At 67.8% G+C, this 42,073-nt stretch carries 35 protein-coding genes and 1 tRNA gene; 18 read left to right on the plus strand and 18 right to left on the minus strand.

Annotated elements, in window-relative coordinates; all coding sequences use genetic code 11:
- Positions 1 to 749, plus strand: a 749-nt coding sequence (locus BM287_RS16680; protein ID WP_139230723.1) for an alpha-hydroxy acid oxidase, incomplete at its 5' end; no start/stop codon positions are given.
- Between the two features lie 115 nt (positions 750 to 864).
- On the opposite strand, the gene BM287_RS16685 is transcribed toward BM287_RS16680, so the two are convergent.
- The 3 genes from BM287_RS16685 to BM287_RS16695 form a co-directional block, all read right to left on the minus strand.
- Positions 865 to 1,290 (minus strand): nuclear transport factor 2 family protein, encoded by a 426-nt coding sequence (locus BM287_RS16685; RefSeq protein ID WP_090041939.1) that lies wholly within the window; start codon positions 1,288 to 1,290, stop codon positions 865 to 867.
- Complete coding sequence (locus tag BM287_RS16690; RefSeq protein WP_090041942.1) at positions 1,281 to 2,087, minus strand: MBL fold metallo-hydrolase; 807 nt, start codon at positions 2,085 to 2,087, stop codon at positions 1,281 to 1,283. The genes BM287_RS16685 and BM287_RS16690 overlap by 10 nt, the downstream gene beginning before the upstream one ends.
- A 121-nt stretch (positions 2,088 to 2,208) precedes the next feature.
- Entirely contained in the window at positions 2,209 to 2,703 is a 495-nt protein-coding gene (locus BM287_RS16695; RefSeq protein ID WP_090041944.1) for a MarR family winged helix-turn-helix transcriptional regulator, read from the minus strand.
- 70 nt (positions 2,704 to 2,773) lie between these two features.
- On the opposite strand from BM287_RS16695, the gene BM287_RS16700 reads away from it, so the two are divergent.
- Positions 2,774 to 3,445, plus strand: coding sequence for a FadR/GntR family transcriptional regulator (locus BM287_RS16700; RefSeq protein ID WP_090041946.1), 672 nt, complete (start codon positions 2,774 to 2,776; stop codon positions 3,443 to 3,445).
- A 15-nt stretch (positions 3,446 to 3,460) separates the two neighbouring features.
- Here BM287_RS16700 and BM287_RS16705 read toward each other — a convergent pair whose 3' ends face one another.
- The 4 genes from BM287_RS16705 to BM287_RS16720 all read right to left on the minus strand — a co-directional run bounded on the left by BM287_RS16705 (position 3,461) and on the right by BM287_RS16720 (position 7,789).
- The gene (locus tag BM287_RS16705; protein ID WP_170857604.1) at positions 3,461 to 4,333 is read right to left on the minus strand and encodes an amidohydrolase family protein; all 873 of its coding nucleotides are present in this window, start codon (positions 4,331 to 4,333) and stop codon (positions 3,461 to 3,463) included.
- Positions 4,330 to 5,316: an aldo/keto reductase gene (locus BM287_RS16710; protein WP_244528420.1), complete on the minus strand. Its 987-nt coding sequence runs from the start codon at positions 5,314 to 5,316 to the stop codon at positions 4,330 to 4,332. Before BM287_RS16710 ends, BM287_RS16705 begins: the two co-directional genes overlap by 4 nt.
- The gene (locus BM287_RS16715) at positions 5,309 to 6,595 is read right to left on the minus strand and encodes an enolase C-terminal domain-like protein (protein WP_090041950.1); all 1,287 of its coding nucleotides are present in this window, start codon (positions 6,593 to 6,595) and stop codon (positions 5,309 to 5,311) included. The genes BM287_RS16710 and BM287_RS16715 overlap by 8 nt, the downstream gene beginning before the upstream one ends.
- A gap of 168 nt (positions 6,596 to 6,763) precedes the next feature.
- Positions 6,764 to 7,789 carry a LacI family DNA-binding transcriptional regulator gene (locus tag BM287_RS16720; protein ID WP_090041952.1) on the minus strand — a complete coding sequence of 342 codons (1,026 nt, stop codon included), beginning with the start codon at positions 7,787 to 7,789 and terminating at the stop codon, positions 6,764 to 6,766.
- A 215-nt stretch (positions 7,790 to 8,004) separates the two neighbouring features.
- On the opposite strand from BM287_RS16720, the gene BM287_RS16725 reads away from it, so the two are divergent.
- The 4 genes from BM287_RS16725 to BM287_RS16740 all read left to right on the plus strand — a co-directional run bounded on the left by BM287_RS16725 (position 8,005) and on the right by BM287_RS16740 (position 13,126).
- Positions 8,005 to 9,300 (plus strand): ABC transporter substrate-binding protein, encoded by a 1,296-nt coding sequence (locus BM287_RS16725; protein WP_090041954.1) that lies wholly within the window; start codon positions 8,005 to 8,007, stop codon positions 9,298 to 9,300.
- 231 nt (positions 9,301 to 9,531) lie between these two features.
- On the plus strand, positions 9,532 to 10,299 hold the full coding sequence (locus BM287_RS16730) for a carbohydrate ABC transporter permease (protein ID WP_244528421.1): 768 nt from the start codon (positions 9,532 to 9,534) through the stop codon (positions 10,297 to 10,299).
- Entirely contained in the window at positions 10,296 to 11,195 is a 900-nt protein-coding gene (locus BM287_RS16735; RefSeq protein ID WP_090041959.1) for a carbohydrate ABC transporter permease, read from the plus strand. Before BM287_RS16730 ends, BM287_RS16735 begins: the two co-directional genes overlap by 4 nt.
- Before the next feature lie 2 nt (positions 11,196 to 11,197).
- Positions 11,198 to 13,126: a glycoside hydrolase family 127 protein gene (locus BM287_RS16740; RefSeq protein WP_090041961.1), complete on the plus strand. Its 1,929-nt coding sequence runs from the start codon at positions 11,198 to 11,200 to the stop codon at positions 13,124 to 13,126.
- A 130-nt stretch (positions 13,127 to 13,256) separates the two neighbouring features.
- On the opposite strand, the gene BM287_RS16745 is transcribed toward BM287_RS16740, so the two are convergent.
- Positions 13,257 to 14,510: an MFS transporter gene (locus BM287_RS16745; protein ID WP_090041963.1), complete on the minus strand. Its 1,254-nt coding sequence runs from the start codon at positions 14,508 to 14,510 to the stop codon at positions 13,257 to 13,259.
- Between the two features lie 131 nt (positions 14,511 to 14,641).
- On the opposite strand from BM287_RS16745, the gene BM287_RS16750 reads away from it, so the two are divergent.
- Positions 14,642 to 15,550, plus strand: a complete 909-nt coding sequence (locus BM287_RS16750) for a helix-turn-helix transcriptional regulator (RefSeq protein WP_090041965.1) — start codon at positions 14,642 to 14,644, stop codon at positions 15,548 to 15,550.
- Positions 15,551 to 15,784: 234 nt separating this feature from the next.
- A complete protein-coding gene (locus BM287_RS16760; protein ID WP_244528422.1) occupies positions 15,785 to 16,555 on the plus strand; it encodes a potassium channel family protein in 771 nt (256 codons plus the stop codon).
- A gap of 220 nt (positions 16,556 to 16,775) precedes the next feature.
- Here BM287_RS16760 and BM287_RS16765 read toward each other — a convergent pair whose 3' ends face one another.
- Positions 16,776 to 21,158, minus strand: coding sequence for a DUF7507 domain-containing protein (locus tag BM287_RS16765; protein WP_090041968.1), 4,383 nt, complete (start codon positions 21,156 to 21,158; stop codon positions 16,776 to 16,778).
- 197 nt (positions 21,159 to 21,355) lie between these two features.
- Between BM287_RS16765 and BM287_RS16770 the strand changes: the two genes are divergently transcribed.
- The gene (locus tag BM287_RS16770) at positions 21,356 to 22,714 is read left to right on the plus strand and encodes a DUF2252 domain-containing protein (protein WP_090041970.1); all 1,359 of its coding nucleotides are present in this window, start codon (positions 21,356 to 21,358) and stop codon (positions 22,712 to 22,714) included.
- Between the two features lie 91 nt (positions 22,715 to 22,805).
- Here the strand turns inward: BM287_RS16770 and BM287_RS16775 are convergent, their stop codons facing one another.
- From BM287_RS16775 to BM287_RS16800, 6 genes are read right to left on the minus strand one after another with little or no spacing between them, the layout of a single operon-like run.
- Complete coding sequence (locus BM287_RS16775) at positions 22,806 to 23,537, minus strand: helix-turn-helix domain-containing protein (protein WP_090041972.1); 732 nt, start codon at positions 23,535 to 23,537, stop codon at positions 22,806 to 22,808.
- Entirely contained in the window at positions 23,534 to 25,252 is a 1,719-nt protein-coding gene (atzF, locus tag BM287_RS16780) for an allophanate hydrolase (RefSeq protein ID WP_090041975.1), read from the minus strand. Before atzF ends, BM287_RS16775 begins: the two co-directional genes overlap by 4 nt.
- On the minus strand, positions 25,249 to 28,920 hold the full coding sequence (uca, locus tag BM287_RS16785; RefSeq protein WP_090041976.1) for an urea carboxylase: 3,672 nt from the start codon (positions 28,918 to 28,920) through the stop codon (positions 25,249 to 25,251). Before uca ends, atzF begins: the two co-directional genes overlap by 4 nt.
- A complete protein-coding gene (locus tag BM287_RS16790) occupies positions 28,917 to 29,660 on the minus strand; it encodes an urea amidolyase associated protein UAAP2 (RefSeq protein ID WP_090041979.1) in 744 nt (247 codons plus the stop codon). The genes uca and BM287_RS16790 overlap by 4 nt, the downstream gene beginning before the upstream one ends.
- The gene (locus tag BM287_RS16795) at positions 29,657 to 30,505 is read right to left on the minus strand and encodes an urea amidolyase associated protein UAAP1 (RefSeq protein ID WP_090041981.1); all 849 of its coding nucleotides are present in this window, start codon (positions 30,503 to 30,505) and stop codon (positions 29,657 to 29,659) included. Before BM287_RS16795 ends, BM287_RS16790 begins: the two co-directional genes overlap by 4 nt.
- A gap of 55 nt (positions 30,506 to 30,560) precedes the next feature.
- On the minus strand, positions 30,561 to 32,153 hold the full coding sequence (locus BM287_RS16800; protein WP_090041983.1) for an APC family permease: 1,593 nt from the start codon (positions 32,151 to 32,153) through the stop codon (positions 30,561 to 30,563).
- A 139-nt stretch (positions 32,154 to 32,292) separates the two neighbouring features.
- Here BM287_RS16800 and BM287_RS16805 point away from each other — a divergent pair, with 139 nt between their 5' ends.
- The 5 genes from BM287_RS16805 to BM287_RS16825 all read left to right on the plus strand — a co-directional run bounded on the left by BM287_RS16805 (position 32,293) and on the right by BM287_RS16825 (position 37,268).
- The gene (locus BM287_RS16805) at positions 32,293 to 32,616 is read left to right on the plus strand and encodes an MmcQ/YjbR family DNA-binding protein (protein WP_090041985.1); all 324 of its coding nucleotides are present in this window, start codon (positions 32,293 to 32,295) and stop codon (positions 32,614 to 32,616) included.
- On the plus strand, positions 32,613 to 33,269 hold the full coding sequence (locus BM287_RS16810; protein WP_090041987.1) for a DUF2510 domain-containing protein: 657 nt from the start codon (positions 32,613 to 32,615) through the stop codon (positions 33,267 to 33,269). The genes BM287_RS16805 and BM287_RS16810 overlap by 4 nt, the downstream gene beginning before the upstream one ends.
- 69 nt (positions 33,270 to 33,338) lie before the next feature.
- Positions 33,339 to 33,430: transfer RNA gene (locus BM287_RS16815), tRNA-Ser, on the plus strand.
- Positions 33,431 to 33,879: 449 nt separating this feature from the next.
- Positions 33,880 to 34,929, plus strand: a complete 1,050-nt coding sequence (locus tag BM287_RS16820) for a hypothetical protein (RefSeq protein WP_090041990.1) — start codon at positions 33,880 to 33,882, stop codon at positions 34,927 to 34,929.
- A gap of 563 nt (positions 34,930 to 35,492) precedes the next feature.
- Positions 35,493 to 37,268, plus strand: a complete 1,776-nt coding sequence (locus BM287_RS16825) for an ATP-binding protein (RefSeq protein ID WP_170857605.1) — start codon at positions 35,493 to 35,495, stop codon at positions 37,266 to 37,268.
- A gap of 190 nt (positions 37,269 to 37,458) precedes the next feature.
- On the opposite strand, the gene BM287_RS16830 is transcribed toward BM287_RS16825, so the two are convergent.
- Together BM287_RS16830 and BM287_RS16835 are read right to left on the minus strand one after the other, a co-directional pair.
- Positions 37,459 to 37,872 carry a site-specific integrase gene (locus tag BM287_RS16830; RefSeq protein ID WP_090041995.1) on the minus strand — a complete coding sequence of 138 codons (414 nt, stop codon included), beginning with the start codon at positions 37,870 to 37,872 and terminating at the stop codon, positions 37,459 to 37,461.
- A gap of 101 nt (positions 37,873 to 37,973) precedes the next feature.
- On the minus strand, positions 37,974 to 38,381 hold the full coding sequence (locus BM287_RS16835; RefSeq protein WP_211773000.1) for a TetR/AcrR family transcriptional regulator: 408 nt from the start codon (positions 38,379 to 38,381) through the stop codon (positions 37,974 to 37,976).
- 137 nt (positions 38,382 to 38,518) lie between these two features.
- Here BM287_RS16835 and BM287_RS16840 point away from each other — a divergent pair, with 137 nt between their 5' ends.
- The 4 genes from BM287_RS16840 to BM287_RS16855 are packed head-to-tail and all read left to right on the plus strand — an operon-like array spanning position 38,519 to position 41,878.
- Entirely contained in the window at positions 38,519 to 39,334 is an 816-nt protein-coding gene (locus BM287_RS16840) for an oxidoreductase (protein ID WP_090041998.1), read from the plus strand.
- Between the two features lie 54 nt (positions 39,335 to 39,388).
- Positions 39,389 to 40,291, plus strand: a complete 903-nt coding sequence (locus BM287_RS16845) for an alpha/beta fold hydrolase (RefSeq protein ID WP_090042001.1) — start codon at positions 39,389 to 39,391, stop codon at positions 40,289 to 40,291.
- A 7-nt stretch (positions 40,292 to 40,298) separates the two neighbouring features.
- Complete coding sequence (locus BM287_RS16850) at positions 40,299 to 41,333, plus strand: NAD(P)/FAD-dependent oxidoreductase (protein WP_244528423.1); 1,035 nt, start codon at positions 40,299 to 40,301, stop codon at positions 41,331 to 41,333.
- Positions 41,330 to 41,878, plus strand: coding sequence for an alpha/beta fold hydrolase (locus BM287_RS16855; RefSeq protein ID WP_211773001.1), 549 nt, complete (start codon positions 41,330 to 41,332; stop codon positions 41,876 to 41,878). Before BM287_RS16850 ends, BM287_RS16855 begins: the two co-directional genes overlap by 4 nt.
- 10 nt (positions 41,879 to 41,888) lie before the next feature.
- On the opposite strand, the gene BM287_RS16860 is transcribed toward BM287_RS16855, so the two are convergent.
- A partial coding sequence (locus BM287_RS16860) for an ATP-binding protein (RefSeq protein WP_170857606.1) occupies positions 41,889 to 42,073 on the minus strand: 185 nt, incomplete at its 5' end.

A 42,073-nucleotide genomic window follows, 5' to 3' on the forward strand; every position in this document is an offset into this window, starting at 1 on the left:
GGCAGCGGGAGATCTCCTATGGTCTGGTGGAGCGGGCTGCGGCGGCGGGGTTCGACACGCTGTTCTTCACGGTGGACACCCCGGTGGCGGGGGCGCGGTTGCGGGATAAGCGCAACGGGTTCTCCATTCCGCCGCAGCTGACGGTGGGTACGATCCTGAATGCGATCCCGCGGCCGTGGTGGTGGTTCGATTTCCTGACCACTCCGAAGCTGGAGTTCGCGTCGCTGTCCCAGACCGGTGGCACGGTCGGTGATCTGCTGAACGCGGCGATGGACCCGTCGATCGATTTCGAGGACCTGAAGGTCATCCGGGGGATGTGGCCGGGGAAGCTGGTGGTCAAAGGCGTGCAGACCGTTCAGGATGCGAAGGCCCTGGTGGATGCCGGGGTGGATGGGATCGTGCTCTCCAACCACGGCGGCCGTCAGCTGGACCGGGCGCCGGTCCCGTTCCACCTGCTCCCCTCGGTGGTGCGCGAGGTCGGCCGGGACACGGAGGTCGCGATCGATACCGGGATCATGAACGGCGCCGACATCATCGCCGCCTACGCCCTCGGCGCCAAATTCACCCTGATCGGCCGCGCCTACCTGTACGGGTTGATGGCCGGCGGGCGCGCCGGTGTGGATCGCACCATCCAGATCCTCACCGACCAACTGGTGCGCACCATGAAACTGCTCCAGGTGCGCTCCCTCGCCGAACTCGGCCCCCAGCACGTCACCCAACTCACACGCCTCCACCCCCTCCACCCCTGACCCCCCGCGCCTGAGCCCCACCGTCGAGTCCGCACAGATTGCACGCGAAACGCCGCGACAGCGTGCAATCTTCGTGGACTCGACGGTGGGGGGGTTAGGCGTCGGCGGAGGTGCGTCAGTTCGTGGCGGCTTCGAGCACTTTGGCGGTGTCGACGAACTGCTCGAATCGCACGATCAGCCGTCCGCGCACGACGAAGTGGTGAGCGACGCGAACATTCAGCGGTTTCCGCGTGGTCCGGTGGATGGCGGTGTACCGGGCGAGGACGACGACGTTCTCACCGTCGACGATGTAGGTGTCGTCGTGTGCGGTCCAGTCCTGCCAGTCCTCTCCGAGCTTCTCCATCACGTGGGAAGTGACGCCCTCGGGGGTGCGATAGGTGCCGGCGAGGGGAAAGCCGGCCATCTCCGTCCACTCCACGTCGGGCGCCAGCGTCGCGCGCAGGGCGTCGAGATCGCCGGCAGCGGAGGCGAGGTACTGACGCCGGACGACGTCGCGTGATTCCGACGACGTATCGCCCGCCGGGTTCTGGCTCAGCCCCATGTCATCTCTCCCTTGGCCACCTTGGGTCCGATCTGAGCGGCGATCAGCATCCCGGATCCGGGGTAGCGCTGCACGAGGGCCTCCGTGACCGATGCGCCGTTGCTGGACTGCGCGAGAAGGTCCTCGAAAGCGAGCAGGTAGTCGCGCGTGTAGGCGATGGCCGTGGCGTCGTTCGCGCTGGCAGGTCGGCGGTGGCCGGCGACGACCAGCGCCGGCTCTCGGGCGGCCATCTTCTCGAGCGTGCCGACCCAGTCCGCCCGAAGCTCGGGAGTGGCGGTGTCCGCGGTCCACACATGCTCGTCCTGGAACAGGAGGACGCCGCCGAGGATGCTGCGGGATGGCGCGTGCCACAGATAGTGACGGTCCGGGAGCAGTTCCGAGCCACCGTGCAGCTCCAACTTCTCATCGCCGATGGCGAGGGCGTCGCCCGTGAACGGCTCCAGGTCGACGAGCCGGGTGGGCAGGTTCTGGCCGAGTGCCGCCCACGCCACGAGCTTGCCCTCGAAGGATGCGCGGATGTGTTCGATCACCAGCGGCGTGGCGACGAGGGTCGCTGCGGGGAACGCGTCGGCGATGACCTCCAAGCCGAAGTAGAAGTCGGGGTCGGCGTGGCTGACGAACACAGTCGTCAGCTTCTTGCCGGAGTCGAGGATCGCAGCGACGAGTCGGTGCCCGTCCGCCCGGGTGAAGCCGGCATCGATCAGCACCGCTTCGGACTCGTTCGAGACGAGGACGGCCGACTTGTTCTTCGATCCAGCGGGAAAGTCGAGGTCGAACACATCGAAATTCAACGGCATGGGGAAATCCCTTTCAGAAGGTGCCCGGGCTGCAGAGCCCCGGCGCGGACCAGGCGGCCCGCATCGCACTCAACTTAGCTGACTAGTCAGCTATTCCCCTAGGGGCGATCTTCTCCACGTTTTACGGCATCACCGGGAGCGACCGTGCTGCGCTCTCGCTGAGCTTCCGGATCATGGTCGAGAACGACGCCATCTCGTCATCGCCGAGAACGTCCACAAGGTGGCGTTCGATGTTACGCACGTGCACATTGCCGGCCTCGGTGACGGTCCGCGCACCGAGCGGCGTGAGCTGGATGAGCTGCACGCGCGCATCCCGTGCCGAGGGGGTGCGTGTCACCAGCCCCTGGGCCAACGCGCGCTGGACCAGCCTGGTCGCGCCTCCGGAGGTGAGTACGCGGGCTTGGGCGATCTCGCGAATGGGCAGTCCCTCCTCGCCCGCCCGTCCCACGAGGAGGAGCAGTTCGAACATGACGTGCGGGAGCCCGAGCCGCTCCTCCAGATCACGTCCCAAGAGGAACTCGAGTCGGTTGGCGGCACCGAGCAGCCGACCGAACGCCAGGACGCGTGGATCGTTCGCCGCCTCTGCGGCGCTGTGGAACCGGGTCTCATCCGCCATGGGTCAAGACTAGGCGGAGCGACCAGGGTGGGAGCGGCTCGATGAAACATCCGACCATTAGGCTGGTCGCGTGGCTGTCACCGATGAGGCGATCCTCAAGATCAAGAACATGATCCTCTCCGGCGAGCTCGCTCCCGGCGACCGTCTCCCGCGCGAGCAGGAGCTCAGTGAGCGGCTCGGTCTCTCGCGCAGTTCCCTGCGCGAAGCCGTCAAAGCCCTCGAGGTGATCCGTGTGCTCGACGTGCGGCGCGGCGATGGAACGTATGTCACGAGCCTTGAGCCCCAGCTGCTGCTGGAGGCCATGTCGTTCGTCGTCGACCTGCACGACGATTCGTCCGTCCTGGAGATCTTCGCGGTGCGTCGCATCCTCGAACCGGCCGCCGCGGCTCTCGCCGCCGTCGCGATGACGGACGACGCAGCGGCTGCGCTCCGGTCGGAGGTGAACGCCGTCGACGTTTCGACCAGCATCGAGGGCCTGGTCGCGCACGACCTGGCCTTCCACGAGCTCATCAGCGAATCGTCGGGCAATGCCTATCTCGCGAGCCTGATCCATGGTCTCTCGAGCGGGACCGTTCGTGCACGGATCTGGCGAGGCCTGACCCAGGAGAATGCCGTCGAACGTACGTTGACGGAACACCACGCGATCGTGGATGCGCTCGAACGCAGAGACGCCGAACTCGCGAGGGCACTGGTGACGGTGCACATCGACGGGGTCGAATCATGGCTGCGCAAAGCGCTCTGACATCACGTCGCTGATTCAGGGGCGGCCAGGGGACACCGGATCGCTGAGGGAGTAGGTCCTCACGGCGGTATTCCAGAGGATGTGCTTCTGCTCGGCAGCGCTGAGCTCGCCGATCCATTCCGCGTAGACGGCCCAGGCGCGCTGGTATCCCCCGAAGCGCACGGTGATCGGCCAGTCCCCTCCGTACATCAGGCGGGACGGTCCGAACAGCTCGAGAGCCGCATCCCACGCAGGTCTCAGAGCCTCAGCCGTGAATGGCACGCCGGGAAGAGTAAGCCCAGACACCTTCGCCACGGTGTTCGGAAGAGCGGCGACGGCAGCGAACGACGAACGCCACGCGCGGAACGCATCCCGACCCACCGGCGGCTTGGCCAGGTGATCCACCACGACGGTGAGCTCGGGAAGGGCGCGCACCACGTCGCCGGCCTGATCGAGATGGGCGGGCCACGCATCCGGGACCTCGAAGGCCAGTCCCCGGCGCGCCAGCGACGCCAGCGATGATCTGACCTCCGCGAGTTCGAGGAAGTCGGTCCGCGGGTCGTCGTGCACCAGATGCCGGACACCGCGAAAGGCCGGATGCTGACCCCAGCGATCGAGCGCCGCCTCGGCCGCCCTCGGCTCGTCGAGCGGCACCCAGCCCACCACGCCGGCGACCCACGCGTTCTGCTCCGCCACACCGAGCATGTAGCCGGTGTCGCGGAGCGTGTTCTCCGCCTGCACCAGGATCGCCGGCCCGATTCCGGCAGCGTCGAGTTCCGCTCTCGCTTGTTCGGCTGTGAAGGTCGAGTACAGCGCGCCGTGCTCGGGAGTCAGCCAAGCGTATTCGCCGGCGTCGAGATCCCACAGATGGAGGTGCGCATCGATGCGGCGCGTGGATGCGAGCGTCACGGGATCAGATCCCGGTCGCGAAGGTCGGCCCACAGCGCTTCGGGGATCGATGCACCCATCCGCTCCACCGTCTGCCGGAGCTGCGCGGCGGAGGCGGCACCGGCGACGACGGTGCGAACGGCCGGGTCGCGCAGGGTGTACTGCAACGCGGCGGCCGGCAGTTCCACGTCGTGCTCAGCGCACACGGCGGCGATCGCGCGTGCCCGCTCGAGCACCGCGGACGGTGCAGCCGCGTACTCGTAGCGGGCCGAGGGGCCGGGTGTGCTTCGTGCGAGCAGACCCGAATTGAAGACGGCCGCGTTGACGACGCCGATCCCGCGTCCGGCCGCCTCGGGAATCACCTCCTCCAGTGCCGGTTGCTCGAGAAGCGTGTAGCGGCCGGCGATCATCAGCAGGTCGAGTGCGTCGGTTCGCACGCCCGCGAGGAGCGCCGTCACGGACTTCGAGCCGATGCCGACGGCTCGCACGAGGCCGTCGTCGCGGAGCGCGGCGACAGCGGGCACGCCGTCGGCGATCGCCGAATCGAGATCGAACTCGTCCGGGTCGTGAAGGTACAGCACATCCACGCGGTCGAGACCGAGACGGAGGAGGGAGTCTTCGAGGCTGCGGCGCACGCCGTCGGCACTGAAATCCCAGACACGTCTCAGGTCGTCCGGAACAGCGAACCCGTTCTCGTCGTCGTATCCGGCGCTGCCTCCCGGGTTGTCGACGAGCAACCGCCCGACCTTGGTCGACAGGACGAATTCGTCACGCGGCTTCGTCGCGAGGAACGCGCCCAGCCGGCGTTCGGACAGACCCAGGCCATAGTGCGGCGCCGTGTCGAAGGAGCGGATGCCCGCCTCCCAGGCGAACTCGAGCATCGCGTGAGCATCGTCGTCGCTCATCGCGCGGAAGAGGTTGCCCAGGTTCCCGCCGCCGAAGGAAAGCGGACCGAATGCGAGTGCCGGTGCACGGCGGGGACGGGGGAGAACGGATTCAGGCACGGACGCCCCAGTCGAATTCGGCGATGGATGCCTCGTGCATCTCAGCGCCGGACCCGGGCGTCGCCGGCGGCCAGTACCGCCCATCGTGAACGTCGACCGGGACGACGAAGTGCTCGTGGAGATGATCGACGTACTCGATCATCCTGTCGTCGCTGGTGCCCGAAACCGCCAGGAAGTCGAACATCGACAGATGCTGGACGACCTCGCACAGGCCGACCCCGCCCGCGTGCGGGCAGACGCGCACGCCGAACTTCGCCGCCAGCAGCAGGATCGCAATGTTCTCGTTGACGCCGGCGACCCGGCTCGCATCGATCTGGAGCACACGGAGCGCGTCCGCCTGCAGGAACTGTTTGAACATCACACGGTTCGCGCCGTGCTCGCCGGTCGCCACCGGGATCGGCGCGATCCCGCGAGCGATCGCAGCGTGCGCCAGAATGTCGTCCGGGTTCGTTGGCTCTTCCACCCAGGCGAGGTCGAAGGGTGCGAGGTCGGCGATCCAGTCGATCGCCTCCGCTGCATCCCACCGCTGGTTCGCGTCGACCGCCAGCCGGATCCCGGGGCCGATCGCTGCGCGAGCGATGCCGAGGCGACGAACGTCATCCGCCCGATCCGCTCCGACCTTGAGCTTGATCTGGGCGAACCCGTCGGCGACGGCCTCCCGGCACAGCTGGTCCAGTTTGGCGTCGTCGTAGCCGAGCCACCCGGGCGTGGTCGTGTAGGCCGGGTAGCCCGTAGCGAGAAGCTCCGCGCGGCGTGCGTCCCGGCCCGGTACGGCGGCGCGGAGGATCCCGAGGGCCTCCGCAGGGGTGAGTGCGTCGGTCAGGTAGCGAAAGTCGACGAGCGACACGATCTCCTCCGGCGTCATCGCCGCGAGGAGCTCCCACAGGGGCAGACCCGCGCGCTTCGCCTTGAGGTCCCAGAGCGCGTTGACGACGGCCCCGATGGCCATGTGCATGACACCCTTCTCGGGCCCGAGCCAGCGCAACTGGGAGTCGTAGACGAGGTCGCGCCAGGTCGTCCCCATGTCGCCGAGCAGTTCCTCCACGTCGCGTCCGAGCAGATGACCTTCGAGCGCCCGGATCGCCGCCACCTCGACATCGTTGCCGCGCCCGATGGTGAACACGAAGCCGTGACCGGCGAGGCCGTCGTCGCTGTCGGTGACGATGCGCACGTAGGCGGCCGAATAGTCGGGGTCCGGGTTCATCGCGTCCGACCCATCGAGCATGGTCGAGGTCGGAAAGCGAACGTCGTAGGTGTCGATTGCTGTGATCGTGCTCACGTGGGGTTCCTTCAGTGGAGGGTACGCATGAGCTTAGACATCCGATGTCTAGCCTGTCAATCGACGGTAAGGCTGGCTCGTTTGCGGCAAATGAGCGGAGACCTCACCTCATAGTTCGGATGTTCCGATGCTGCGGCAAACAGTCCGAGAACAAGCCGACCAGCTCGTTCAGAGCGTCAGCGCGGTCGAATCGCGGGGGACCACCCGGCACGGAACCTCATGCAAACCCGACACGTCCTCACCCTCGATAGCGCGAAAGAGCAGCTGCGCCGCCACGCGGCCCAACTCCTTCAGGTTCATGTCGATGGTCGACAGAGGCGGACGGGACTGAGTCGCAATCGGTTCCCAGTTGTCGTGGCCCATGACAGCGATCTCGGCGGGCACATCCTTGCCTTCGTCGCGTAGCGCATCGATGACTCCACGGGCGATCTGATCCGATCCGCACAGGATGCCGTCGACCTCCGGATAGCGTGCGAGTATCCCTCGAGCGGCGCCGCGGCCCCAATGCTCCGACCAAGCACCGTACATCGCCTCCCCGCCCAGTAAGGACAGTCCTGCGGCGTGGAGCGCCTCGGTCGCGCCGGTGACGCGATCGCGTGCGGCGCTGTAGGAGACGTCGCCGGCGATGTAGGCGATGCGGGTCCGGCCGCAGGAGATGAGGTGGTCCGCCGCCATCCGTCCTGCCTCGATATTGTCGCTCGCGACCGATATGTCGCCGGGTTCCGAGGAGGGTGCGTATGCGTACACGACCGGGACTGGAAGCGTGTCGGCGAGCGGGGGGCGAGGGTTGGTCTCGTAGCCCACCACGATCAGGCCGTCGATGCGGCGACTGAGGAGCGCGCGCACATGGTGCCGCTCGCGGATGGAGTCGCCGCGTGCATCGCATAAGAAGATCGATGTGCTGCCTGCGCCGAATGCGTCTTCAGCCCCCATCAGGATGGGGATGGAGAACCGGCCCTCCAGGTCGCCGGTGATCAGGCCGACCGTGCCCGTTCTTCCCGCCATCAGGCTTTGCGCGATGGCGTTCGGTGTGAAGCCCACCTTGGCGGCGGCGTCGAACACGCGCTGCCGCGTACGAGCGGCGACCTCGGCGCGCCCGTTGAGCGCCTTGGATGCTGTCGCCATCGACACACCGGCCAGTTCGGCCACCTGCCCGAGCGTGGGAGCCGTCGAACCGGTCTTTGTCTTCGCCATCGAATCTCGCTTTCGTAACTTTTCGAAAGCCTAACGCATTTGTTTCGGAATTGGTAGCTGGCCGTGCTTGACATCGTAAGCGCTCAGGGGCTGTAATAGCCGAAACCCCTTTCGGTTAGCGTCTAGACCAGAGGGTGAATACGTCAAGCCCGACTCAACGACGAGCTCCGCTCCGCTGGAGAAGCTCGCTCAACGAGGAGCACAGAGGAGATGCAATGACTATGTTCCAATCCCGCACGCGACGCCTTGTCGCTGCGGCTGTCGCAGGAGCGCTGGCTGTGTCGCTGGCCGCCTGTTCATCCGGAGGGAACTCTTCCTCTGGAAGCCAAACCATCACCAAGACCGGCACGGACGACGGGTCCAAGCTCACGCTCTGGACACGGGCTCCGCTGGAGAAGCAGGCCAAGCTGTTGGTCGAGGCCTACAACAAGAGCCACAAGAACCAGGTGCAGCTCACCGTCGTCCCCAACGATGACTATGTCGCCAAGGTCGGCGCAGCGGCGGGCTCCAACGGTCTTCCGGACCTGTTCGCTGCCGACATCGTCTACGTGCCGAACTGGGTCAAGCAGGGGCTGTTCCAGGACATCACCCCGGAGATCAACGGTCTGTCGTACAAGTCCTCCATCAACCAGGGACACCTGAAGGCCGGGACGCTCGACGGCAAGGAGCACGTGCTGCCGTTCGTGCTCGACCTGTCGATGATGTTCTGGAACAAGGACCTCTTCAAGGCGGCTGGCCTCGACCCGAACAAGGCCCCGACGACCCTGAAGGAATTCGCCGACGACGCCAAGAAGGTCCAGGCGTTGAACAAGCCCGACACCTACGGCACGGCCACCGGTCTTGCCTGTGGCGGCTGCGAAGTGTTCACCTGGTTCCCGTCGATCTGGGCCGACGGCAAGCAGGTCATGAACTCGGACGGAACGAAGTCGCTGCTCGACAGCAGCGCGGCGAAGGACGTCTACAGCACCTGGGCCGACCTGTGGAAGTCGGGCGCTGTCCTGCCGTCGTCGAAGGACGAGACCGGCGCGACCTGGACCGCGGGCTTCACTCAGGGCAAGGTCGGAATCCAGCCGTACCCGGCCAGCCTTCTGTCCTCCACGACCGGGTTCAACGTGGGCGTGGCCGGCCTGCCCGGCCCCAACGGTGGCGCCTCCACCTTCGTCGGCGGTGACGGCATCGGTGTCTCGAAGGACTCGAAGAAGGCCGCTCAGGCATGGAACTTCCTCCAGTGGATGATGTCCACGGACGCGCAGGTCGGCGTGCTGGCCAAGGACCAGGACGTGGTGTCCCGCTCCGATCTCGCCAACAACCAGTACTCGGCGAAGGACCCGCGCCTGGTCACGATCAACCAGGTCGCAGGCAAGGGCGAAACCCCGTTCTCGCTGAACTTCCAGCAGGCATTCAACGCGCCGAACAGTCCGTGGCTGACCCTGACCCGCAACGCGGTTCTCAACAACAGCAACACCGTCGAGACCGACAACAAGCAGATCGACTCGGTTCTGTCCCAGTAACACCCCGTGCCGCGGGCGAGCGCACGTCTGCTCGCCCGCGGCACACTTCCACGTTCCACGAAAGGCATCACCATGACCGCGAGTGCGACGGTGGGTTCCGCTCCCGCCCGTCCCAAGCGCCCTAACCGTCGGAGGCACCTCGGCCGCCGTTTCCAAGGTTGGGCCTACGCAACGCCAACTGCGCTATTCGTCCTCCTGCTCTTCATCCTTCCGCTGCTTCTCGTACTGCAGATGTCGGCATCGAACTGGCCGCTGCTCGGCGGCAATCAGGGCGTCAACTTTCCCAAGAACTACACTGACGCGCTGAACAACCGTTTCTTCATCGACTCAATGGTGTTCACGCTGACCTACACGGTCGTCACCACCATCATCCTGCTCGGTCTCGCGCTCGGTCTGGCCATGCTCGTGCAGGAGTCGACCCGCTGGAAGGGATTCCTGCGGACGGCGTTCCTCGTCCCGAGCGCACTCGGGCTGGCCTCGGCGTCGCTGCTGTTCTACGTCCTCTATTCGCCGATCGCCGGCCCGTTCGCCGACCTGATGAAGTCGTGGGGCTTCACCTTCCTCGGCACCCCTGCCGGTGCCCTGTGGTCGACGGTGTTCCTCATCGTCTGGCGTTTCGCCGGCTTCTACATGCTGCTCATGCTCGTCGGTCTGCAGGGGATCCCGGATGAGGTGTACGAGGCCGCCCGCATTGACGGGGCCAATCGCTGGCAGCAGTTCCGGGGCGTCACGTTGCCCTTGCTGCGGCCCACGCTCGCGCTCACCACGGTTCTCTGCGTGACCGGCTCCCTGCTCGCGTTCGAGCAGTTCTACATCCTGACCAAAGGCGGCCCGGACAACTCCACGATCACCGTCGTGCAGTTGATCTACAGTGTCGCCTTCCAGGGACCCAACAACCTCGGCGTGGCCGGTGCCCTCTCGGTCATCGTGCTCATCGCCTTGGTCATCATCAACGTCGCCCAGATCCGGGCCTTCGGAGAAAAGGAGGGGGCGGTATGAGCACCCAGACCATCGGCGAAGGAACGCTGGAGGGTCACGCCCACCGCGCCGCGGCAGGTCGCACGTCGAGTTCGCGGGTCGCAGGCATCGCGGTACGCACGCCATTCTGGGTGCTCACCGGCGGTCTCGCCCTGATCTTCCTGTACCCCCTGCTCTGGACCGCCGTGTCATCGTTCGCCCCGCTGGCCGGAACGAACCAGACCAAGGGCTGGGGTGTCGGCAATTACGTGTCGCTGGCGAACTACCAGTCCGGTATCTGGGTCTACATCGGCAACTCGCTGTTCGTTTCATTGCTGACCGTCTTTCTGACACTGCTGGTCTCGCTGCTGGGAGGCTATGCCTTCGCCCGCTTCAGGTTCCCCGGGCGCAATGTGCTGTTCATGGCGACACTGGCGATCTTGATGGTTCCGTACGCCACCCTGCTGATTCCCCTCTACGTTCTGCTGAACCTTGTGGGTCTGTCCAACTCCCTCGTGGGAGTGGCGCTGGTGCTGACGATGTTCCAGCTGCCGTTCGCGACCTTCATGATGCGCATCTCCTTCGAGGCCGTGCCACGCGAACTCGACGAGGCCGCGATGGTCGACGGCTGTTCGACATTCCGCGTCCTCTGGCGTGTCCTTATCCCGGCGGTCAAGCCCGGGCTCGTCACGGTGGGGCTGTTCGCGTTCCTGGCCGCATGGAACGACTTCATCGCCCCCCTCATCCTCATCAATGACACCAACCGGATGACGCTGCCGCTGGCGATCTCCAACCTCCGCGGGCAGGTGCAAGGCGTCGTCGACTATGGGGCCACGGAGGCCGGCGTGGTCGTGCTCGCGGTGCCCTGCATCCTGCTCTTCCTGATCCTGCAACGACACTACGTGCGCGGATTCATGTCCGGCGCGTTCAAGGGATGACCATGACGATCACCGACTCCAACAGACGTCTCAACGCACCCGTCGCTCCGGCCGACCCATCACGTGGCACCCTGCGTCCGCTGGGGCTCGGAGAAGTCCGTATCACCGGTGGATTCTGGTCGCGCATGCAGAGCGTGAATGTGACAGGAACCCTCCCTCACATCTCGCATTGGCTCGAGCGCGAGGGATGGCTCCCCAACTTCGATCTCGCGGCTGCCGGAACGCTCACATCCGACAATCGCCGGGGCCGCGAGTTCTCGGACTCGGAGGTGTACAAGTACCTCGAGGCTGTCGCGTGGCAACTGGGCCGTGACGACGATCCGCACCTGGAGAAGCAGTTCCGCGACACGGTCACCCGCTTGGCCGCGGCTCAAGAACCGGACGGGTACCTCAACACGAACTTCGGCCGGCCCACGCAGGACCCACGGTGGTCGGACCTCGCCTGGGGACACGAACTCTATTGCGCCGGCCACCTCTTCCAAGCCGCTGTCGCTCGCATCCGTACTCGACCGGGCAGCGACGACGGCCTCATCGAGATCGCTGTGCGATTCGCCGATCTGATCTGCGAGGTGTTCGGAGCTGACGGCATTCAGTCCGTGTGCGGTCACGCCGAGGTCGAGACCGCTCTTGTCGAGCTGGGCCGGGCCACCGGTGACAACCGGTACATCGAGCAGGCGCGCCTCTTCATCGAACGTCGAGGCACTGGGACCCTGCCGGACATCGAATGGGGTCGCTCCTACTATCAGGACGACATGCCCATCCGTCAGGCCGAGGTGATGCGCGGTCACGCGGTGCGTGCCAACTATCTCGCGTCGGGCGCAGCGGACGTAGCGACCGAGACCGGCGACACCCAACTGCTCGGCGCCTTGACGACGCAGTGGGACAACACGGTGGCGCGACGCACCTACGTGACCGGCGGCCAAGGCTCCCACCACCAGGACGAGGCGTTCGGCGACGACTTCGAGCTGCCGCCGGACCGCGCCTACTCGGAGACGTGCGCCGCGATCGCCTCCGTACAGTTCAGCTGGCGGATGCTCTTGGCCACCGGGGGCAACCGATACGGCGACCTGATCGAGCGCACGCTGTTCAACGTGGTCGCGACTTCTCCGTCCGCCGACGGGACGGCGTTCTACTACGCGAACACCCTGCACCGCCGTACGCCGGGCGAAGCCGCCGACCCCGATACGGTCTCACCGCGCGCGGAGGCGTCGTTGCGGGCCCCGTGGTTCGAGGTCTCTTGTTGCCCACCCAACGTCGCGCGCACGCTGGCGAGCCTCGACGCGTACATTGCAACGGCGGATGCGGACGGCGTGCAGATCCATCAGTTCGCTCCCGCGTCCATCACCACGCTTCTGGACAACGGCGAGGAGGTCGCGCTCGCGATCGAGACGGACTATCCGCGTTCCGGGTCGGTGAACGTCCGCGTCATGCGCGACGCCACCGAGGAGTGGACGTTGCGACTTCGTGTTCCGAGCTGGGCCGGCGGAGCGCAGTTGACCGTGAATGGCAGCGCCGAGGACGTCGGGCCGGGTTACGCACGCGTCAGGCGTCGATTCACCGCCGGGGACACCATCACACTGGACCTTCCGATGACTCCTCGCTTTACGAGCCCGGATGCGAGGATCGACGCGGTGCGAGGATCGGTCGCCGTCGAGCGTGGCCCAGTGGTGTATGCGCTCGAGTCGAACGACCTGCCGACGGGCTGGCGCGACGTCTCTGATGTCGTGGTCGACTCGTCGACGCCGCCACAGGATATCGGCGACCGCGTGGTGGTACGCGCCGCGCGCCGCGTCGATCCCGCCGAACCCTGGCCGTACGGAGAACACGATTCGGGCGCCTTCGGGGATGAGTCCTCTGTCGCCCTGATCCCGTACCACGAGTGGGCTGAGCGGGGCCCCTCGTCGATGCGCATCTGGATTCCGTCCCGATAGCGCACGGGCGATTGGGGGCTGAGCGAGGTTTCTCAGCCCCCAATTGCCGGACCTTCCGCGTAGCGCCACCCCAGCAGCACCCCACCATCACGACCTTCCCCGACCCGACTCGATGGGGAGACGACACGATTCATCGGCACCTCATCGCCTCAGGCTTCGGTCGCACCACGTCGGGATGGGCGCCATGGAGACGCCACCCATTTCGGACGGCGAGGGCGATCGTCGGGAGCAGGGTCAGCGCGATGATGATCGCACCGACGACGGACGGTCCGTGGATGCCGAGCGAGGTGGAGAGCGTGGCGCCGGCGATCGGGGTGCTGATCGCGGTGCCTGCGTTGAAGGCGGAGACAGCGAGAGCGGATCCCATCGGTGCGGCGTGACCGGCGTGACGGACGGCGAGATGGATGAGTACGCCGTTGGCGCTGAGCCCGGACAGTCCGAGGAGGACGACCAGGATCACCATCGGCGCCGAGGCGGCGGTCACTGCGATGAGCGCGATGAGCACCGTGGACACGGCGGGAGTGAGGATGGTGACCAGGCCCGGGTGCGCGTCGCCGAATCGTCCGCCGAGGAGCGTTCCGGCGAAGGAGCCGATCCCGAATCCGGTGAGGACGAGCGGGACGAAGCGGGCGGGGATGCCGGCCTGGTCGGTGAGGATCGGCGCGATGTAGGAGTATGCCGCGAGGACACCGCCGCTGGTGGTGAGACACGCGAGAAGTGCCAGCCAGAGCCGTCCGGAGCGCAACCCGTCCAGCGAGGAGCGGATCGGACCGCGCCCCTGCCCGGGGGAGTCCGTGGGCAGGACCCATGCGACCAGGAGGCCGACCGCGGCTGCGGCGATCGCGAGTGCCCAGAAGGTTCCGCGCCAGCCGACGGCCTGGGCGATGAACGCGCCGAGGGGCACACCGAGCACCGTCGCCAGCGCGCCGCCTGCGCCCACCACGCCCATGGCCCGTGCACCCGATGCCGCGCCTGAGGCGCGCGTCGCGACGATCGCGGCCACGGCCCAGAACGCTCCGGTGGCCACGGCGGTGACGAAGCGGGCGACCAGGAGCACGGTGAAGTCCGAGCTGAGGGCCACCAGGACGTGTCCGGCCACGAAGACCAGCAGCGCGAGGATGAGGGTGATCCGGTTCGGCAGCCGCACGGTCAGCAGCGTCATCAGCGGAGCGCCGATGATCATCCCGACGGCGAAGACGGTGATCAGGCTTCCTGCGTCCGCGAGCGAGGTCTGCAGCGAGGCGGCCACTTCCGGGAGGATCCCGGCGATCACGAACTCCGTCGTCAGCATCAGGAACGTGCCGGAGGCGAGCACGTAGACCAGCAGCGGGAGACGGCGGGAGACGCGGGTCGCTCGAGGGGCGTCCATGATGAGGGCGGGCATGCGGTCTCCATCTCCGGCTGGTCGTGGGCCGGTTCAAGATGATCACGGGATGCCCCCGGGCAGGGAGGCCGCATCATTGGTGGTACTGGCGGTGACTCCCTCCTGCTGCCGGCGAAACCTAACATGCTGTTATGGACGATCCAGCGGAGGTCCGGGAGTTCCTCACCACCCGTCGCGCCCGGGTCACGCCCGAGCAGGTCGGCCTGCCTGCCGGCACGAACCGGCGTGTTGCGGGCCTGCGCCGCAGCGAGGTCGCAACGCTCGCCGGGATGAGCGTGGAGTACTACACGCGGCTGGAGCGCGGCGCGATCAGCGGCGCATCCCCGCAGGTGCTCGACAGCCTCGCCCGAGCACTCCTGCTCGACGATGCGGAGCGGGCGCACCTGTTCGACCTCGCCCAGGCCGCAAGCCCCGTCGCCCGGCCGCCGAAGCGGCGCAGCGCGACCGGCTGGAAGCCGCATCCCGGACTCCAGTGGGCGCTCGAAGCGGTGACCGCGGGGCCCGCGTTCGTCCGCAACGGGCGGATGGACCTGCTGGCGGTGAACCCACTGGCGCGTGCGTTCTACACCGAGCTCTACGGCGTGCCCGGACAGGGCCCCAACATCGCCCGGCACCTGTTTCTCGATCCGCGTGCGCTGGAGTTCTACCCGGACTGGGAGAGCTCCGCCGACATCGTCGTCGCGATCCTCCGCACCGAGGCCACTCGAGACCGGCACAACAAAGAGCTGCACGACCTGATCGGGGAGCTCTCCACCCGCAGCGCCGACTTCCGGACCCGGTGGGGCGCCCACAACGTCCGCCATCACGGCTCCGGGTTCAAATCCTTCCACCACCCCGTCGTCGGAGACCTGACCCTCGCGTATGAGGGCATGCAGCTGGAGGGCGACCCCGGTCTCACGATGACGATCTACACCGCCGAACCGGGCTCGGCCTCCGAGGACGCCATGCGGCTGCTCGCGTCCTGGGCAGCCAGCGAGCCGGCGACGAGCGCGACGAACACGACGAGCGCAACGAGCGCGATGCGGGAGGAGCACAGATGACCGCGGCCGACTTCGACCAGCCCTTCGCGCGGCCATCCACGTCCCCGCCGGCACGAAGCACTGGCACGGCGCGAAGGCGGGCTCCTGGTTCTCCCACCTCGCCTTCATCACGCCGGGCGACGACGTGAGCAACGAATGGCTCGAGCCGGTGACCGACGAGGTGTACGGCGCGCTGCCGGGCTAGTGTCCTCCACGGGCCTTACCATCGCTGCGTGACCAGCGAGGAACCGGAACGTGTCCAGCCTGCCCGGTGACCACGCGCGGAAGCTCACGCAGGAGCGCTGGCAGCGCCTCACCGAATGGCCGCTCGTCCTCGCGGCGCTCGCCTTCCTCATCGCGTACGCCTGGAGCGTTCTCGCGGACATCCCCAGCGCGAAAGACCAGGTACAAGAAGCGGTCATGTGGGCGGCCTGGATCATGTTCGCGATCGACTACGTCGTGAACCTCTCCCTGGCTTCGCACCGCTGGCGCTGGTTCTGGACACACCTGCTCGACCTCTTCATCGTCATCCTGCCGGTGCTGCGGCCTCTTCGCCTGCTCCGGCTCCTCGCGATGGTCCGCCTGTTCCACAGGTTCGCGGGATCCGCGTTCCGCGGCCGGGTCCTGCTCTACGTGGGCAGTTACGGGACGGTCATCGTCGTCATGGCCGCTCTGGCGGTCCTGGATGTGGAACAGAACGTCGCAAGCTCCCCCATCCACAGCTTCGGGCAGGCCCTCTGGTGGGCCTGCGTCACCATCACCACCGTCGGGTACGGCGATATCGTCCCGATCACCCTCACCGGCAGGCTGATCGCGGTCGCACTGATGCTCGGCGGGATCGGCATCATCGCCACGGTCGCCGCCGCCCTCTCCTCGTGGCTGGTGCAGAACGTCGGTGCACGTGAGGCCCGCCAGGAGAACGTCACCCGCCAGCACATCGAGGAGCTCCGCCGCGACATCGCCGAGCTGAAAGAGCTTCTCGAGCGGAAGGCCGGCGTGCCCGGCACCTCCGAGATCGACCCGTGAGTCCGGAGGAGATTCGAACGGGTCGCGTTCGAATCTCCTTCAGTACTGCCATTCGAAGGAGATTCGACATCCGATCTCCTTCCAATCCCGGCCCCGATGGACGGATGGTGTCTGCGGCGACTCGAAACGTGTGCGGTTGCTCGCGCCGCCGCACACGTTTCGAACAGGCGGTCGACCGGGCCTGCGCCGACCGCCGGTCAGGCGTGGTCGCGTCCCCTCGTCACAGCCGGAACCTCCGGCGAGCGACGACCACCGCGACGAGCGCGGCGCCGAGGAGCACAAGCACTTCCGCAATCCACAGCAGCGGTGTGATGGCAATCCCTGTCTCGGCGAGCTGGCCACCCGCCGAGACGGTGGCGGTCGGAGGTTGAGCGCTGACGGCCGGAAGCGGGCTCCCACCGGGAGCGGCGGAAATCGCGGCAGTGGAGGCGTTCGAGTCGATCGGGGTGGTGGAGCCCGGTGGCGTTGCGCTGGCGACCGCCGTGTTCGTCAGCCCGGCGGCGACGTCGGCTTCCGTCACAATGTAGGTCGCGGTGCAGCTCTCCGCGGCAGCGGGCGCGAGCGTCGGGCTCGGGCAGGTGACGGCGGGAATCGTGCCTGTGCCGCTGAAGCTCGTCTCGGTCACCATGATGCCGGAGAGCGTCACATTGCCGGTGTTTGTTATGGCAAAGGTGTAGGTGATGACCTCTCCGGCCAGCCCGAGCTCCGTCGCGCTCGCTCTCTTGAGGAGCGTCAGGCTCGGCGTCGCGGCAGCGTGAACGACGACTGTGGACGGTTGCGTGGTGACCGGGTCACCGGTCGGCGGGGTCCCGGTCGCGGTGGCCGTGTTGCTGACCGAGCCCCCGTCGACATCCGCCTGGGTCACCGTATAGGTCGCCGTGCAGACCTCTGAGGCGCCCGGCGCGAGGACCGGCTCGGGGCAGGTCGCAGCCGGGACGGTTCCCGAGCCCGTGAAGCTGGTCTCCGTCACCGTCACGTCCGACAGGTCCGTGTTGCCGGTGTTGGTCACCGTGAAGTCGTACGCGACCGTTTGCCCGGCGGCGGACACCGTGGTGGGACTCGCCGACTTGGTGAGGGTCAGTGCCGGCGCCTGGGCCACCGGCACGACAGCCGAGGACGGCTGCGAGCTTGCGGTCGCGCCTCCCGGTGGAGCGTAGGTCACGTCGGCCGTGTTGCTGACCGAGCCGCGATCCACGTCCGCCTGCGTCAGCGTGTAGGTCGCCGTACAGCTCTCCTGTTCTCCGGGGGACAACGTCGTGGTCGGGCAGGTGATGGGCGACACCGTCCCGGAGCCGGTGAACGCGGTCTCGTCGACCGTCACGTCGGCCAGCGAGACGTTGCCGGTGTTGGTGATCGCGAAGGTGTAGGTGATCGCCTGACCTGCCACGTACGACGACGGCGCGGACGGCGAAGCGGACTTGACCAGGGTCAGGGCCGGTGCCTGGTCGACCGGTACGGTGGCCGTCGAGATCGGCGATGTGATCGTCCCGCCCGTCGGCGGCGTGCCGGTCGCGGTGGCCGCATCCTGGATCTCGCCGTGGTCGAGGTCGGCCTGGGTCACGGCATAGGTCGCGGTGAAGGTGGCCGTCTGGCCCGGTGCCAGGGTCGTGGATGCGCCCGAGCAGGTGCCGGCGGGGCTGCTCAGAGCCTGGCAGGCCGGCGGCGAGGCCAGCGCGCCCGCGGGCGCCAGCTGAGCGTCGTCCACGAAGACATCGGTCAGGGGAACCGCGGTGGTGTTGGTCACCGCGAAGCTGTAGGTGACCACCTGTCCGACGGCGCTGACCGGTGTGGCCGGGGAGGCGACGGTCTTCACGATCACCGGGGCGGCGTCGTCCGCCTGAAGGCCGGTGCGCGAGGACTCGGCCGGGGGCATCGCCGTCGTGCCGGCGCGAGCCGTCGTGCCCACGGTGTTCCACGCGACGGCGCCGGGCGTGGTCGTCGGGGTTGAGACGGTGTACGGGATGGAGAAGCTGTCGGGGCCGGCTCCTCCGGAGACGTCGACGGTTCCGGTGTAGGCGAACTTCAGCGCAGTGACCGACGAGAGGGGGGAGGGTGGCGTCGTGGTCCAGTCGTTCACACAGCCCGGGTTGACGGCCAGTACCTCCGGTCGGCAGGGGTTCGCCGCCGTCGAGTACGACACCGTCACACCCGCAGGCACCGTCCCGACTCCGGTGAGCGTCACCGGGAACTGCGATCCGCGCGGCGACGCCGACGTCGCGAAGGTGTCGCCGACGGCAGGCAGCAGGTCGTAGATCACGGGATCGGTCAGGTTCGACTGACCCGTGTTGGTGAAGGTCAGGTCGTACGTGGCGGTTCCGCCGGCCGGGCTCACATTCCCGATGCCCCCGGCCGACACCGGTGCGGCATCCAGATTTCCTTGCACCGTCTTATCCACCGAGAATGCGGGGTTGACGGACGCGACCGTCAGCGGGAAGGACCCGCCGCAGTAGTTGCGGGAGAGGGGCGCGCCAGTGAAATCGAGGTCGGAGTCGGCCGTCGGGTTCGAGGGCGGGGTGATGCTGGTGCCGCTGTCGCAGCCGGCGATCGGGGCGCCATAGCCGGCAGTGATGTCGTTCTGGTAGATGCCGGCGCAACCGACGCCCAGGTTCACCTGGAGACGGCTGCTGACACCGAGGAGGTAGTCGCCCGGCTGCGGGATGACGCTCGCCGGGATCACCCACTCGTACAGCGTTCGGCCGGTCCCGTTGACGTTCGGGGTGACGGTCGCCGCCTGGGAGGGTGCAATGACCACCGAGCCCACTGTTCCGTCGGTGGGCGTGAAGCTCCACGATTGCGTGACACCGCTTGTGACCGTCGCGCCCGCCGGAGCGAGGTAATCGACGTAGATGGGCTGAGAGGGGGCGGCCGCGATCTCGAGGTTGTTGTACGGGTTGATGTTCTCGGTGCACGTCCCGGTCCCGTTGTAGCCGCCGTTGATCCCCGGAGCGAACACCGTTCCGGACGGCTCGGCGGCGCTGACGACCATGACGCTCGCTTTCGCCGTCTCGGTCGACACCAGCGGCGTGCTCGAGCCGACCAGGAAGGCGTCGGCCGTGGCCGTGTTCGTCAGCAGGGATGTGGTGGCCACCGTCGGCGCCGCGTAGCCCTTGACCACGAACTGCATCGTCGTGGCCGAGTTTCCGCCCTCCTCGGCGAACTGCGGGATGTCGATTTCCGCCACCGCCGGGGATGCCGGGATCACCCAGCCGGTCCCGGCCGTGAACGGGATGCTCGACGTACTGCCGTCGGTGTGCACCACCGAGATCGAATCGGAAACGGCCGGGGTGAATCCGCTCGAGACGATCACCGTCGGAATGAAAGCCGGTGCCGTGCAGAAAGGACCGCCCGGCGGCTGCGAGGAGTACACGCCGCCGGCGAAGTCGGTCAGGCACGGCACCGGGTCCTGGACGGCGAAGTCCACTCCGGCGCTGGTCCCCACGGTGGTCACGGTGATCGGGTACTGGACGGACTGCCCGCTGCGGTTCCAGTCGCCGGGATACGTGTACGGGTACGTCACTCCATTGAAGGTGTAGAACCCCGCGTTCGGCAGAGTCTGACCCTTGCCGGCCTTGCCCAGGAAGGGGTTGGGAACCGGCGACACCACCGAGGTGGTCAGTGTGGAGGACTGGCTGCCGGTCGTTCCGTCGAGGTAGGTCCATGACGCACTCGCGGTGTTGACGATGGTGTCGCCCGGAGCATCGGGCACGCCGCCGGTCGAAGCCGTTCCCGTGACGTAGATGTCCCAGCCCTGGGCGGAGCCGATCTGACAGGTCGTGCCGCCCGGGTCGGAGTAGGAGAAGGTGCGGGTGGGCGCGTCGTAGGCGATGGTCCCGGGCGGCGTGCCGCCGACGTCGTTGTTGTTGACGTCGCGAAGCGAGGTCGTGAAGCTCTGATAGGTGAAGTTCGCCGGGAGGGTGTCGGTGAAGGCGTACGCCGATGTCCCGAGCGAGCCCGGGCCTCCGCACTGGATGTCCAACAGGTATCTGAGCTGGGCCCCCGTACCGACTTGCGCCGGACCGTTCTTGACGATGCCGGCCCTCTTGGCAGCCGTCACGGTCAGGGTGGAGGGGCTTCCGGTGGCGGAGGCGAAGCCGGTGCCGGCGATCGTCGGCGTGAGGGTCGCGACGGTTCCGTTCAGGGTCGTGTAGTACGGGGCCGTGACCGCGATCGTGCACTGCGAGGTACCGGTCGAGACGTTCCCGTAGGCGTAGGTCACGGTGCCGCCCGAAACGGTCTTCGTCACCGTCGCGCACGAAGAGCCGCCGAACCACGATCCGAAATCGGTGGTGGCGCCATCGCCGGCGATCGTCGTCGTAGGGAACGTCACGGTCGTCGCGTCGCATCCGCCGGTCACGCTGCAGGTCACGCTCAGCGTGTAGGTTTCGGAGCCGCCCGCCGCGATCGTCGCAGTGGACGGGCTGATGCTCACGCTCGCGGTACCCGTCGCGGCGTTCGCGGCCGGCACGGAGAACCCGAAGGCCATCAGCAGCGCCAATGGCCCGATCCACATCCCCTGTTTCGATTTCCGCACCGTTGCGACTCCGTTCTCTGAGAACTGGCCGCGGCGCAACGGCTGGACCGCCGCCTCGGCTAAGGTCACCATGCTGACACGCGTTCCGCACGTCAATGACTTTCATGGCCGCTATTCGGTCCGTAATCTGAAGAGGCCGCTACGACGTCTGTCTGCCGGCTGCGAGCCCGCGAAATCGCCGGTGATTCCGTCCGTCCGGGATCTCCGGGAACGGTCTATCGGGGCCGTGTCGGCGGGAGCTAGCATGAGCGCCACCCAGGAGGTGCGTCATGACGACGATCGCGACCCCGCTCGACGAGAAGGAGCTGTACGATGCCGGACACGCGGCCCGCTCGCAGGTTCCGCGGTCCAGCCAGGCCGACTTCACGCCTCCGCCGGGACGCGATCCGCTCGGGGTCCTGCGCAGGCAGCACGAGGACCGCCTCCCGGCGCTGATCGCCCTGCGCGTGGAGCGGATGAGCGCATCCGCGTTCGCGTTCTACCGGGGAACGGCGGCGATCCAGGCCGCCGACCTGGCCGGCGCGCCGACCGCGGGTGGGGATGTCGTGCTCTGCGGCGACGCTCACATCAGCAACTTCGGAATCTACCGGTCGCCCGAGAGCTCCATGGTCTTCGACATCAACGACTTCGATGAGGCGGCCGTCGGCCCCTTCGAGTGGGACGTCAAACGGATGCTGACGAGCGTCGTCCTCGCCGGTCGCTCGCTCGGGATCGGCCGTTCAGACCTCCGTTCGATCGTGCTTTCGGCATCCGCGATGTACCGCAACGCACTGGGCGAGGCGCTCGAGTCGTCGTTGTACCGGCGCTACTTCCGCATCACCAGCATGGCCGACCGGCGGATCCTGAGCCGGGACAGCGAGCGGATGATCAAGCACACCCTGAAGGAGTCGGAGAAGCGGACCAGCGAGCATGTCGCCAGCCACACCCTGGTCGAACGCGGTGAGGGGCTGCAGTTCGTGGAGAACCCGCCCGTGCTCACCCGGCTGGAGCCGGAGATCCGGGTGATCGTGGACCAGGTGTTCGAGGCGTACCGCGCGACGGTCCCGACGAACATCGCCCTGATGCTCTCCCAGTACACCGTCTTGGATGTCGCCCGGCGCGTGGTCGGGGTGGGCAGTGTGGGAACGCGGTGCTTCATCATCGCCCTCGGAGACGCCACCGGCGACATCCTGATCCTCCAGCTGAAGGAGGCCAGCGCCTCGGTCGTCCAGGAGTTCGGCGGGATCGCGCCCGTCGCGGGCTACCTCGACCCGGTGATCCTCGCGGAGCATCAGGGGTACCGCGTGGTCGGGTGCCAGCGCATCCTGCAGGCGGTGTCCGACCCGTTCCTCGGCTACCTCACCGTGGAGGGGTACAGCTTCTACATGCGGATGTTCCGCAACCGGAACGCGTCGTTCGAGATCGCGGACATGAACGCCACGCAGTTCAGCGAGTACGCCCAGGCGTGCGCCACCGTGCTCGCACGGGCGCACGCGCGCTCGCCGAAGGCGAAGTTCGTCGCGGGATACGTGGGCACGGGAGGCTCCTTCGTGCGCGCGGCGGCCGAGTGGGCCCATGCGTACGCCGCCCAGGCGGAGCAGGATTACGCGACCTTCGTCGAGGCCGCCCGGGCGGGCGTTTTCGAGTAGGGCCCGCCCGGCCGACGGCCGGACGGTGTCTGCTGCTGTTTGGAACGTATGCCGTTGCTCGCCCGGCCGCAGACATTCCGAATCGGCGCAATCACCCGGCGCAGCGGGCGATGAGCTCCTCCGCCTCGACGCGGGCCGCCTCGATCTCGGGGGTCGTCAGCCCGAGGACGCGGAGGCAGGACGCGGCGATCGTGTCGTCGTCGGCCGGATCCGCGTCGCCTTCGCTGCGGAGTTGGATGACGACCTCCGCGAGCTGGATGAGCAGCGTGCCCAGGTGCCGCTCGTCCAGCACCGCGGCCACTTCGGCATGCGCGGCTGCGGCCCCGAGGCGTCCGTACGCCTCCCGGAGCCTGGCGCGTTCCGCCCGGAAGGCGTCGAAGCGCTCGTCCTGGATCTCGGGCTGCAGGTACAGGACGCCGATGTTGTGCGGGGTCGCACGCAGCGTCGCGGCATCCATGCTCGCGAGGGCATATAAAGCCCCGGCGGCGGCTGCGCGCCTGTCGTCCCCGCCGTCCGCCCCGAGCGAGACGTGCGACTCGATGATGCGGACGAACTCGTTGCTCGGCCGGACGGAGTTGCTCAGCAGCTCGACGAGGATCTCGTCCTTGCCCGCGAAGTGGTAGTACAGCGACTGCTGGCGAATGCCCACCCGGTCGGCGATCGCGCGCGTCGAGGTGCCCGAGAACCCGGACTCGACGAAGAGGGCCGCGGCCGCATCCAGGATCTGCTCCCGAGCCGGCAGCCCGGAGGTCGCCGCCTCGGAGGTGCCCGCCTCGGCGCGGGGCCGGCCCGGTCTGCTCTGGCTGACGGTCGACGAACTCATGCCATCGATTCTGACACCGTCTCGCGCCCGGTGGACGCCTCCGCCAGCCACGCGCGCCAGCCGCCGGACGCGGTGATGTCGACGGCACCCTCAGCGGCGACCGGTTCGCAGAGGAACCCCGCGACGACCCGGCCGTCGGAGAGCGTCACCCGGCCGATCGCCATCGGCGAGGGCAGCGCGTCCACGAATCGGGCGAAGCCGGCGGCGGGCAGCCTCCAGAGCTCTCCCGCGATCGCGGCGCCTCCGGAGCGCACGCGCAGCATCCCGGGCTTCGCCGGCGCCGTGTCGAGGGCGAACAGCCGGTACTCGGCACTCGTCGTGACCGATCCGGCGAACGAGCCGCCGGCCGCGACGAGCTGCGCATTGAGCGGCTGACCGGTGAGGTGCGCGCCCACGACGAGCAGGTCGACGGCGGGCGAAAGCAGGCGTTCGGCGATCCGTGCGATCACCCCGTCGTGGAACGCATCGGCCGTGAGCATGACGCCGAACGGAAGCCCCGCCACGGAGCCCGCCGGGACGGCGAGCGAGCACAGGTCGAGGAGGTTCGCGAAGTTGGTGAAGCGGCCCATCCGGCTGTTCGCGCCGAGGGGATCCGCGGCCACCTCGGCGAGCGTCGGATGCCACGTGGTCGTCGGGGTCAGCAGGGCGTCGCAGCCGTCGAGGGCGCCACGCGCCTGAAGAGCGAGCCGGTCCAGCCGCTCGCGGTCCTGGAACAGCTCGACGGCCGTTCTGGATGCTCCCCCCAGGATGATCTGCGCGACCGAGGGATCGAGGTCGCCGCCGATCAGGTCGCGGCGCGCCTCGAGGTGGGTTCCGACCGCCGCGTAGCGCTCTGCGACGAAGGCGCCCTCGTAGAGGAGGCTCGCGGCGGCGAGCAGCGGCTCGATGTCGACCTCGACGATCTCGACCCCGGATGCGGCGAACTGCGCGACCGCCGCGCGGAACGCCTCCACCCAGTCCGGAGCCAGCCCGGTGAGGTGCGGAGCGGTGGGGATGGCGACCCGCGGCCGGGCGCGCAGGGCGTCGACCGTTCTCGCGGCCACCTCCGCCGGCCGGCGGGCGAGCGGGTCGAGGCCGTCGTCTCCCGCCAGGAGTTCTGCGGCCCGGCGGGCGAGCGCCAGGTCACGCGCGAACACCGTGACGCAGTCGAGGCTGCGGCACGCGGGCACCACGCCGGTCGCGGGGACGAGGCCGCGGGTCGGCTTGACGCCGACGATCCCGTTGAGCGCGGCGGGCACGCGGCCCGACCCGGCGGTGTCCGTTCCGAGGGCGAGGTCGACGATGCCGAGCGCCACCGCCACGGCGGAGCCGGAGCTCGAGCCGCCGGAGATCCGCTCGGGATCCCAGGCGTTGCGGACCGCGCCGTACGGGCTCCTCGTCCCGACCAGCCCGGTCGCGAACTGGTCGAGGTTGGTCTTCCCGATGACGACGGCGCCGGCCGCGCGGAGCCGTGCCACGGCCGTCGCATCGCGCTCCGGCCGGTAGGCGAAGCTCGGCGAGCCGGCGGTGGTCGCGAAGCCCGCGGCGTCGATGTTGTCCTTGACCGCGGCGACGAGTCCCGCGAGCGGGAGGGACTCGCCCGCGGCGACGCGCGCATCCACCTCGGCGGCTGCGGCGGCCGCATCCTCTTCTTCGCGCAGCTCGATCCAGATCTCGGGGCGGTCGGCGGCGCGGAGGCGCGCATACGCCTCGCGGACCCTCAGCAGCGAACTCATTCGTGGGCTCCGATCGAGAGGAGGATCTGGCCGGGCGCGACCTGATCGCCCGCCGACGCGTAGACGCCGGAGACGACGCCGTCGATGGGCGCCACGACCGGGGACTCCATCTTCATGGCCTCCAACGCCATGAGGCGGTCGCCGGCCCGGACGGGCGTGCCCGGCTCCACCGAGATCTGCCAGACCGTCGAGGTGAACGGCGCCGAGACCGGGATGGAGCCGTCGGGCACGACGATCTCGTCCACCGCCGCGGCGACCGCGGTCTGCTGCTGACGGTCGAACTCGCCCGACGCCCGCCACCGCGCCTTCTCGGCCTCGAACGCCGTCGTCTGACGCGCGCGGAACTCCGCGATCGAGTCGGCGTTCGCCGCGAGGAACGCCTCGTGCTCGGCGATCGCGAAGGTGCCGTCCACGGTCTCGACGTCGCCGCGTCCCGCATCCGTCTCGGCCCGGAGCTCCAGAAGTTCGTCCGCGCTGACCGGGTACCACTCGATCCGGTCGAAGAACCGCAGCGCCCACGGGCTCTCGGCGAACAGCCCGCCGCGGCGGAAGCGGTTCCAGACCTGGACCGTGCGGCCGACGAACTGGTAGCCGCCCGGTCCCTCCATGCCGTAGACGCAGAGGTACGCGCCGCCGATCCCGACCGAGTTCTCGGCGGTCCACGTCCGCGCCGGGTTGTACTTGGTCGTCACGAGCCGGTGCCGGGGATCCAGCGGCGTGGCCACCGGAGCCCCCAGGTAGACGTCGCCGAGCCCGAGCACCAGGTAGCTGGCATCGAAGACCGTGCGGTAGACGTCATCCACGGAGTCCAGGCCGTTGACCCGGCGGATGAACTCGATGTTGGAGGGTGTCCACGGCGCGTCGCTGCGCACACCGTTCATGTAGCGCTCGATGGCGAGGTGCGTGGCCGGGTCGTCCCACGAGAGGGGGAGGCGCACGGTCCGGGAGGGCACCACGAGCTCGGTCGTCGGCGGGATCTCGGCCTCGATCTCCCGCAGCAGCCCGGCCAGCGCCGTCGCCTTCAGCACGGAGGAGTCGGTGTGGATCTGGAGCGAGCGGATGCCGGGCGTCAGCTCCAGGACGCCCGGGGGCAGGTTCGACTGGAGGGTCGTCATCAGCGCGTGGATGCGCATCCGAAGTCCCAGGTCGAGGGTCATGTCGCCGTACTCGACGAGCACGTTGTCGTCCCCGTCGCGGCGGTAGGTGACGCTCGGCCGGGTGTCCGTCGCCTCCGACCGGCCGATCACGCCGTCGTCGCCGTCGCCGCCCGCGGAGCCGCCCGCCCCGCCGCCCGCGGAGAGGAGTGCCGTCGCGGCCCGCCGCTCGACGAGGGCCGCCGCGTCCGCCTCCCGGACGGGCACGAACCGGATCGTGTCGCCCGGCCGCAGCTGCCCGAGCTTCCACAGCTCGCCGCTCGCGACGACGGCGGGGCAGACGAACCCGCCGAGGGAGGGGCCGTCCGGCCCCAGGATGATGGGCGTGTCGCCCGTGAAGTCGATCGCCCCGACGGCATACGGGGTGTCGTGGATGTTCGAGGGATGGAGGCCCGCCTCCCCGCCGTCGTTGCGCGCCCATTCCGGCTGAGGGCCGATCAGCCGCACGCCCGTGCGGGCGGAGTTGTAATGGACCTCGTAATCCGTCGCGTAGAACTCGTCGAGGTCGCGCCGGGTGAAGAACTCGGGGGCGCCGTGCGGTCCCTCGGTCACGCCGATCTGCCACGTGGAGGTGAGCGCCGGACGGCGGTCGAGCGGGGTCGGGCCCGGCACGGTGCTGAGCCGGGTGCCCGCCGGGAGCGCGGGATGCGGCGCATCCGAGTCCGGGGACCCGGGGCGCAGCACGTCGCCGGGGAGGAGCGCGCGGCCGGCATGTCCGCCGAACCCGCCGAGGGTGAAGGTGGAGGCGCTCCCCAAGTACAGGGGAACGTCGATGCCGCCGCGCACGGCGAGGTACGTGCGCAAGCCCGGCCCGGCCGTCGCCCCGAGTTCGAGCGTCGAGCCGGCGGGGACAGCGATCGGCTCCCACAGCCCGACCGGCTCGCCGTCGAGGAGAGCCGGGATGGGCGCACCGGCGAGGGCGATGAGGGTCGGCGCCGTGAAGCGGAGCGTCGGGCCGGTTGCCGTGATCTCGAGGGCCGGCGCACCGGCCGGGTTGCCGACGGCGAGGTTCGCTTCGGAGAGCGAGACCGCATCCATCGGGCCGCTCGGGGGCACGCCGATCTGCCAGTAGCCGACCCGGCCGGGGAGGTCCTGCACGGTCGTCATCGCGCCCGCTTCGATCACCTCGATGCGGGGATCGGGGTCGGCGGTGACGTCGAGGGTCGACGTGGAGTGGGTGGCCGAGCGCAACGTCAGGTCGTCCGTCAGCGAGCGGAGCAGGCCGAGATTCGTGACGACTCCGTCGACGCGGCTCGCATCCAGTCCCTCCCGCAACAGGTCGAGCGCATCCTCGCGGGTCGGGCCGGCAGCGATCACCTTGGCGAGCATCGGGTCGTAGTACGGCGACACGTCGAGCCCGGTCTCGATCCAGCCGTCGACGCGCACGCCGCTCAGCGCAGGAGCGCCGAACCCCGGGAAGACGGCCTGCGTGACCAGCCCGGAGCTCGGGAGCCCGTGATTCGAGGGGTCCTCCGCGTAGACGCGCGCCTCGAACGCCGATCCGGAGGCCTCGAAGGCCGTCGTGAAGATCGCCGGGTCGACTCCGTCGGCGCCGTCGCGGGCGAGCCGCAGCATGAGCTCGACGAGGTCGACGCCGTACGCCTCCTCCGTCACCGGGTGCTCGACCTGCAGGCGGGTGTTGACCTCCAGGAAGGACGCCTCCTCGCGCAGCGGGTCGTACACGAACTCGACGGTGCCGGCCGACCGGTAGTCCACGGAGGCGGCGAGCGCCTGCGCCGACTCGTGCAGCTGCCGCCGGATGCGATCGGGGAGCGCCGGCGCCGGCGCCTCCTCGATCACCTTCTGGTTGCGGCGCTGCAGGGAGCAGTCGCGGTCGCCGATGACGGCCACCCTCCCGTCGCCGGCGCCGAACAGCTGCACCTCGACGTGCCGCGCGGGTCGCACGAGCCGCTCGAGGAAGACGCCGGCCGAGCCGAAGTTCTTCTCGCCGAGCCGGGTGACCCGGTCGAATGCCTCGCGCACCTCCTCCACGGTGCTGCAGGCGTGCATGCCGATGCCGCCCCCGCCGCCGGTGGCCTTGAGCATGACCGGCAGGCCGATCCGCTCGGCGGCGGCGACGGCCTCGTCGGCGTCGACGAGCAGGCCCGTGCCCTCGAGCATCGGGACCCCGGCGAGGGATGCGAGCTCCCGGGCGGTGTGCTTCTGGCCGAAGGCGGCGATCTGGCCGGGGGTCGGCCCGATGAACGCGAGGCCCTCCTGTTCGACCCGCCGGGCGAAGTCCAGGTTCTCCGAGAGGAAGCCGTATCCCGGGTGGATGGCGCCGACGCCCAGGCGGCGGCAGGCCGCGAGGATCGCGTCGATGTCGAGGTACGACTCGCGTGCGGGCGCTGGTCCCAGCCGCACGGCCTCGTCCGCCTCACGGACGTGCGGGGCGGCCCGGTCCGCGTCGGAGTACACGGCGACCGTCCGGAGTCCCAGGTCGCGGGCGGTGCGGATGATCCGCCGGGCGATCTCGCCGCGGTTCGCGATCAGGACGGTGTCGAAGGCGCTCATGCGGCATCCGTTCCGGTGGTCGGTGCGGTGACGATCATCCGCAGCGGCGTGCAGTTGAAGTCGTTGCAGGGGTTGTTCAGCTGGGGGCAGTTGGAGACGATGACCAGCACATCCCGTTCGGCCCGGATCGCGACGCGCTTGCCCGGAGCCGAGAGCCCGTCCACGATCCCGAGAGCGCCGTCGGCCTCGACGGGCACGTTCATGAACCAGTTCAGGTTCGAGACGAGGTCGCGCGCGCCGAGACCGTACCGGGAGGCTTCGGCGAGGAAGTTCTCGCGGCAACCGTGCTGGTACTCGGTGTGCTGGCCGTAGCGGAGGGTGTTCGACTCCTTGGAGCACGCGCCGCCGATGGTGTCCTGGCGGTCGATCTCGTTGGCGACCACCGTCATCAGCGGGTGTCCGAGGTTCGACCGGAGGACGGATCCCTCACGGATGTAGGCGTTGCCCTGCCAGGCGAGGGTGTCCGGCACCGAATAGCGCTCGTCCGTGTCGTGCGCGTCGTAGATCAGGCAGTCCGCCGATTGGTTGCCCCCGACATCCACGATGGTGAGGACATGACCGGCTGGGACGACCGCCGACCAGGGAGCGAGGGGAGCGACGGTGTCGTCCCGGACGACGGCTCCGGCGACGGCAGGGCCGGCCGGGTCGAGCACGGTCCCGTCGGCGAAGGGCGGAGCGACGGGGACGGTCGTCCGGAGCGCGCGGTCGCCCGCGGTGCGGACGGTGGTGGTGATGGTCATAGTCCTCGCGCCTCCGCGTAGTCGATCGAGTTCAGGTAGGCACGGTTCACCTCGGGCGAGGAGGTGAACCGCGGGTCGTGCTCGCCGGTCGGCGCTCCCCGCAAAGCATGGATGCGCAGCGGCCCGACGACGTAGTCCGCTTGCGGGTCGAGTGGATGCGGCACGTTCGCAACCAGGATGAGGAGCGGCAGCTCCGCGATCAGCTCGACGAAGGTCCCGGGACCGGCCGAGCCGAGGAACGTCAGAGCCCCGTCCTCCTCGACCCGCACGCCCTGGAAGAAGGAGACGCTGGGCGGGAGGTCCCGGGTCGTCAGCCCGTGCTTCGCCGCCGCGAGCGTGAACAGGGCGCGCCCCGACGGTGAGGGCCCCTGCGGAGCGGACGATCCGTACTTCCGGGCCGAGAACGCATCCGTCGTCGTCCCGCAGAACGCGTCGTGCCGCCCGGACGTGTCCGCCGAGACCGTGGCGAGGATGCGCCCGTCGCCGGAGAGCAGCGGATGCCCCTCCCCGAGGTACGCCTGCCACGGGATCTTGAGCGTATCGGCGACATTGAGCCGCTCCCACGGCTCCAGCGCGTTGTAGAGCACGACGTTGGCGCACGCGAGCCCGGTCGGATCGTCGAAGCGGATCCGCGTGCCCCGGGCGAGCACCTTGTGGGTGTAGCCCCCGGGCGCGACCGTCTCCGCCCAGGTGAGTGCGCCGGGGTCGACACCGTCGGGGATGTGCGGCGACGTCGACGCCGGCCGGAACGGCCGGTGCTCGGAGGTCAGGGCGGCCTGGGCCCGGGCGTCCGCCTGCGACGCGCGCACGCTGTCGGTCTGGTGGAGGTCGGCGAGGGAGGGCATGGTGCGGGGTTTCCTATCCGTGCTGTCGATCAGGTGGTGCGCTTGGTGCGATGTGTCAGGCGAGCGACTCGGCGATCGAGCCTCCCGGCGCCGGCGTCTCCGCCACGACCGGCAGCTCGGCCGTCACCGGAAGGTGCCCCAGCTGGATCGCACCGTCGCGGGCACGGTTGCGCAGGTGCACGAGGTAGCCGGCCGCGAGGGTGGCGCCGATGAACAGCACCGCACTCCACTGCAGCCACCACGTCTTGCCGGTGAGGTCGTAGATCTCCGGGCGGGGCCAGGCGAGGTTGACGATCATCCCGACCTGGTAGAGCACTGCCACGATGTTCAGCGGGATCCCCCAGCGGCCGAGCGTGAATGTCCGCTTGCCGCTCTCATCCACGCCGGACGGCATCCCGGCCCCGCCCTTCCGGAGCCGGGTGACGAGCAGAGGGACCGTCACGCCGAGGTAGGCGATGTAGAGCATGGCGATGCAGAGGCTGGAGAGAGCGGTGAAGATCGCGCTCTGGCCGAAGTTGAGCGCGAGGGCCAATGCAGCGCCGACGCCGACCACGATGCTGGTGGCGATCGGGGTCCCGGTGCGCGGCGACACCTTCGCGAGGGTGCGCCAGAACGGCAGGGAGCGCTCGCGCGCCATCGAGTACAGCATCCGGGAGCCGGAGGTCTGCACCGCGAGGGTGCAGGCGAACACCGCGACGACCACGGCGACCAGGATGAGCCGGCCGAGCACCGGGCCCAGCCGTTCGGTGACGACCCAGGCGATGCCGCCGGCCGTGAGCTTCCCGTCCGTGAGGCTGGGCGCGGAGACGAGCGTCGCGACGATCAGCAGCGCACCGCCGAGTCCTGAGACGACGACCGCTCGCACGATGGTCTTCGGGATGGTGCGGCGCGGAGCATGGGTCTCCTCGGCCAGTTCTCCGGCCGAGTCGAAGCCGACGAGGACGTAGGCCGCCATCAGCGAGGACGCCAGCCAGGCCCAGATGTACGGGTTGTCGCTCGGCGCCGCGCCCTGTGTCGTGAAGACGACGGACGCGCTCCGCCCGGGCAGCAGGAACAGCGCCACGACGACGACGGCCACGCCGATGATCTCCACGAGGACGCCGACGCTCGTCGTGATCGCCATCAGCCGCACGCTGACGATGTTCACCAGCGTGGTGATCGCGAGCAGGATGAGGCCGAGCACGACCGCGTTCTGGGCGCCGGTGGGCGAGGTGAGCGACGGGTCCGCGCCCGGCCCGCCGACGATCTGGAACCCGTCCCAGATCGAGGGGAGCACCGCCTGGACCGCGATCGCGGCGACGGCGACCGTCAGGATCTGGGCGATGATCATCACCCAGCCGGTGAACCAGCCGAACGTCGTCCCGGCCATCCGGCTCGACCACTGGAAGATCGCGCCGGAGATCGGCCAGCTCGCCGCGAGTTGGGCGAAGTTCAGGGCGACGAGCAGCTGGCCCGCGAAGACGAGGGGCCACGTCCAGAAGAACGCCGCCCCGCCGAAGCCGAAGCCGAGCCCGAAGAGCTGGAAGACCGTGGTGAGGATCGAGACGAAAGAGAAGCCCGCCGCGAACGACGAGAAGGAGCCGACACCGCGGCGCAGCTCCTGCGCGTAGCCCGACGGGGGAAGCGGTTGTGGATCGAGAGCACTCATGGGAACACCTTCCGCAGGTGGAGCATCCAATACCTGTCAAGTGACAGGTGCGTTGATGCAATGCTCGATGCCCGCCGTTGCCCCCCGATTGCTCGCGTGTTAAGTTCAGGTTTCGTAGCATGCGATCGAGAGGACCTGCATGACCGACAGCCACGTACCATCGTTCGAGCTTCTCGCGGCCCAGCTGCTGGAGGACCCCGACCTGGATGTGTCGGTCACCGCGACCGGCCTCCACGTGCACGGGCGGCTCTTCGCCTACCTGGATGGGACCGAGCTCGCCGTCGACCTCCCGCCCCAGCGCGCCGACGACCTCGTCGAGCGTGGAGTCGCCACCTTCGTCGCGGCCGGGCGCAGCGAGGCGAAGGGCGCCTGGGTGCGCATCACCGACTCCCAGGACTGGCCGGAGCTCGCCGCTGAGGCGCACCAGTTCGTCGGGGAGCCCGCGGTCGGGAAGGACTCGTGACGCACGCGGGCGACGGTTCCGCGCCCGCGCCCGGCTGGTATCCGGACCCCTACGGCTCCGGAGTGCTCCGCTGGTGGGACGGTATCCGGTGGAGCGAGCAGCTCGCTCCGGCGCCGTATCCCGGCGCGAGCTCCGGCGCACCGTACGTGACCCCCGAGCGCCGGCAGCTTCCGCCCGGCACCCCCGTCTACACGGTGTGGATCTGGCTGGTCGCTCTGCTGCCGCTGCTCGTCGGCATCGAGCTGTTCCTCATCCATCCTCAGTTGGGGTTCCGGGTGACACCAGACGGTTCCGCGGTCATGAACCGGGACCCGATCGCGATGCTCGGCGGCCCGATCTACTTCGTGGTCATCGCCTTCTCCTGGCTGCTGCAGGCCGCGATCGTGGTGTCCGCCTGGCTGGACTACCGCGAGTTGGGGCGCCGGGGCGTCGACCGTCCCTTCCACTGGGCGTGGGCGTTCCTCGCGACCGTCGCGTACCCGATCGGCCGGACCGTCATCGTCCGCCGCGTCGCCGGTGGCCGCGGGGCCGCGCCCATGTGGGTCTCGATCGCCGTCGCCGCGGTGACGATCGTCCTCGCGATGATCTGGTCCGCCATGCTGATCACCCAGATGCTCGACACAGTCATCCAGAACCTGCCCGTCGGCGCCTGACCGGCCGGATTCGGGTGGGCCGGGATCGTCCGTTATGATGGCTCTCGTGCGTCCGCTCGCGGTCGCGCTGGAGACGTCGCATAGTTCGGCCTAGTGCACCACCCTGCTAAGGTGGAGTCCCCGTAAGGGGACCGAGGGTTCAAATCCCTCCGTCTCCGCCAGTAAATATGCTGGTCAGGGTCACTTTCCAACCCCCCGACGGACCAGGATCCCCACAAAAGCCCCACAGTTCACGCCGTCTCCTCCGCTGGTTCATTGGGAAGCCAGTAAACCGCGGGCCCCACGACTGTGGGAAGTCGCTGTCAATGGATCGTCGCGTATGTCATCGAGTGGCAGCGGTGGCACGCGAATTGGAGGTCGGCGAACGGAGTAACCTCAGGCGCCCAGTGAGGTGACTGAATACTGCAATCGCCCAGGCGAATCCTTGAAGGTCCTTAAGCGAGGCGGCCGTTCTGTCCAACGCTCAAGGGGGATGGGCCTCGACCGTACTTGCTTAGTGCTGGCGAGTGGCAATCGCTTGGCCGCGTTTTCGCGGATCGCCCGCGGCTTCAGTGGCGATGCCGACGGTGGCGTCCGAGGCGGCTGCTATCTTCCGACATGGAGGGACCTAATGTTGAACGCACGCGAGTGGGCGACTCTGATTCTGCTCGCCCTCGGTGCGGCCCTCTTACTTACCTTGCCGAAAACTCGAGCCGTTGTCGTTGCGGGTATCCCCGGAATCCTCAAAGCCTTCGATTGGCGAGTGTCACCAGTCTTCGTGCTATTGATGGCATGGATTACCGCATGTCTCGCTCTGGCCTGGCGGGTGGGCCTCTTTGACTGGAGTTTGGTCAAGGATGCAGCATTCATCACTGCCACGCTCGCGATACCAATGACCTTTCGCATTGTGAACGCTCAGACCGGTTTGGTGATTGTCAAACGGCTCACTGCCGAGACTCTCGGCTTGACAACGCTGATCGCTTTCTACCTCAACGTCGCGCCATTTCCGCTGTGGGCGGAGTTAGTTCTGCAGCCGACGTTGGCTCTGCTTTTCGCGATGGCCGCGGTGGCCGGCACCAGAACCGAGTGGGCCCCTGCCCGTAAGTTGATCACCGTCCTGCTTGGGCTCGCCGGAATCGGCGCTCTCGCCTGGACGACGGCCTCCATCGCTCACGACTGGGCGTCGATGGACTGGGTCGCTCAGCTGCGGTCTTTCCTCATCAGCCTTTGGCTACCCGCGCTCTTGCTTCCGCTCTTCTATATGGAAGCGTTCCCGATGACGGCGGAAGTTCTGCTCAAGCGCGTCTCGTGGGTCGCTCCTGACCGAACGTTGAGGAGGCGAGTTCGTCTCGCTATCGTGCTAGGTCTCCATTTTCGAGTGAAGCTCGCGGCTCGCTTCACCGGAAGATACAACAGCGTCGGACGCCTGAGCACTTACCGCGAACGATTCGCTACATGCGTAGCTTCCGCGATGACGTGCGTCGCGATGACGCGGCCGAGCGAGCGCGCGTCAGCGCCCTCCGAACGAATAGCGGCGTATCTGGTGCGGACGCCTCAGGCGCCCAACGTGATCGGCGGGAGTTTCACGTTACGAAGGAACGTCTCCGCTGGATTAGCACCTGCGAAATGGGCCGCTACACCGGAAATGGGAATCGATACTGGTCCGATGCTGACGGACTGACCGATGCGATAGTCGATGCGCCCCGTTACGGACTTCCTGAGCAACACGGATTCGTCATTGAGACCAGTGCAAACGGCCAGGACTGGCGCGCGTGGCGGACTCTGCCCAGCGGTTGGGTACTTGGCATGGGTGGGGCCGGGTGGCGAAGCGAATGGGTTTTCGCGGGCGACAGTCCACCTAAGTCTTGGCCGGGGGGAGACGATCCACGGTGGGTCGACAACGTCACGAATCCCGACCTTCCGCCTGACTGGGAGCGAAACGATGAACCGATCGTGAGGCCAGTGGAGTCGCTCTAGCAGCGCCAAAGCACGCGCATCAACGAGCGCCGCGTATCAAGCGGGCCCGTCCGAGTACTCGGTTGATTCGCCAGCAGCGAATCATGATTCCTGGATTGCGTCGCGACCCAATTCGGCGGACGCGGCGGCCTACCAAATGTCTTGGTTTTGCGATAGTTTTGCGACACCCTTCACAGTGAAGGTGATGACAAAACTTCGTTGAAACCATGCGCACCCGTGTGGCCAAAGCGTTAGTGAAGGGCCATGCAAAACTTAAGGGAAACTTCGATGGACCACATTGCCGGAGTGTTGACAGAGATCGTTGCTGGGGCGATTACCGCTGACGACATGGAAACACTCGACATTGAGTTCAAGACCGACGGCCGGTCCCGAAATGACGATCTCAAAAACATTGCGGATGCAGCGTCATGCATGGCCAATTCATCAGGCGGCACGATCGTCGTGGGAGTGGACGACCGAACAGCCGGGCCGAGTGCTTTCGTCGGCACGTCACTCGACCCAGAGCAGACACGACTCCGCATCTACGAGCTCACCAGTCCACCGCTCTTGGTCGAAGCAGAGCTCCGTACTACTTTTCCCGGCAACGTCCTCGTTTTGAGCGTGCCGAACAGTACGCAGGTTCACAGCGCGAACAACAAGGTTCCAACTGAACGAATCGACCAGCATTGCAAGCCGATGACGAGCGACCGTATCGCAACCGTGACGTCGCAGAAAACTGGCCGAGACTGGAGTGTCCAGAGAAGCAACTGGCGCGCTGACCACGTGGATCCCGTCGCCATGCAGGTGGCAAGGGAAATGCTCGCGCGCTCCAATGATCTTGGGAAGCGTCGGCTCGCAGAAGCGAGTGACATAGAACTGCTCCGCGCGGTGGGCGTGGTGCTTGAGGACCAGTCACTCACGAACGCTGGCGCACTACTCTTCACTCGCGCATTCGACGACGTGACGCTTATCGCCTACACGCACCGGCGAACGCCCGCTGGACAGCTGACATCGAACGAACACCTCACTGGCCCGCTTGTCGTCGCTGTTCAACGCGTCTTTGATCTGATCGATGCGCGACTTGAGACCACGCCCGTCTCGATCGGCAAGGGCCAGCAACTTCATATCGCTGATCTTCCTGAAGCTGCTGTGCGCGAGGCTGTCGTGAACGGGATCATGCATCGTGAGTACTTCAGCATCGATCGGACAGCTGTCGAACACACTCTTACCCAATTGCGGGTCTCGTCACCCGGCGGATTTGTGCCTGGCGTAAGCGTCGATAATGTTCTGACGACGTCGTCCCGCACCCGAAATACAAATCTGGCCAATGCGATGCGCATGCTCGGTCTGGCTGAGACCGCAGGGTCCGGCGTTGACCGCATGTACGCAGAAATGGCGCGGGTTGGGCACGAACCTCCCCGATACGCTGCCGACCCGACACGGGTGGAAGTCACCTTGCTGGGTGGGGCTCCGAATACCGCGCTGGCGCGGTACGTGGCGACGCTGCCGCAAGAGGAGGCCGCCGACGCGGACACTATGCTCATCCTGTTGACTCTCTTGACGCGCAAGACGGTTAGTGCAGAAGAACTCATGCCACTGCTGCAAAAGGCGTCTGTGGATGAGGCTCAATCAGTGCTCGCGCGTCTAAGCGGCGACGAGACCCCTCTGCTCGAGCCAACCCGGGAGACCGTTCGACGCGCGCGCCCGAGATATAGGTTGCGAGAGGGGGCGCTGGCGGCCCTCGGGCCGGCTGTCACATACCGGCGCCGCACTACGGATCAGCTCGATCGCAAGATCATCGAACTGGTGAACGAGACTGGCACGATCAACGCCCGGATGGTGAGGATCCTCTTGGACCTGGATACGGTTGGCGCGTCCCGGGTACTCGCCGACCTTGTTGAACGAGAAATCCTGATCAAGACGTCTGAGGCGACCCGCGGGCCGAGCGTCACGTACGGCCGCGGCGCAGCCTTCCCGTCAAAGTCAAAATCAAGGCCCGCAGACGGGCCGATTGAATCGCAAGAGCACGACCCGAATCAATTGCCGTTCGACGACCTCGAGTAGCGAGCTTGTGGTTTCAACTGGACAACGCCGCGCCGGTCGGTTTGTCGGAATGAAGCGTGCGGCAGCCGCCATTTCAAGGACGCCCCACAAAAACCCCACAACCGTGGTCAGCCGAGAAGGTGCTTGGTCAACCGAGAGACGTGAAATTCCGCGGTTTCCGGGGCATCGCCGAGCGGCTTGAGGAGCGCCGTCAGGGTTCAAATCCCTCCGTCTCCGCCGATCGAAACCCCCGGAAAGTCAACGATTCCGGGTTTTTGTGTGTGCCGACTTCGATGATTCCGTCGACCTCGACCGCGTTCTCGGAGACGCGGATGCGTCGCCGCTCGAAGTCGATGTCCTTGACCCGCAGGCCGTCCATCTCGGCCCAGAACAGGCCGGTGTAGCAGAGCAGGAGGACGATCGCCGCTCGGTCGCCCGACGCGGTGGCCAGGTCGTGAACCTGCTGGTGTGTGAGGTAGAGGTGCTCCTTCGGGACCTTGCGGGGCAGCTCGATCGCCAGAGCCGGGTCCTGCGTGATGCGCCGATCACGCATCGCGATGTCCAGAATGCCAGCCAGCACGCCGCGCGCGTGGATCGCGACGGTCGGCGAGCTGACCTTCGACATCGTGGCGATCCAGGTCGGCACTTCGCTGTGACGGATGTCGCCAACGCGACGGCGCGCCCATTTCGGAGCGACGTGATTACTCCACGATCCTTCAGGCGGCCCTAGCGACGACGGCTTGAGATTTGCTGCGGACCGGCGGCGCCGATCTCCAGGGCCATCTTCCCCGCAAAGCAGGCAGAGGCCGCCCGGTCGGGGGCAGGGGGCACGTCATCGGCGAGGGGCACCCCGTGAACGGCGCGGAGCACGTACGCGTGCAGTCGCTCCAGGGCGCCCTCGTCCGGGCCGGCGAGCATCGCGGGCGCTATCTGCCCCAGCCGGACGAAGTACGCGGCCATCGCCTGCACCAGCACTCCGCGTTTGCCGTCGAACGCAGCATAGAGACTGCCGCGGCCGAGGCCGGTCGCGGCACTGATGTCGTCGACGCTCGTCCCGTTGTAGCCCGATGCGCGGAACTGCCGCTCAGCGGCATGGAGGACGTGTTCGCGATCGAAGCTTCGTGGTCTTGCCATATGGAGACGATAAGGCAGGTGGACGGTTTTTGACAAATCAGTACAGAACCGTGTACGTTCTTGACTGATCAGTACGCGATAGTCTGGCCAGCCATTTCCAGCGCGACAGCGTTGCACCCACAGCCGAAGGAACGAACATGCAGACATCCGCCCCAGTGGCCCTTGTGACGGGCGCTTCATCCGGGATCGGGCGGGCGACAGCTCTCGCCCTCGTCGACGTCGGATTCGCGGTGGTGGGCACAAGTCGCAACGCCGCGAACGCCGAGCCGCTCGCCGGAGCGACCCTCCTCGATCTCGACGTTGCCAGCGATGAGTCGGTCCACGCCCTCGTCGACGAGGTGCTCGAACGCTTCGGTCGGATCGATGTCCTGGTCAACAACGCCGGCGTGGGCGCGGTCGGCGCGGGCGAGGAGAGCTCGATCACCCAGAGCAAGGACATCTTCGACATCAACGTTTTCGGTGCGATGCGGATGACGAACGCCGTCCTTCCTCACATGCGTGCCCAGCGCAGCGGCCGCGTGGTCAACGTCTCGTCCGTGCTGGGCCTGATCCCCGCCCCGTTCATGGCCGTGTACGCCGCGACCAAGCACGCTGTCGAGGGGTACTCCGAGTCCGTGGACCACGAGCTCCGCGAGCACGGCGTCCGGGTGCTCCTGGTCGAGCCTGCCTTCACGAGCACGAGTTTCGAGGCGAGCAGCCTGGGACCCGACTCCCCCCTGCCGGTCTACGCGGCCCAGCGGAAGATCTCCCAAGACGTGCAGGCATCGGCGATGCGCACGGCCGACGCCCCTGAGGTTGTGGCGAAGGCGATCGTCGCAGCCGCCACCGATTCCAAGCCGAAACTGCGGTACACCGCGGGTTCGATGGCCGCACGCGTCAGCCTCCTGCACCGGTTCGTGCCCTCGCGCGTGTTCGACAAGCAGATCCGCAAGCTCAACCAGCTGGCCGGCTGATCCCGGATCCTGCACAGCACCTCGTCCGACCACTCCGGGAAGAGCTGAACCCACATGGATTTCGATCACGTCACTTTCGACTTGCCGCACGGCACCTTCCACACACTCCAAGGTGGTGACCCCGCGGGCCAGCCGACGATGTTCTTGCACGGATTCCCGGACCATCCGCCGACCGCGAAGCCCTTCCTCGCCGAACTCGCCCGGCAGGGGCGGTACGTCGTCGCGCCGTGGCTTCGCGGTTACGCGCCGTCGCCGACCGCGGGGCCGTTCGACTTCGCATCCCTCACCGGCGATGTGATCGCTCTGATCGACCGGTGGTCTCCCGGTCGCCCCGTGGATCTGATAGGCCACGACTGGGGCGCGTTCATCACCTACGATGCCACCGTCACCGCGCCGGAACGGATCCACCGTGCGGTCACGCTCGCCATGCCGCACCCGCTCACGTTCCTGAGCCGATCTCGCCCCGCTCAGCTCCGGAGGAGCTGGTACATGGGACTCTTCCAAGTGCCGGGAACCGGCAGGCTCGCCAGAGCCCGTGATCTCGCGCTCATCGACCGCCTCTGGGAGCAGTGGTCGCCGGGTCTCTCGCTCGACCCCGCTCTCCGCACGGAACTGCACGAGACCCTGGGGGCGAGCCTGCCCGCGCCCCTGAAGTACTACCGGGAGATGCTGCGACCAGGCATGGTGAAGGCCGCCCGACGCCTCTCTCACCCGATCTCGGTGCCCCTGCTGCACATCCACGGCGCCGCCGACGGCTGCATCCTCCCCCCGCATGCCGACGACCGGCATCGATTCGCCGCCCCGCATGTGCGGGAGATCGTCGCCGACCGTTGTCACTTCCTGCACATCGAGGCCCCTGAAGCGATCGCAGGGCGGATCGCGGCCTGGGCTGCGAGCAACGTGCCCGACCATCGCGGCGAGACCCCGGCGATGCCCATCCGGAACCCGAAAGGCTGACCGAACCATGACTGACAAGCACGAGCAGCAGAACATGACTGCAACGACACCGCCCGACGCGAGCGACGCGCTGCCCGAAGGAGCCATCGACGTCGCCGTCATCGGCGGAGGCGCCGCAGGACTCAACGGTGCCCTGATCCTCGCCCGCTCCCGCCGTTCCGTCGTCGTGATCGACAGCGGCTCCCCGCGCAACGCACCCGCGGACGCCGTGCACGGCCTCCTCGCCCTCGACGGCACCCCACCGTCCGAGATCCTCCGACGGGGTCGGGAGCAGGTGCGCCAGTACGGCGGACACGTTGTGTTCGGCGAGGTGGTCACGGCCGAGCCTGCGGCACCCTCGACAGACGGAGACCTGCGATTCACTGTCACCCTCGCCGACGGCCGAAGCATCACCGCCCGCCGCATCCTCGTGGCCACTGGCCTCACGGACGTGCTGCCAGAGGTGCCCGGGCTCGCCGAGCACTGGGGGCACAGCGTTGTCCACTGCCCGTACTGCCACGGCTGGGAAGTGCGCGACGAGGCCATCGGCGTCCTCGCCACCGGACCGGTCTCCATCAGCCACGCGTACCTGTACCGTCAGCTGACCGAGGACCTGACCTACTTCACCCACGGCACGAACCTGGATGAGGACAACCGCGCCCGCTTCGCCGCCCGCGGCATCCGCATCGTCGACACCCCGGTCACCGAGGTCGTCAACGACGCGCACGGCGCCCTTGCCGGGGTGCGCCTGGCCGACGGCCAGGTCGTGACTCGCAGCGTCATCGCGGTCCTTGCACCGATGCGAATCCGCGACCGTGGCCTGGAAGGACTGCGCCTCCCGGTGCAGGACGTGCCCAACAAGGGCCGCAGTTTCGCCTCCGGTGCGGCCGGCATCACCGAGGTGCCCGGTGTGTGGGTGGCGGGCAACGTCACCGACCTGACCGCCCAGGTCGGCGCCTCCGCAGCGGCAGGCGCCCTGGCCGGCGCCGACATCAACAGAATGCTGGCTGCGGCGGACGCGGACGCCGCCCTGCACCTGGCTGGAACGGGTGAGACCCTGTGATCGCTGGTGAAGAGACGCTCGATGGCACGTGGCCGTATTCCGCCCGCTTCAACGAGGCGGCCGGCTTCCGTCAGCATTATGTCGACGAGGGTCCCGAGCGTCCCGATCAGACGATCGTCATGCTGCATGGTGAGCCGACGTGGGGCTACGAGTGGCGCCACCTGATCGGGCCCTTATCACGTCGCCACCGCGTAGTCGTTCCCGATCACATGGGCTTCGGCAAGAGCGAGACACCGCAGGACCGCACGTACGACGCGAGCGAACACATCCTCAATCTCGAATCGCTGCTCGTCGACACGCTCGACCTCACAAACATCACCCTGGTCCTCCGCGACTGGGGCGGCCCCATCGGAACCGGTTTCGCATTGCGTCATCCCGATCGGGTCTCGCGGATCTTCGCGGTGAACACCGTATTGCCGCTCTGTCAACGGCCACCAGAAATTGCCCATCGGCGGCCAGCAGAAGTGCCCGCTGGTGGCCAGTGGAAGTGCCCGTTCGCGGCCAGGAGTTCTGCCCATCGGGTTGTGGTGGCCCTGGCCGCGTGAGCGGTCTCGGTTAGGGCATGGGGGTCACCCCCGTGCCGGCGAGGGCTTGGGCGAGGCGGACGGACTCGCCGGTGGTCTGCGTGAGGTGGGCGTGGTGGAGGAGCCGGTCGACGGTCGCGGTCGCGAGGGTCTTGGGCATGAGCTCGTCGAACCCGGAGGGGTGCAGGTTCGAGCTGATCGCGATCGATCGTTTCT

The organism is Leifsonia sp. CL147, assembly GCF_900114565.1.
Classification (GTDB): Bacteria; Actinomycetota; Actinomycetes; order Actinomycetales; family Microbacteriaceae; genus Leifsonia.

Excerpts from the sequence above, each read along its gene's own strand:
- BM287_RS16685 (WP_090041939.1), bottom strand. The coding sequence starts at position 1,290 with ATGGGGCTGAGCCAGAACCCGGCGGGCGATACGTCGTCGGAATCACGC.
- BM287_RS16690 (WP_090041942.1), bottom strand. The coding sequence starts at position 2,087 with ATGCCGTTGAATTTCGATGTGTTCGACCTCGACTTTCCCGCTGGATCG.
- BM287_RS16695 (WP_090041944.1), bottom strand. The coding sequence starts at position 2,703 with ATGGCGGATGAGACCCGGTTCCACAGCGCCGCAGAGGCGGCGAACGAT.
- BM287_RS16720 (WP_090041952.1), bottom strand. The coding sequence starts at position 7,789 with ATGGCGAAGACAAAGACCGGTTCGACGGCTCCCACGCTCGGGCAGGTG.
- BM287_RS16725 (WP_090041954.1), top strand. The coding sequence starts at position 8,005 with ATGACTATGTTCCAATCCCGCACGCGACGCCTTGTCGCTGCGGCTGTC.
- BM287_RS16730 (WP_244528421.1), top strand. The coding sequence starts at position 9,532 with ATGTCGGCATCGAACTGGCCGCTGCTCGGCGGCAATCAGGGCGTCAAC.
- BM287_RS16735 (WP_090041959.1), top strand. The coding sequence starts at position 10,296 with ATGAGCACCCAGACCATCGGCGAAGGAACGCTGGAGGGTCACGCCCAC.
- BM287_RS16740 (WP_090041961.1), top strand. The coding sequence starts at position 11,198 with ATGACGATCACCGACTCCAACAGACGTCTCAACGCACCCGTCGCTCCG.
- BM287_RS16745 (WP_090041963.1), bottom strand. The coding sequence starts at position 14,510 with ATGCCCGCCCTCATCATGGACGCCCCTCGAGCGACCCGCGTCTCCCGC.
- BM287_RS16750 (WP_090041965.1), top strand. The coding sequence starts at position 14,642 with ATGGACGATCCAGCGGAGGTCCGGGAGTTCCTCACCACCCGTCGCGCC.
- BM287_RS16765 (WP_090041968.1), bottom strand. The coding sequence starts at position 21,158 with ATGGTGACCTTAGCCGAGGCGGCGGTCCAGCCGTTGCGCCGCGGCCAG.
- BM287_RS16770 (WP_090041970.1), top strand. The coding sequence starts at position 21,356 with ATGACGACGATCGCGACCCCGCTCGACGAGAAGGAGCTGTACGATGCC.
- BM287_RS16775 (WP_090041972.1), bottom strand. The coding sequence starts at position 23,537 with ATGAGTTCGTCGACCGTCAGCCAGAGCAGACCGGGCCGGCCCCGCGCC.
- atzF (WP_090041975.1), bottom strand. The coding sequence starts at position 25,252 with ATGAGTTCGCTGCTGAGGGTCCGCGAGGCGTATGCGCGCCTCCGCGCC.
- uca (WP_090041976.1), bottom strand. The coding sequence starts at position 28,920 with ATGAGCGCCTTCGACACCGTCCTGATCGCGAACCGCGGCGAGATCGCC.
- BM287_RS16790 (WP_090041979.1), bottom strand. The coding sequence starts at position 29,660 with ATGACCATCACCACCACCGTCCGCACCGCGGGCGACCGCGCGCTCCGG.
- BM287_RS16795 (WP_090041981.1), bottom strand. The coding sequence starts at position 30,505 with ATGCCCTCCCTCGCCGACCTCCACCAGACCGACAGCGTGCGCGCGTCG.
- BM287_RS16800 (WP_090041983.1), bottom strand. The coding sequence starts at position 32,153 with ATGAGTGCTCTCGATCCACAACCGCTTCCCCCGTCGGGCTACGCGCAG.
- BM287_RS16805 (WP_090041985.1), top strand. The coding sequence starts at position 32,293 with ATGACCGACAGCCACGTACCATCGTTCGAGCTTCTCGCGGCCCAGCTG.
- BM287_RS16820 (WP_090041990.1), top strand. The coding sequence starts at position 33,880 with ATGTTGAACGCACGCGAGTGGGCGACTCTGATTCTGCTCGCCCTCGGT.
- BM287_RS16825 (WP_170857605.1), top strand. The coding sequence starts at position 35,493 with ATGGACCACATTGCCGGAGTGTTGACAGAGATCGTTGCTGGGGCGATT.
- BM287_RS16830 (WP_090041995.1), bottom strand. The coding sequence starts at position 37,872 with ATGTCGAAGGTCAGCTCGCCGACCGTCGCGATCCACGCGCGCGGCGTG.
- BM287_RS16835 (WP_211773000.1), bottom strand. The coding sequence starts at position 38,381 with ATGGCAAGACCACGAAGCTTCGATCGCGAACACGTCCTCCATGCCGCT.
- BM287_RS16840 (WP_090041998.1), top strand. The coding sequence starts at position 38,519 with ATGCAGACATCCGCCCCAGTGGCCCTTGTGACGGGCGCTTCATCCGGG.
- BM287_RS16845 (WP_090042001.1), top strand. The coding sequence starts at position 39,389 with ATGGATTTCGATCACGTCACTTTCGACTTGCCGCACGGCACCTTCCAC.
- BM287_RS16850 (WP_244528423.1), top strand. The coding sequence starts at position 40,299 with ATGACTGACAAGCACGAGCAGCAGAACATGACTGCAACGACACCGCCC.